Here is a 55,370-nt window from a genome sequence, read left to right as displayed (position 1 = left end):
TCCCCGTGGTCTTCAACCCGGGTGTTCGAGCTTCCGGCGATCAGCGGGGCCGGCGGCCCTTCTTCCGGCCGCCGGTCGCCGTCCCCCGGCGTCCGGAGCCGCGCTGGACCGGCTTCGCCGCCTCCCGCCGCGCCGGCTTGTCCGCCGAAGGCTGAGGCGCACGGCCACGCGAGCTGTTCGCCGTGCGCCCGCGGACGATCCCGATGAAGTCCTCCACCAGGTCGGTCGTCGCGTCCGTGAGCCAGGCCAGCCCCACCTGCGACTGCGGCGCGCCGAGCACCGGCCGGTAGGTGAGGTCCCTGCGATGGTGCAGCCGCGCCAGCGACTGCGGGACGACCAGCAGCCCCGCCCCGGCCGCCACCAGCCGGACCGCGTCCGCCGTCGTGGCCAGCCGCTCGAACGCGGGCCGCCCGGGGCGGACCGTCCACTCGATGGCGTCGTCCAGCGGGTGGAAGACCTCCTCGTCGGCCAGATCGGCGACGGTCACCTCGTCGGCCGCGGTCACCACGTGATCCTTCGGCACCACGACCACCGTGGTCTCCACGTACAGGGGAATCACGCTGAGCCCGTCACGGTCGACCGGCAACCGCACGAACCCCGCGTCGGCGCCTCCGCCGCGCAGCAGACCCACCACGTCGGCGGCGGGAGCCGGGACCAGGGTGAGCGGCACGTCGGGCACCCTCTCGGCCCAGACGCCGACCCATTTCGCCGGTGTCACGCCGGGCGGATACGCCAGCCGGAACACCCCGCCGGTCTCCTCAAGAGTCACCCCGTCAGCGTACCGATGTGAGAAGGACCGGTTCCGCCTGACTACGCTGGACTCCATGACCACGCCCAAGCCCAAGACCACCCAGACGATGAAGCCCGCGACGGCGGCCAAGAAGCTGGGCATCGTCCTCTCGGCCACCCCCGCCGAGTTCCAGGAGGGCGTGGTCTCCCGGAGCGAGCTGAACGCGCTGCAGGCCTCACCCCCCGCCTGGCTCACCGACCTGCGCCGCAACGGCCCCCACCCCAAGCAGGTCGTCGCCGCGAAGCTCGGGGTGTCCATCTCCGGCCTGATGAGAAACGGCATCACCGACCCGCTCACCACCGCCGAGATCGACGCGCTCAAGGCGGAGAACCCCGCGTGGCTGGAGCAGGAGCGTTCCATCCAGGCCGAGGTCCGCAAAGAGGCGCAGCGCCTCAAGCAGCGCTAGCCCGTCCAGCGCGGTCGGGGGGCTCGCCGTAGATCACGTCCGCTTGTATGCTGCGTGGCCCGACCTATACGAGGACGCCCATGTCGCTGGATGAGCTGCCGGCCGGACTTCACGAGGCCGAGGACGTCACTCGCCACTACGACCTGGTCGAGCGGGCCGCCGCCGAGGGACGGGCCGGAGAGCTGTACGAGCTGGCCCTGACCCTGCGCGCCGCCGAGCCTGGCTGGCAGCGCGACGCCGTCCTGCTCCACATCCAGCAGGCCCTGGCGCTGACCCCCGGCCCCGGCAACGCGGCCTGCGCCGTGCGCCTGGCCGCGACCGAGCAGCTCGACTCCCGGGTCCGCCTGGCCGCCGCCCAGCTCGCCTCCGCCCAGCCGGTGGAGAACCTGCTGCCGCTGTACGAGGAGTACGAGCAGGCGCCGGAGCTGTTCGCGTGCCTGACGCAGGAGCTGGTGCTGCGTCACCCGGACATCGGCCAGCAAGGCGCCGTCCGCCGGGTGGCCGCCCATCTGGCGGATGCGAACCACCCCCTGGCCATCCTCCCGCCGGCCCTGCTGCCTTTAGAGGACGCCTTGGACCTGCCTTCGTACAGCCTGCGCGGGGCGTCGTACGCGATCCCGTTCGGTCCCGTCGAGCGGTCCGGCTTCCCGCGGCGGCCCGGCCACCAGATGCCGGCGGTGGAGTTGCTCGCGCCCGGCCTGCTCACGGCAGCCGTGGAGAACTGGGCGGAGGACTCCAACGGCCGGATCGAGGCGCGGGCGTTCCGGCTGGCGATGCCGGCCGAGCTGGACGCGGAGCTGCTGGAAGGGCTCGGGCTGACCTGCCTCGCCGGCGAGGGCGAGGTGACCGTGCGCGCCGCCACACCGTCGGAGGTGATGCGAGTGCTGTTCGCGGCGGCGGCCACCGGCTCCGCCTACGGCAGCGGCCGGGGCGGCGCCTACGGCAGGCTGCTGGCCTGGCAGTCGATGACCGCCCTGGCGGGCGGCACCCGCGTCGAGGACGCCGCCGACCGCACCTGGGTCCTGTTCGACGCCTCGACCGCCTGGTTCCACCAGGTCGCCTGGGACGTCGGCATCGCCGCCCTCGACCCCGACCGCCTCCTGGTCCACGTCCTCGCCGCCACCGACACCGACTGAGCCGCGGCCGAGCCGGTCTCCCGGTCAGTCGCCGCCGTCGCCGCCATCTCCACCGAAACCGCCCCCACCCCGGCCTCCGCCGTAGCCGGCGCCACCGTCGGCGGCCTCGCACTGAGTTGGTATCCACAGGCGTGCCAGTCGCAGGTTTCGCTTGCCATTCGGCGACCACTTATCGACGTCGCGTTGGTATCATCCCGACAGGGCGTCGGGAAAAGAGCCATGGCGCTACGGAGAAGGGCATCCCCCATGCACATGATCATGAACCGCATCGACGTTCCCGCCGAGGACGCCAAGGCGTTCGAGGTCACCTTCATGGAAAGCATGCGCGCCACCCTCGCCGGCGTCCCCGGCCTGCGGCGCAGTTCCCTCCTGCGCCCCACGGAGGAGGGGCAGCCCTACGTGTCCACGATGGAGTTCGACTCCCGTGCGGACTTCATCGCCTGGCTGCGCTCCGACTCGTTCAAGGCCGCCCACTCCGACCGTGAGGCGCCCGGCATGGACACCCCCTCCGCCATCGAGCAGTACGAGGAGATCGGGACGATCGAGAGCTGACGCCGGCCCACCGGGCGCCGGGGCCGCCGTGCCAGTTGCTCTTCAGCTCGCACGGGCGAGCTGCATCCACGAGAAGGAACCCGGTGCGCGGGCTCGGACCCTTGGCCCTGTAACGGGTGTTGTCATCGACGAACCCGGCCGTAGCCGGTGGCCAGGAGGGTGTTGCCACCAGGCGACCAGGAGGCGCTCGCGATTCAGGTCGGAAGCTCAACCCATGTCTTGACGCCGGCAATTCGTCCTGTCCCTCCTCGACTGCGGCGCCGGCAAGGTGTACGCCACCGCCCGCCGCCCCGGCCTCATCGACGTGCCGGAAGTCGTCCCGCTGCGGCTGGACATCACCGATCCGGAATCGGTCGCCGCCGCGGCGGCAGCAGCACCCGACGTCAAGATCGTCATCAACAATGCGGGAATCTCAACCGGGACGAGTCGCCGCAGAGTGGCGGGTGATGCGAGCCTGTCGTGACCGCCCGCCGCCTCGCCCGGCCGGTCCCCTTCTATGAAAATTTCATAAGAACACTGAAACTTTCTTGTCAGAGGGTTCTTTAAGCATCAATGATTGCTGAGTCAGAGGTTTCTGTGAGAACCAAGGGAGGCAGTCGTGAAAATGAGTCACCGCGCCGCCAGAGCGGCGCTCGGCGTGACGGCAGGACTGGCCATCGCATTAGCCGGCAGCACACCCACCTCGGCGGCGACGTGGGACCTCATGGGGGAAAATCAAATCTGCATCAAACACGGACACTCTCACTGGACATACTTCCTGGCCGCTGTCGTCGGCACCTGGTCGTCGACCGTCCATGTCACGGTGGAGAACCTGCCCGCCGGGGCGGTCGTCACCCAGGCCGACGCAATCCCACCCGGCTCGAATCACACCAACTCGAACGGTTCGACAACGGTCAACGGCTGGGTCTTCGCAGAGTTCGACCCGCTCCCGATCGGCGTCTACACGGCGCAGATGACGGCTTCGGACGGGACGCAAACCCTGTCCGACCCCGTCACCATCACCGTCAAGGAGCGCTGCTACTAAAGCGTGTATTCGAAAAGCCTGCTCGGAACAGGGCAAAAGGTTTGATCTATCCGCCGGTGTGCACCAGCCCTCGCATGGCGAAAAGCCCGGCAGGAATGCTCGGCAACGTAGGCCACGTACCTGCGGATGCGTTCCCCTGCGAAGTTGAGCAGATCAACTGTCCGCGGCTCCCCCATTGGCCGCGGACAGCGGATCGCTTCGCTACAAGCTCCTGCGGCTCGGCGGAAGCACCGTTCTCCCTTTTCGCTGCACCACCTGAGAACGCTTCGACCCTGATGGCGAATCGCCGGGAGTCGCATGGTCGTAACGTCAGAAGTCGAAGATGCCGTTCTTCGCGCCTGCCACGAACTTGGTCCAGACGGCCCGGCGGAGAACCCACGAAGAGTTCGAACGCCAGGCGCCGAACCGGGTGATCGAGCGGCCTCGCTGGCCCGCGACGGTCTCACCAGCGGCGCGCTGCGTCCTTCGGCGCGGCGCTGATCGGCAGGAACGGACTCGGCGTCCCGCTCCACGACACGTGCTCAGTCTCGGCTCGCCGGCCTGATCGCCGGCGGGCCGTCGTTCGGCGACCACGTCCCGGTAGACCTCCTCGGGCGTGAAGCCCTCGGCGAGATACCGCAGCACCTCGAACTGGTCCTCCGGGAACAGGTTCGGTCGACGGTGCGCTCCTAGAACCGCCGCATCACCCTTCGTCCTTCTCCAGGGCGTCATAGCTCTCCCAGAAGGTGCTGCCGGAGGCGAGCCGCGGCACGAGGAGACCTCCCGGGGGTGAGCAGGGGATCACCAGGGTATCCGAGTATCGTGACGAAATGCTGGCTGGTATCCCAATGGCACCTTCCTGATTTCCCGTATCAGGCGTCCACAAAATCCAGCTTTCATGCGAAACCATATTTTGTTATATGCCCCGGCCGCAATAAACGGGCAGGGAACTCTCCATGGCCAGCTAGTATTCCGAGGGTCATTGATAGCCTATGATCAAGCCGGATTCGACAGGGGGAGGGGCCTCATGTTCGATTTCGCTCGCCGGGTGGGGCTGAGCCCGAGACAACGAGGAGAAACCTCGGGCAGAGACACCTGCCCGGACATCTGGGAGTTGGACAACGGAGCTTTCGCCGTCATCGGGACAGACGTCACAGACCAGGTAAGGGACCGCCTCCCCGAAGACGTGCACTGCGCATCCTACGAGCGAGTGGTCATCGTCACACGCCGCACCATGATCGCCGCTAAGAGAGATCTGCCGGACGCATGAGCCGTCTCAAGTTTCCGCCTCGTCCTGACCTGGTGACGGCTCGGCTTTCCCCCGACGGCTTTCGACGGGAGTTTCGTAACGCCAGCCGGAGTGTGACCGGGCGCGTCTACAAGCTGGAGCGGCGCCAGACCTTTCAGGAGCCGGGAAATCCGAGCTGGGAGGCGTTCGCCGCCGGTGACATGAGGAGAGCGCTCGAGCTCATCGAGGAAGACCGGGCAACCCAGCGGGACTTCAAGAAGATATTCGACGACAGGGACGCGCATTTCTATCGGCTTCGCGTCATCGAGGACCCGCTCAGCAGCTATTTGAAGTGGGAGCTTGCGCACTTCAGGCTCAACGCGGAGGAAGGAGAGAAGATATTCATCGTCAACCAGGCGATGATAGCGGACCTCGATCTCCGCTATCGTCTGGACGACTACACGATATTCGACCGGTCTCTCGCGTTCTTTCTCAACTACTCTGACGACGGCCTGTTCCTGCATGCGGACATGGTTTCCGATCCGGCGGTCATGTCTGAATTGGTGGCACTATCCGAAGAGGTTCTGGCCCGATCGATTCGATTCGAGGACTACCCGGTGGATCTCTCGTTCTCCGAGTAAATGTCGTTCTCGGCTATGGCGATCGCGCATGTGAAGTGATGTCAAGTGACTACTGACCCGCCCGAAGGAAGCACCCACTCCGAGATGTCGGGCTCCGCAGCCGACATCGTTCAGGCGCGTGACATCAGTGGCGGAATCCACTTCCACCGATCCAGTGACGGGATGCCCAGGCCCCAGCAGTTGCCAAGTGACGTCTCCGGGTTCGTCAACCGGGAGGTGGAACTCCAGCGCCTCGAGACCGAGATCGTGCCAAGCGCTGACGGGTCCCCCGGAATACCACTGATCATCATTGCGGGTACAGCAGGAGTCGGGAAAACCGCTCTTGCTCTGCGCTGGGCGCACACGATGCGCAGAACTTTCGCCGATGGCAACCTGTACATCAATCTTCGTGGCTATGATCCGGGCCTGCCCGTGACGCCGCAGCATGCCCTCGAAAGGTTTCTCTCGGCGTTGGGTGTGCCTCGCGAATCGATTCCCTCCGAGCTCGACGATCGCGCGGGCTTGTACCGTTCCCTGCTGGCGGGCCGGCGCATGCTCGTCGTCCTGGACAACGCGGTCTCGGTCGGCCAGGTCAGGCCGCTGATCCCAGGTACGCGGGAGTCCCTGGTGATCGTGACCAGCCGGAGCAGATTGTCGAGCTTGATGGTTCGGGACGGCGCACTTCGGATCACGCTGGGGCTGCTCTCGGAACAAGATTCGGTACGGCTGCTCAGAAATGCCATGAAAAAGTACCGGCCACATGACGAAGACGCCCGGCTGGCCGACCTGGCTCGTCTCTGTGCTCGCCTGCCACTGGCGCTGAGAATCGCCGCGGAACGCGCGGTGAGCAGGCCGTGGATGGAGCTGTCCGAACTCGTCGACGAACTGCGGAGCGAATCCACCCTCTGGAGCGCTCTCAGCACGGACGATGAGGACGACGCTGTGCGAAGCGTGTTCGCCTGGTCCTACAGAGCACTTCCACAAGACGCGGCAGAACTGTTCCGGAAACTTTCCGCCCATCCAGGGGCGGAGTTCTCCAGCGGTGTGGTCGCGGCCCTCATGGGCGAAGGCAGGGCACGGGTACGACACCTGCTGGACGTTCTGGTGGGGGCGCACCTGGTCGAGCAGTCAGGAGCAGATCGGTTCCAACTCCACGATCTGCTCCGCAGCTACGCCGCCGACCAGTTGTCGACCGAAGACAGCCGTGAGATGTCGATGACGCTGGTGAACCGCGTGCTCCTCTGGTACTCGCACGCGGCCCAGGCGGCTACAAGCTGGATCAACCCCATGGAAGAGGCAGCCGTTCTCCCGGCGCTGGACACCGGCGTGGAAGCACGCGGCTTTTCCAGCTACGAGGAGGCAGTCGACTGGTACGAGCTGGAGAAACTCAATCTGCGGGCGACGGTCAAGCGTGCCGCCGAACTGGACCTGCACGAGCTCACGGCGAAGCTCGCCGTCATTCTTCGTAACATCTACATGCGTTTCAACGCGTTCGAAGACTGGGTTGAAACCAGTCAGGTCGGTCTGCAGGCCGCCCGTGACCTGACCGACCGGCAGACCGAGGCCAGCCTTCTCGAAGGTCTCGGAATGGCCTTCACCCAGCGTCACGACTTCGAGCGTGGCGAGGAGTTCCACCGAGCCGCGCTGGCGATACGGCAGGAGTCGGGCACGCGAATCGACGTGGGACTGTCCCTCAACGACATCGGGATCGTGCGCTTCAGAGGCCGCCGACTGAGCGAGGCGGCAGACATGTTCGAACGCGGCCGCGCCATCTTCGGCGACCAAGGGCATGATCACTGGGAGGCCGTGGCCGCCACGAACCTCGCCGAGGCCCGAGCCGAGCTGGGACACCTTCGCGAGGCCGAGATGCTGGTGCACCGAGCCCTGCAGATCTTCAGGTCGACAGGCGAACGCGGCGGCGAGGGAAACGCGCTTCGAGTCCTGAGCAACATCAGACGTCGCACCGGACAGGCCGCCGACGCACTGGACTTCATCGAGGGCGCGCTGAGGATCGCACACGAGGCCAGGAACCACGTATGGGAGGCGTACTGGCTCATCGAACTGGGCAAGGTGCAGTTGCTGATGAACCGGCCGGACTTCGCGCTCGTCTCATCGCAGCGCTCGGCGAATCTCCATCGCCGGATCGCCGACCGGGTACGCGAGGCGCAGGCATGGGATGTCGCCGGCGAGGCGTATCAGGCGCTGGGCCGCTTCCACGAGGCGGCCGACTTCCACCGCGGCGCGGTCAAGGTCTTCGACGGCGCGGGTCTCCGCTGGTTGACGGGCATGTCGCTCTGCCATCTCGCCTTCGCGCGGCGGGGGATGGGCGATGACGCCGAGGCCCAGCAGAACGCACTGCGAGCGCGAGAGTTGCTGTCCGGGTTCGAGGACATGGATGCGGCGGCCGCCCGTGTCCGCATCGACGAGGTGTTGCGGCGTCGTCCGTGATCGTCCTATTCAGGCTGTTCCGCAGCCTCGGACGGATCCGCCCTCATGACGCCGGGATCCTTGATGTCGCGGGCCTGTATGACGAATCCGGTGACAGCGCCACCCTTGATCTCGTTCTCGGTCGTTCCTCCTCCAGACGCGGTACGGTCGCCATCCTCGTCCGGTGAGGCGCCGATGTCTCGGGCTTGGACGATGCCGCCGTGCACGTCGCCGCTCACAGTGTTCCGCACGGATCCAGGTGTCTTCTTCGACGGTGCGGGTGCCGGGCGGCGCATGAGCACCACGCTGTAGACGGTCACGCCGAGGGCGGCGATTCCCACGAGCGTGCCGATGATCTGCGCCCATTCGCCGGCCCGAGCGGTGCCGATCGCGAGGAAGAAGACGCTCAAGACGCCCAGCGCGACGCCTGTCGATGCGAAGATCAGCCAGGTGGAACGATGTCGTTCACTCATATGGGCAAGTCTGACGCTGAGGGAGCGAGATCAGCAGAGGTCGATGTTGATGTACTTGTGGGACTGTCGATGACAATCACGATTCGCGGATCCACCGCGTCTCGGCGATGACGTCGTCGTGGCTCGCGCCGCCGCTGAGCGACCGGAGGGCCTCCAGCCGTTCCCTGATCGTGTCCGGGGCTGGACTGGCGGAGACGAACTCCCCGTGCTCCTCCTGGTACGGCCGCGGATCGTCGTCGAGGAGTTGGTGCCGCAACTGGCGTGCCACCGCCTCGGCGACGAAGCCGGAGACGTTGTCGGTGAGCTTTTTGAGCTCGGCCACCTGGTCACTCGGCAAGGTCACAGTGAGACGTGTGGTACTCGCCATACGGCAAGCATGCCGGGGTATCAGCCTCACTGCGTTGGAACTGCTGAAGAAACCGCGAACCTTGGAGACCGCCGGCCACGTACATCCTGGCGCCTGCGCGTCTCGAAGCCGGGAATGACCATGCTTTTCCGCTATGCACCGCTGATGAGGAGCCCCACCCGGGGATAATCCGGATGTTCTCGACCGTGCCGGAGACCCTTGATGACGACCCCGTCGCCGAATCCCCAGCCGTCGCCTGAGCGGCCGCCGGACAAGCCCCCGGCCCGCGCCGAGAAAGGCCCGGCGGAACCTTCCCGGACCCCTCCCGCGGTCGCGCAGCCGCCCGATTGGGAGTATTCGGGGATCGACCCGAAGCTCATGCACGCGTTCGAGCGCGACCTCGGCCAGGCGGAGACCACGCTCGGCAGGCACGAACCACGGATCCGCCGCACCCTGGAAGACCTCGACCTGGACACCTCCCGGCTGAACGCGCTGCGGGAACTGGGCAACTGGATCGGCGCCAAGCGGCCGGAGCTGCGCCGCCGCAACGAGACGATCCAGGCGGCGAAACCGGAGTGGGGCGCGGGGATGGCGCCGTTCGACGAGCGCCTGTACAGCGCCGCCTCCAGCCAGCCCGACGTGTACGCGGCGGCCCTCAAGCTGCGTGAGGTCGACCGTAACGGCGAGGTGGACGAGAAGACCGTCGCCGAGCTGGAGAAACGGGCGGGCGACGCGGGATTCGCCACCTCGCTGATGTACGCGCTCGGGACGGAGAAGTTCCGTCACCTCACGGCGGCGCTGGTGCACCAGAAGGACGAGCGGAAGCAACGATTACAGGCGGCGCTGGGCAAGACGCTCGGCGCGGCCAGCCCGCGGCTGAGCACGTCATGGCGGAAGGAACTGCTCGACCATCTGCGGGTGCCGGTGGATCAGCACGCGCTCGCGGCGGTGCTCCCGTACGGGAAGTTCAACCGGGACTTCCTGGTGGCCGCCGCCAAAACGCTTGAGGGCCTGGACCGGAAGACCTGGAACGAGAGGCCTGCGACCGGCATTCCGCACGATCCGATGATCGGGGTCATGAAGGCGCTCGCCAACCACCCCAAGGCGGCCCAGGACGTCTTCGTCGGCGACCCCGGCATCATGAAGCGCTACGTCACCGAACGGCGGATGCATGACGACGGGGCGGCGTTCGGAGCGGCACTGGAAGCGGCGACGATGACCTACCGCGACCGCGACGGCTCCCCCCGGGAACCGTCGCCGGGGTTCATCTCGGCAAAGATCGCCTCGGAATTCATCCGCTGGGAGGCCGAGCGCGTTCTGGATAACCCCGACGAGCCTTCCTTCGCCACCACTGGCGCCGCGGCACGCATCATCAGCGCCTACATCAGTGATGTCAATCGGGTCGCAGAGACGCCGAAGTCCCAGGCCACATCCAGTGTTTACGGCGGCCTTCGTGATCATCTGACTTCAGCTGATCAAGTTTGGGGTGCACAGTTCGACAGAAGTGGCCTTCTCAAAGTGATGCAGAACCTTTTCACGCATGATCCGGAGACGGTGGCGATAATCACGGCGGCCCAGATCGCATGGTCGAGGAGCATGCTCGACTACGGTGCTGCGCAAGCGGCCGCCGGTAAAACCACGTCAGCGTTCCTGGCTAATATCCGGGAGACTGGAGCAGGCCTCGGACTGATAGTCGACGCAAGCGGGCTCGCTAAAATCGAGCGAGGTGCCAAACTGGATGAGATTCAGGAGCGTAAAGTAAAGCTGTTCATGGCGGCGGTCAACACGGCGCTGGCCATCCCCCAGACTGCTGCATGGGCGATCACGTCAACCGCCTTGGGCTCCTGGACTGGCTTGATCGAGAGTGCGGTGGCCAAGACCGATATGAATAAGGATCGGGCCGCACACGAGGCCAACGTCGGTGACAGCGAGGCCCTGTATCTGCACGATCAGCTGATTGCCGACGCCATGCTCAGGCATGGGTTGTTCGGCAAGAGCGATCCTCCTGCTCCCACGCATCCGTGGGGGTCTCTGCAAGAGCTAGGTAAAGGAGAAGATCCCCGTAAGTCGCCGAACAATTTCCTGAAGGATGACGGAAACTCTCTCATGACGCAGCAGGAGATGGCCCCATATGCGGGAGATGTTCTGCCTCGGCTAGATGCATACAAGAGATGGCTCTACGATGGTCTCGCCGGCGGCGCATGGAACGAAGCCCGCGACGAGTCGCGTTCAGGATTCCGGGAAGGCAGGCCAGAATATCCATGACAAGGAAGCGTTTCCGCATCATCGGTGTCCTGTTGTCCGGCGTGATGATCCTACTCACTTCCTGTCAGCAGCAAGAAAGCCCGCCGCCGGTCGACAAGGCGCCGCTTCCGGCGGTGGCCGCTTCGCCATATGTGTGCGACTTCGTACCACTCGATGCGGTGCGGCTGATGACAGGTATACGTGACCCGATAGTCTCGGGCGGCTTCGACATGACTGTGGGGGAAAAGCTTGACGGGGTCAAGTACGGGACGGGCTCGTGCCGTGTCTATCAGCCGACCGGGGACAAGCTGAAAGTGCTGCAGATAAGTCTTTCTCCAGCGGGAGGAGAACAGGCGGTCGAGTGGGAGATCAGCCAAGGGTCCCAGCGGCTCCCGGAGATCGTTCCTGGTGCGGTCGGCTATTACGGGCAGAACGGCAGCGCTGACAACACCCAGGCGGCGGCGATACTGGTGCACGGGTTCGACCGGGTCATCGTGGACCTGATCCAGGGCGTCAAGGGGCGGGACAACGCCGCCGACGTGGTGGCCATGATGAAGCTGGTGGCGCCGAAGCTGATCCTCGACGCGACCCTCGCTCCCGAGAAGACCGAGGACTGAGCCGATGGCCGAGATGGTGCGCAATCCGCTGTACGAGGCGCTCCAGCAGGCCGTCAGCACCATCGGCCCGATGATCGAGCAGATCAACGCGGACGTCGACCGTCCCTGCCGGATGTTCCACTCGGGCAAGGTCTGGACCGGGCCGACCGCCAAGCAGTTCGACGCCCAGCTCGCCCAGTTCAGCTCCCGAGCCCGTACTTCGGGGCAGGCGATCGTGGACGAGCTGCGTCAGGTCCTCAGCCGTACGCCCAGTGAGGTGACCGAGGAGGAGGCCGCCTCGATCAGGCGGAAGTACCGGCTCACCTGAGTCTCAGTCAGCTCGTGAACGTGGGTGCCGGCCCCCAGCGGATCGCCGGAGGCCGCTTGACCGCTGACGCTAGAAGTCGAAGATGCCGTTCTTCGCGCCTGCTATGAACTTGTCCCAGACGGGCCGGCGGAGCACCCAGGGCTCGGCATCCGGTTGCTCGGTGTCACGCAAGGCGACTCGGCCATCGGACAGGTGCTTGGCTTCCAGACAGTCGCCGCCTTGACCGCTCGACGCGGTGATCCATCCGGCCGGGTTCGAGATTTCTTCCGCTACTTCCTTGCTCAACTCCACGCTGCCACTCTCTCCTTGATGCGCTGTACTGACAGGTACGCGGGGAGTGCCGCACTGCGGATGAGTTCGAGTCGATCCACGAGGCGCTTGATGTCGCCGGGGGAGTCCACGACGCGGCCGTGGACGGCTGACTCGACGTAGGCGGCGATCGGCACTCCATTTTCCTGGGCCAAGAGAGCCGAACCCACCAGGACCGCCGTACACCGGGCTGCGTACGGGAGGAGCTGGACGGTGAACCACTTGTTCTCGGCCAGGTTGATCAGGTGTTCCAGCTGATGGCGGGTCACAGAGTCGTCTCCAACCGGACGATACAGGATGCCTTCGTCCATGACAGCTAGGAATTGAGGGGGTGTCGGGCGGTCGAAGATGGCTTGTCGCTCGATTCGTGCATTGACAAGTTCTTCGACCTGTTGTGGGGATTTGTGGGGTTCGCCCTCGAAGATCGCGCGGGCGTACTCTTCCGTCTGCACCAGCCCGGGAACGATAAGCGGTGCCCACGTGATGAGCTGATCCGCCTTCCGTTCGATCGGTGGCCATTGCCGAAACCAGTCGGGCATCCTGTGGCCGCTGATGGCGGGCCAGTGGGTGAGGAGAGCACCGTCCAGGCCCAGCGCTTTTTCGCAGAGCTCGATCAACTCGCGGGTCGGGTTCTCGTCGCCGCGTTCCACGTTGCCGATGCGGCTTTTGCTGTAACCGATGCGCTCGGCGAGCTGCGCTTGCGTCAATTTAGCGGAATAACGATATTTGCGGAGTTCCGCACCGAAACGCGCTGTTGGACCGGCGGTTGGATCGAGCTCTTTGGGTGCTGGCATCGTCTCTCCCCGCTACCAGGCCTGTTCCAGCTCGCCTGGCTTCGTGACAGAAAAAGTCTGGGATCGCTCTGGGAGCGTTTCCGCAGACAATCTAGCGCGCTGCAGGCAGTGTGTGGAGTGCCATAAGACAACTCGTTCGGCCAACTCTTGGGTGACAGGCATTAGCGAGATCGTCGCTGGCATGCTATCTACGCGAATGGGGCATAGAATATGACAGCGGTCAGGATGAAAGTTATCGGTGAGATGCGGTTCCCAGGCCGGTCAGAAATTCTAAGTGATGTCCGCATTTATGTAGCTCGATGGCTTGTAGTCGCACTACCCGAAGCGGCGGACGACGGAGAGATGCTAGACAACGTGCGCCTCCTCGCGACCGAGCTTGCCGGTAACGCGATAAAACACACGATCTCCGGTAGATGGAGCAAAGGCTCATTTCGGGTTCGCATGCGGCTCGGCGCCGGGTGGGTCCGTGTCGAGGTGACAGACCAGGGGTGGTGGTCCGGGCCGCGTCTCCGCGATGACCCGGAGGGCTCTGGTGGGCGAGGGCTGCACATCCTGGGGGCCGTGGCGAAGAAATGGGGAGTGAAGAGGCGCTGGCTTGGCCGGGCCGTGTGGTTCGAGCTTCCCGTCCCGCTCCCGGTAGTCGCGCACACGGCCACCCTGGACTCGCCGTACCGGACATGTACGGGACCAGCCCCTCCTGATGCGGGCCACATCCACGATCCTGCTGCGGCGCGTGTCGACATCGTCCCTCAGAACCACGTCGAGATCACCGAAAGGAGTGCGTGACGTGCAGATAATCCACGATTTTCACGGCCCGCACGTCGAGCCGCCGATAGTCGACCACGTCAAGCTCACCTGGTACGAACCGACCCCTCGGACGCCACGCATCCGGGTGATCTTGCATACCTGTGAATGTCGCGAAACGACGTACGAACTGTGCGCCGCCGGCGGCCAAGCCTTCGTCCGCCGTACAGACCGCAAGGAGCAGACCGTCCGCGAAACCTCGTGGACGCTGACCGCGACCACCGTACGGCTCTTCGCGCAGATCCTGCGCGGAGAAGCGAGCTGATCACAGTTGGAGATGCGGAGAACAAGTCGTCAGCCGCACGAGAGATATTCGAGCATCTCCGCTATCTCCTGTGTCTCCTCGTGGTCTGGTCCGTGGAGGACCTGGAGGTCGTCGAACAATGGTCTCAGCACCTCGCATGCTGCAGTGTCATTGCCCTCGCTGGCCAGGAGCATTCCGATGCTGCGCCGGACCTCGACGGCGGTTTGAGAAATGTCGCTCTCCTTCGTACGGACCAGATCCAGTACGTCGTGGTACTGCTGGAGTGCGCTGGTGGCGTGGCCGAGTTCGGCGCGCGCTGCTGGATGAAGGGCTCCGAGGCGAGGGCGACCTCATGCTGCACATGGTGGTCCCGTCCACCCTGGTCAACCGGCGTCACGAGGCTCGCTCGTACCGGATCAAGGTCGGTAGCGTCCCCCTCGTCCGGGAGGAGCTTGATCTCGACGATCTCCGCCGACGGTGCAAGGTGCAGTACTGCGTCAGTCCCTCTGCTGCGCTTCGTGGCGGGACCGTCGAGATGTACGCCGATCGCGAAGGCAAGGAGTCGATCGGCAAGGCCCGTGCCATCCAGTGGATCGAGGCTGCAGTGGCGATCGGATCGCACGTTTACCAGCTCAGCGACGGGGAGTGGTACGAGTGCGGTGCCACCTACGTGGAGTCGATGAAGCGTCGTATGCAGGAACTCATCGTGCCCGAGCCGGAGGTGGACATGCTGCCCTGGAAGGTCGGAGAGTCCGAGGAGGACTACAACATCCGCATGCAGGACACGCTCGGTCGAGGCCGGTACCTGTGCCTCGACCGCAAGTTCAATCGGACCCGGCAACAGAGCAGGGGCAAGGGTTACGAGGCGTGCGACGGGCTGACCGACCGGCACACGCTGGTGCACGTCAAGGCGGCGGAGAGCTCGGAGCCTCTCAGCCACCAGTTCGCCCAGGCGTTGATCTCGACCCGGACCTTGTACAACGAGCCGGACGCCCGCGCGAAGTTCAGCGCGAAGGTGGCCGAGCTGAGCGGCGGCCAGCTCACCGTGCCGGAGAACTTCGTGCCGGGCAAGATCGTGCTGGCCATCCTCCTCAAGGGCAAGGAACTGACGCCCGACTCGCTTTACCCGTTCGCCCAGGTCGCCCTTGTCGCGCTCGCCGATACGCTCCGGCGTGACCACGGGGTGATCGTCGAGGTCGTCGGGATACCCAGCGACTCCTCGGATAGTGCGGGCGGGACTATCCGAGCAGAAGGGTGATGTGGCGGCCGTACGGCGTGGTCGCCTGCTCGATGGCGCCTCGTTCCTTCCATAGCGAGGCTCGGGGCGCCGGTCGAAGATCATCAGTACGTCGATTGTTCCCATGCCCGCCGGTGGTGATTTTCCCGACCGGTGATGAGTGCGGTCACATATTGTCAGCCCGCCGCTGTGCCCGGCGTGAGAACGTACCTTCCGCGTACGCCGCCCTTGGCGACCGCGCGGTGGGCGGAGGCGACCTCGTCGAGAGGCACGACGGCGTGCACCCGAACCGGAAGGCGGCCATCGGCGGTGGCCTCCAGGAGCTGCGCGAGCCGGGCGCCGTCCGGCCGCGCCACCACCACGCGGACGGTGATGCCCCGCACCTCCGCCGGCGCCGCCCCCGGCTGCACGCCGACGAACAGGCCGCCGTCGCGGACCAGGGGCATGCCCTGCTCCTGCATCGCGGCGCCGTCGGCCACCGCGTCCCAGCCTGGCGTGGCCCGCGTGGTGAAGCCGGCGCCGAGGCCGCGCACGAACTCCTCGTCCTGCGTACGGGCCAGTCCGGTGACCCGCCACCCGCGATCCTGGGCCAGCGAGAGCACGTAACCGCCGACAGCGCCCGCCGCGCCGGTCACCAGCAGGCTCCGGCCGTCACCGTCGCCGAGCAGGTCGACGAGCTGGGCCGCGGCCAGGCTGTTGAGCGGGACGGCGGCCGCCGCGACCAGGTCGAGGCCGGCGGGCACGGGCGCGATGTCGTCGGCCGACACGATCAACTGCTCGGCGTACGTGCCGAAGTCGCGGTCGAACCCGTCGATCAGTCCCGCGACCCGGGTGCCGACCGCCCAGCCGACGCCCGGTCCGGCGGCGGCGACCGTACCGGAGAAGTCCCAGCCCAGACCGGTGTGGTGGGGCTGGTCGACCAGGCCTCGCCCGTGGAACACCCCGGCGGCGACCGCCAGGTCGACGGGGTTGACCGCGGCCCCGGCGATCTCGACCCGGACCTGACCCGGTCCGGGCTCGACGAGGGGCACGTCGATGATCTCGATGGAGTCGGGGCCGCCCGGAGTGCGGACGACGGCGGTGCGGAAGGTGGTGGACATGTCGCCTCCTATGGAGAAACGGGAGCTTTTGCACCACCATGGAGGGGTTACTCTCTGACGGGAAGTACGCACTCCGGAGTGCGTATCTCACCCGGCGGTAGGAAGGAGCGGCCGATGCCGACGACGACGGCGGCCCAGCAGCGGGCGCAGGCGAAGATGGAGTACGACGCGTTCCTGGCCGGCTGCCCCAGCCGCCGGCTCCTGGACCGGATCTCCGACAAGTGGGTGTCCCTGATCCTGGCCGCGCTCGGGAGCGACGGCCCGCGCCCCGGCGGGGACTGCGCCGGTGAGCCGAGACCGATGCGCTACTCCGAGCTGTCCCGCCGCCTGGCCGGAGTCAGCCAGAAGATGCTCACCCAGACCCTGCGCAGCCTCGAACGCGACGGCCTGATCACCCGCACGGTGACGCCGACCGTGCCCGTCACGGTCACCTACGAGCTGACCGACCTCGGCCTCTCGCTCCGCGACCTCATGCACGGCATCAAGGCGTGGGCGGAGACGCACATGGACGAGGTCCTCGCCAACCGGGAGCAGTACGACACCCGTACCGCGTGACCAGGGGTTGCAGATTGGCACGAGCGCGACGCCCTCGGAGCGGCTCTCCGGCGCCCGCGCGGCCGGGTCACGCCGTCGGCAACGGAGGCAGGCACGGCCATCGGACCCGGCTGACGCGACGCCACCTCGGCGACGTGCGGGACACCCCGAACACCGGAAGCACCGCAAGCACCGCGAGCATCTTGGTGCTCTGCGATCTGGGCGGAGAGCCCCGGCGGTCGAGGACGACGGCTCCGGCGCGTCAGATCGCGGCGCCCGCCGAACCGTTCAGTAGCCGCGCAGGTGAAGGCAGTGGAAATGACCGGCTTAAGTCCGGCTGTCGTCCTGGAGCCTCCTCTTGCGGTGACTCAGGCTTGGGCACATGGGATTTCCGAGGGTGACATTCATCGCCGGGGCGGCCCTGGCCGCTCTGACCCTGGCGGGCACGGGCGCAGCCCATGCGGCGGACGGGCAGCTGACCTTGATCAGCGAGACCGGCAGCCGCACGATCGTCTACGAGAGCTGTCAGCCTCCGAGACAGCTCCATCCGCAGCTCGCTCAGCTCCAGTCGTTCCGCAACCAGCCGCCTCCCGGCTGCCAGGCCGTCCTCGTCAACCAGTCCGGCGCCGGCCTGGTGCTGTGCGTGGGGCGCGGGTTCGTACCGCCGGAATTCAGCCGCCCGTCGCTCGTCCGCGTTCAGCCCGGCACCGCGCCGGCCTGCCTCTGAGACGGAAGGGCCGCGGGCCGTCACCCTGCTTGAGAGTGACGCGCCGGCGACGACAGATCAGCAGAAGTCGACGTTGACGTACTTGCGGGCCACCTTGTGGATTTTCTCGTCGGTGGTGACCAGAGTGCAGTCCAGTGCTTCGGCCAGGGCCACGTAAGTGGCGTCGTAGCCGTCGAAGTTGGCCCTCAGGTCCCAGGCGCGATCGGCGGTGAGGTCGTCGGGGTGACGGGTGAAGGGCAGGCCCGCCTTGACCATCCGGGCGCCTTCGGCGCGGGCCTCACTGATCTTCCCGCCGAGGAGCAGGCCGCGCAGGGCGTTACGGAACTCGTAGTCGAGCAGGTGAGGGATGTGGAGCCGGTTCTCGGCGACGCGGGCGAGCAGTTCGTCGGCGGGGGAATGTCCGGCCAGGGCCTCGACGAGCGCCGAACTGTCGATGACGATCACGATTCGCGGATCTTCCGTATCTCGGCGACGACGTCGTCGCGACTCGCGCCGCCGCCCAGCGACCGGAGGGCCTCCAGCCGTTCTCTGATCGTGTCCGGAGCCGGAGTGGCAGCGACTTCGGTGAGGATGCCGGCCACGTAAGCGGACAGCGACATCCGCTTGCGGGCGGCCCTCGCCTTGAGCTCGGCGACGACTTCCTCGTCCAGGCCTCTGACTTGCAAGGTGGCATCCATGCTTCAAGCATACTGCTTTTGCAACATGCCGAATAAGCGTCCTGCTGCCGGTCTTGATCGTCCGGCGGACCATAAACTGCCGGTCATGGCACCCAGACGCAGGCGGAGTCCCGCGGAATCACGGGCCGAGCTGCTGGCGGCGGCGGGCGGGCTGATCAGGGAGCGAGGTCCGGACAACGTCAGCCTGCGGCAGATCGCCGAGGCCGCCGGGGTCGCGCACGGGCTCGCCTCCCACTATTTCGGCACCTATGCCACCCTGGTCCGGGAGGTGCTGCGGGCCGAGAACGATCGCATCGAGGCGCGGGTGCGCGAGCGCATCCAGGCCGAGGACGGCGTGCCCACCGCCGCGGGGATCATGGGGGTGCTGTTCGACACCCTGGCGGACGAGAGCTACCTGCGGCTGTTCGTCTGGGCCGAGATGCACGCGGAGTACCGCGGCGCCGCGCGGCCGGAGCTGGTGGAGCTGGTCGACACGATGGAGGCCGGCATCCGCGCGGCGCTCGCGGGAGGGCCGGTGCCGAGCCGGGCGCGCATCGAGGCGGTCGTGCTGGTCGGGCTGTCGGCCGCGTACGGGTTCGCCATCGGCGGCCGGTCGTGGCTGGCGGGCCTGGGTCACGATCCCGACGACCCGGCGTACGAAGCGGAGTTCCGCGTTCAGCTCGCCCGGATGATGGGGGCGCACATGGTGGAGGAGGCTTGTTCTCCAGTTGGAGAATAAGATGGTGTGGTCACGCTGACCGCACAGACAGGACTCCGAAGCATGGTCGAGCACCCCCCGAGCCGGCAGGTACGCCCCTCCGACGAGGAGCGTGACCAGGCCGCCCAGCGGCTCCAGTCGGCCGCCGCCACCGGCAGGATCCAGCTGGGCGAGCTGGACCAGCGGCTGAGCGAGATCTACGAGGCGAGGACCCAGGACGAGCTCGCGTACGCGGGCCGCGGCCTCCCCGAGCCCGCCCGCGCGGAGACGCTGGTGGTACGGGACGAGCCGAGTTCCCGGTTCGCGCTGAGCGTGTTCGGCTGGTTCAGCCGCAGGGGCCGCTGGGTCGCGCCGCCCGCGTTCACCTCGCTGGCGGTGTTCGGCGGCGGGGAGATCGACCTGCGCGACGCCCGCTTCGCGAGCCGGGAGATCCGGGTGCGCGCCTTCGCCCTGTGGGGCTACACCGAGGTGATCGTGCCCGACGACGTGGAGGTCGAGGTCAAGGGCTTCGGCCTGTTCGGCGCGTTCGACAGGAGCGCCGTGCGCCGTGAGCGGGGGGCGCCGCGGATCGTCGTCAGCGGCCTCGCCCTGTTCGGCGGCGTCGGCACGAAGGTCAAGAAGGCCTCCGGTTCGTGAGCTGCCGGGTGATCGACGGGTCGGCGATGGCTGTGTCGGCGGCCAGGAGGAACGCCTTGGACAGCACGACCGACAGCATGCCGCCGTCCTCCTCGAAGGGCAGGAAGACCTGGTCGCCGACGCCGCCGGGGACGATGCACAGGTAGGCGTCGTCGGGCTCCATGAGGATGTTTCCCGAGCCGAGGTGGATCTTGTAGGTGCGCAGGTCGCCGCGGACCCGGAGGAAACGTTCGGTGAGCTCGCAGCGGCTCGCGATGGAGAGGCGGGGCAGCAGCCGGGTCAGGGCGTCGCGGCGGATCCGGGCGGTCTCCGACAGCGCGCCGAAGCTGTAGGACTGCCAGTAGTCGCCGTCGCCCTGGAGGTCGAGGCCGGTGGAGGTGACGCCGACGGCCAGGTCCGCGTCGCGCAGCGTCTCGGAGAGCACCAGGGGAGGGACCCGCTCCAGGGGGATGGTCCGGCCGTCCGCGCCGGTGAAGCGGAGGTTTCCGCTGACGCAGATGGAGACCGTGCCGACGCCGTCGCGGTCGAAGGAGTGCTCGTCGAGGTGGAAGTCCCAGTGCGCGGCCAGCCCGCCGGGCAGTTCGCGGGTGGCTTCGGCCTGGTCGGAGCCGTACTCCCAGCCCCAGTGGCCCAGCGACATGCCGGTCCAGCCGCGCTCGGTCAGCAGCGCCTTGGCCGTGCCGTACCGCAGGAGGTGACCGGCGAAGCGGCGTGAGTGGTCGTGACTCGCCTCCTCGGCCGGGGTGAGCAGGTAGACCTCGCGGAAGGCTTGTTTGAACGGCTGGCGCAGGCCGGCGTCCATGAGATGGTCGCGCCAGGCTCGGACCTCCTCCACGCCGTGCGTGATGGGATGCCACAGATGGACCGGGGTGTCAGGGCCGGGCTGGACGCGGCGCCCGTCCGGGCCGGTCAGCTCCCAGCCGTCCTCGCGCCGCACCGGAATCCCGGCGGGGCCCTGGAGGATCTCCCAGATGAGCGTACGGGCGAGCGTGCCGGTGACCGGATGGTCCAGATAGAACGCACACACGTCGCGCCAGCGCCAGACGCGCTCGGTTGCCAGGGCCCGCTCGATCCGGAACCGTTCGGCCGGCAGGGTCTTCCTCAGCTCCTTGGCGGCGGCCCTGAACTCGGCCAGAAGCTCCCGATCGACGCTCCTGGGGATGGTCTTGCGGATCTTGCCGGATGGATCGGTGAAGGTCACGGTGCCGTCGGCGGCCAGTCGCAGGCCCTGCTCGGTGCGGACGCCGTCGGGCCCCAGCCCGAAGCCGGGCACGGTGCGCTCCAGGAGCTGCTCCGGGGAGAGCCCCGCTTGCGCGGCCACCGCGCCGATCGTCCTGGCCACTCCGGCGAGAATGGTCTTCTTGCGCACCTTGGCCTGGACGCGGGCGAGCTGGGCGACCACCTCCAGGTCGCCGCGCCGGCCCAGCACGCCGACCGCGGCGTTGGCCAGCTTCTCGCTGCGGGCGTTGGCGCCCGTGCCGCCGATGCCGGTGCCGGTGGTCACGGCGACGTCACCCAGCAGCGAGGTCACCCACGGCTGGTCGACGAGCTCACACGTCCAGACCATGCCGCGCAGCGGCACGGCGGTGCGCTCGCGCAGGAAGACGGTCTCGGTCCATTCGCCGCCGCCGCGGTACTGGTGGCGGTGGGTGACCTCCCGGTGCGCGACGAGCATCCGGAGCACGTCCCGGATCACCTCGTCCGCCTCCGGGGTCAGCAGCGCGGCGGCCCGCTTCAGCCACCGGGCGCTCGGCTTCGACGCGGTCGCCGTGTTCCAGTGGCGCAGCAGCGGCAGCACCTCGGGCGCGGCCAGCCGGGCGGCGTGCGCTTCGATCATGCGCCGGGCGAAGGCGTCGTCCTCCCACATGATGTTGCGGACGGTCGCGGCGGGGTCATCGGTCTCGGGCTCGGTGAGCAACGTCCCGATCGGCTCGCGCAGCACCTCCCAGGCGGGTTTCCAGTATTGGGCCAGCCATCTGGGCCGGTGGTTCAGCACGTCACGCCGTTCGTGGTACGGCAGCCGGGCGGTGGCGTCCAGCGGCAGCCTGTAGAGCTCGTGGAAGTTGGTGTGCGCCCAGGTCATGAGCCTGTCGGCCACGCCCCACAACTGCTTGACGGTCTCCATGGGCAGGTCCGGCATCCGGTCGATCACGTCGCGGATCACCGCCAAGCGGCGCTCGTCGTGCTCGTGGCCGCCGTCCCAGCCGAGGCTGAGCCGCATCTGCGCCCAGACGGCGAACGGGACGCGTTCGTCCTCCCCGCAGACCAGCTCCTCTTCCGCCGCGAAGGCGGCGTCGAGGCGGTCGAACAGGTCGCGGTGGTCGTTGGCGAAGTACACGGAGGTGTAGTCGTTGTTGAGCGGCGAGTCCTTGAGGATCTGATAGTCCACGTCAGCCTCCGACCAGCGGGACGAGCTTGACGAACGACACCACCGGGTCGGTCGTGAGCGCGATCTCCTCGTCCAGGTCCTCGATCTGCCGGTCGCCCACCAGCAGCAGAAACCCGTTGCGGGCGAACGCGGCCTCGGCCGCGTCGGCCTGCCTCTCCCAGTCGAGCCTGCGTGCGGTGCGCATCCGGTAGCCGTTCAGCTCGGTCTCGGCGTCGGTGGGCTTGACCAGGCCTCGGAAGTGGTGGCTGGGGGCGGCGTTGTGCCGGGCCACCTCCTCGCGTACGCGGAGCCGTACCAGCTCTCTGGCGGAGATCCGCTCCGGCAGCCCGGGCAGGGAGAACTCCTCCAGAGCCCGGCCTGTCGCGGTCTCATCGCGAAAGGTCACCGTCGTCATGAACGCACCCGTTCCGGTGGGGGTTTGGATGATCACGTTCTTCATAGCAGCGCCGGGTGACAAATCACGGTGGGCTCACGGCTCGCCGTCGCGCCGTCGCCTGCGGCGCAGCACCGCCGACGGACGCACCTCCAGCCCGCGCGGCACGGTCCAGCCGCGCCACTCGGCGACGATCCGCAGCAGAACGCCGAGCGTGATGGCGGCGACGGTGCCCGCGACCGGGAATCCGGTGGCGATGCCCAGCACCTCCACGGCGGCGACGAGGACGGCCACGGAGGCGTACCAGCGGGTGTCCTGCAGCACCGCGGGGACGCGCTGCAGGAGCAGGTCCCGGATCGCGCCGCCGCCGACCGCGGTGATCGTGCCGAGCAGGATCGCCGGGAGCCAGCCCAGGCCGACCCCCATGGTCTTCTGCGCCCCGACGGACGCCCACACGCTGAGCGCCGCCGCGTCCAGGAACTTGAACGCCCGGCTCCAGTCGGGCGGTGAGATGTCGAGCAGGAAGGCGACCCCGGTGCCGGCGAGCGCGGTGGGGATGTAGGCGGGGTCGGTGAGTGCGGCCGGAGGGCCGTGCTGCAGCAGCACGTCGCGGATCAGCCCGCCGCCGAGCCCGGAGGCGATCCCGATCACGAGGAAGCCGAACAGGTCCAGCCGGTCGCGCCGCGCCACCGTCCCGCCGAGCAGGGCGTTGAGGAACACCCCGACCAGGTCGAGGACCGTGGTGGCCGTGTCCATCCGCACCCTCCCGAGGGTAATGATCACCGTGTCCGGGGTCGCGGGTGTTGGTAAGGATGTTGCCGCAGGTTGGCGTATACGAACCGGCCCGTCGGGGATGACCAGGTATGTCCGTACTCATGAGAGGGGCACGGCATGCCGGGCGGCACAGAGATCCTCGCCGGCCTGGACCGGATCAGGCCCGGCCTGGAAACGCTCTACAAGGACCTGCACGCCCACCCCGAACTCGGCCACGCCGAGCACCGCACGTCCGCCGAAGCCGCCAGGCGGCTGACCGGCTGCGGCTACGACGTGCGCGCCGGGATCGGCGGCACCGGAGTGGCCGGCGTGCTGGAGAACGGCGACGGGCCGGTGGTGCTGGTCCGCGCGGACATGGACGCGCTCCCGATCCGGGAGCGGACCGGCCTGCCCTATGCCAGCACCGTCACCGCCCCGGGCGACGGCGGCGAGCCGCGGCCGGTGATGCACGCCTGCGGGCACGACGTCCACGTCACCTGCCTGCTCGGCGCCGCCCGGCTCATGGCCGAAGCCCGCGACGCCTGGAACGGCACCCTGGTGGCGCTCTTCCAGTGCGCTGAGGAGCCCGGCGACGGCGCCGACGCCATGCTCTCCGACGGCCTGGCCGACCGTGTCCCCCGGCCCGGCGTGTGCCTGGCCCAGCACGTCCTGCCGTTCCCGTCGGGTCGGGTGGGCACCCGCCCAGGCCCGGTGCTCTCGTCGGCCGACAACTACCGGATCACCGTGCACGGGCGCGGCGCGCACGGCTCGCGGCCCGAGTCGGGGATCGACCCGGTGGTGATCGCGTCCATGATCGTGGTGCGGCTGCAGACCATCGTCTCCCGTGAGATCGGCATGCTCACCCCCGCCGTGGTGACCGTGGGCAGCCTGCACACCGGTACCAATCCCAACAACATCCCCGAGTCGGCCCGGATGGAGATCAACGTCCGCACCTACGACGAAGACACCCGGGCGAAGGTGCGCGCGGCCGTCGAGCGCATCGCCAGGGCCGAGTGCGCCGCGGCCGGCGCCCCCGAACCACCGGACATCGAGCGCTTCGGGAGCTTCCCGCCGACCGTCAACGACGAGGCGGCCACCCGCCGGGTCGCCGACGCGTTCGCCCGGCACTTCGGCGACCGGGCCGGCACACTCGACCCGCAGACCGCCAGCGAGGACTTCAGCAGGATCCCCGACGCCTTCGGCGTCCCGTACACCTACTGGGGAATCGGCGGCACCGACCCCGGCCGGTACGCCCGCGCGGCGGAGCAGGGCACCCTGGACAGCGACATCCCGGTCAACCACAACGCCCGCTTCGCCCCGGTGCTCCAGCCCACTCTCGACACCGGGGTGCGGGCGATCGTGGCCGCCGCCGCCTCATGGCTCGTGACATCGGCGTCGTAGGCTCGGCACGGGTTCCCCCGAGGAGGCAGCATGACCGTACGCGTGGAACGCCGGGGCCAGGTCACCACAGTGGTGATCAGCAGGCCCGAGGCGCGCAACGCGGTCGACCGCGAGACCGCCGGCGCGCTCGCCGCCGCCTTCCGCGAGTTCGACGCGTCCGACGCCGACGTGGCCGTGCTGTGGGGCGAGGGCGGCACGTTCTGCGCCGGAGCCGACCTCAAGAAGCTGGACAACCACGTCGGCGAGGAGGGCGACGGGCCGATGGGGCCGACCAGGCTGCGGCTGTCCAAGCCGGTCGTCGCCGCCGTCTCGGGCCACGCGGTCGCGGGCGGGCTGGAGCTGGCGCTCTGGTGCGACCTGCGGGTGGCGGAGGAGAGCGCGGTGTTCGGGGTGTTCTGCAGGCGGTGGGGGGTGCCGCTCATCGACGGCGGCACGGTCAGGCTGCCGCGCCTCATCGGCCGGAGCAGGGCGATGGACCTGATCCTCACCGGCCGCCCGGTCGGCGCGCGCGAGGCGTACGAGATGGGCCTGGCCAACCGGGTGGTGGCCGACGGGACGGCCCGCCGGGAGGCGGAGGCGCTGGCCCTGGAGATCGCCCGATTCCCGCAGGCGTGCCTGCGGGGGGATCGGATGTCCGTCCTGGAGCAGGAAGGGCTGGGGGAGCGGGAGGCCATGCGCAACGAGCTCCGGCACGGCCTGGTCTCCCTGCCGGACGCCGCCTCCGGTGCCGCGCGTTTCGCCGGGGGCGCGGGCCGGCACGGGGACTTCGGAGCGATCTGACCCCGGGCTCCTACGCGGTGCCCAGGACCGGGTAGTTGGCCCTGAGGACGCCGTGCGGGTCGCGGGCCCGCTTGAGGTCACGCAGCCGGGCGAGGGTCCCGGCGTCGAAGGCGGACGCGGCCTGCTCCCCGCTGTGCAGCATCGTGTACGGCTTGCGCCCGCTCGTGTGCGGCACCAGGGCCTTCGACAGCACGTCCATCCGCTCGGCGGTGCCGGGCATGGCCGGGCCCACCATGTACAGCAGGTACGGCTCGGTCAGCTCGCCGGCCGCGCCGCCCGAGGGGCGGGTCAGGGCGCCGCCCAGGTGCCGCACCTGGACGTTGAAGAGCGGATCGATCGGGTCCGCGAGCAGCGCGGCCGCCACCGCGTCGTCCAGCCCGGTCAGCAGCTCCACCCGCCCGGCCGACGGGGTCGGGTCGGTCGGCTCGGCGCAGATCGAGCCGAGGTCGGCGACGGGCAGCACCGCCCTGGTGTCGCCGATTGCGCCGCCGATCGCGTCGAACGGGCGCAGCAGCTCACCGGGGTCCTCGCCCAGGTACGTGCAGTCCACCGCGACGAGCCCCGGGGCGCCGGGGAACTTCAGCAGGTCGAACCAGACCGTCAGCTCCTCGGGCGCGCCGGCCGTGACCTCGCGGAAGGCCGCCAGCACCTCGGGCGCCCGCTCGGCCGGCCACATCATCCGCCCGCCGTACAGGACGGGCGCCGGGCTCAGCGCGAACTCCAGCCCGGTCACCACCGCGAAGTCGCCGCCGCCCCCGCGCAGCGCCCAGAACAGCTCCGGGTCCGACTCGGCGGTCACCCGCACCCGCGCCCCGGTGGCGTCCACCACGTCGGCGGCCAGCACGCTCGCGGACGCGAACCCGTACTTCCTGCTGAACCAGCCCAGCCCGCCGCCCAGCGTGTACCCGGTCACGCTCACCACCGGGGAGCTGCCCGCGACGCCGGTCAGCCCGAGCGGCCCGGCCGCGGACAGCACCTGGCCCCACTTCGCGCCCGCGCCGGCCCGCGCGACGCCGTCCGCGATCTCGACGGTGTCCATCAGGTGGGTGCGCAGCAGGATCACGCCCTCGGCCGTCACCGCGCCGTGTCCGCTCGCCTGGGTGGTCACGGTGAGCCCGTGCAGCGCGGCGTGGCCGACCGTCGCCGCGACGTCGTCGGCGCCCGCCGCTTCCACGACCGCCGCGACCGGCTGGTCCACCGACAGGTTCCACGGCGTACGAGCCTCGTCGAACCCCGCGTCACCCGGGAGCCACAGCCTGCCCTTGATCATGTTCTTCAGCTCGTTCATGGGGACAAGCATGCGTTTTCCTGTTTGCGGCTGACTTGGGGTTGACTTGGGGTTCGTGGACGTGCGACTGCTCGGCCCCCTGGAGGTGGCCGACGCCTCGGGGGCGCGGCTGGACCCCGGCACCCGCAAGCAGCGGGCCGTGCTCGCCATGCTCGCGCTCAGCCCCGGCCGCCCGGTCTCGCTGGACCGGCTCGTCGAGGAGCTGTGGGCGGGCGAGGCTCCGGCCAAGGCGACGGCCACCCTCCAGGCGTACGTCTCCCACCTGCGGCGGGTGCTGGAGCCCGGCCGCCGGCCGCGCACCCCGCCGCGCCTGCTGCTCACCCGCGAACCCGGCTACCTGCTGGACATCACCCCCGCCCAGACCGACGCGGGCCGGTTCGCCGCGTGGGCGGCCGACGGACGCCGGCTGCTGGCGGCGGGGCGGCCCGCCGAGGCGGCGGGCGTGCTGGACCGCGCGCTCGGGCTGTGGCGCGGGGAGCCGCTGGCGGAGTTCCCCGGGCTGGGGTTCGCCGGGGCGGAGGCGGCCCGGCTGTCGGAGCTGCGCTCGGGCGTGGTCGAGGACCGGCTCGCCGCCCGGCTGGAGCTCGGCGAGGCGAGCGTGCCCGAGCTGGAGGAGCTGGTCTCGGCCGGCCCGTACCGGGAGCGGGCCTGGTCGCTGCTGGTGCTGGCCCTCTACCGGGCGGGACGGCAGGCCGAGGCGCTGTCCGCCCTGCGCCGGGTGCGCGCGCTGCTGTCGGACGAGCTCGGCATCGAGCCGGGACCGGCGCTCCGGCGCCTGGAACAGGCTGTCCTCACCCAGTCGCCCGAGCTGGAGACGCCTTCGGCGACCGAGGCGGGGCTCGCCGCGACAGGACCGCAGGCTGCCGAGGCCCGGCACGGCGGGTCCGGAGTGGCCTGGACACCTGCTCCGGCGGTGGCCGGGGGCGCCGGGGTGGCGCGGCATCGGGAGGGCGGACGCGAAAGGCTGGTCGGGCGGGAGAGAGAGGTGCGGGCGCTGGAGGAGCGGCTCGCCGAGGCCAGGGGAGGGCGTGGCGGGCTGGTCATCGTGAGCGGCGAGGCGGGCATCGGGAAGACGAGCCTGGCCCGCGCCGCCGCCGACGTCGCCGGGTCCCGAGGGTTCCGGGTCGTCTGGGGACGGTGCCCCGACGAGGGCGGGGCGCCCGCGTTCTGGCCCTGGCGCCAGGCGGGGGTGCTGCCCGCGCGGCCGCGCGCCGAGCTGTTCGACCTGTACGACGACGTCCTGGCGTACCTGCGCGAGGAGCCGACCCTGCTGGTGCTGGAGGATCTCCACTGGGCCGACGCCTCGTCGCTGAAGCTCCTGGAGTACGTCTCCGCCGAGCTGCCGCGTACCGCCACGCTGGCGATCGTCACACTCCGGCCGGACGAGCAGCGGGAGCGGCTCGGCGAGACGCTGGGCGCGCTGTCGAGAGAGGGGCTGCGGCTGCCTCTCGTTCCCTTCGGCGCCGACGAGGTACGCGCCTACCTGCGGCAGCGGGACGTGCGCGCCGACCCGGTGGCGCTGCTCGACCGGTCCGGCGGGAACCCGTTCTACCTGGAGGAGCTGCTCCGGCTGCCGGAGAGCGAGCGCGACCGGGTGCCGCCCGGCGCCCGCGACGTCATCGGCCGCCGCCTGGCCAGGCTGCCCGGCCCCACCCAGGACCTGCTCAAAGCCGCCGCCGTGGCGGGCCGCGAGGCGGACGTGGACCTGCTGTCCGCCCTCGCCGGCCGTCCGGTCGAGGACGTCATGACCACCCTGGAGCCCGCCCTCGCCACCGGCCTGATCACCGAGTCGGCCACCGGCTACCGCTTCTCCCACGCCCTGGTCCGCGAGGCCCTCGACACCGGCCTCACCCGCCTCGACCGCGCCCGCCTCCACCTCCGCGCCGCCGAACACCTCGAACGCGCGTCGGCTATCGGCCCCGCCGACCGCCTGGAAGGCGTGTCGGCTCCCGGCCCCGCCGACCACCTGGAAGGCGTGTCGGCTCCCGGCCCCGCCGACCACCTGGAAGGCGCGTCAGCTCCCGGCCCCGCCGACCACCTGGAACGCCGCCCCGACGGCGCTGTTGGACGGCGCCTTGAGCGGGCGTCGGGCGCCGATGCCGGGGGCCGGTCGGCGGAGCGGGCGTGGGGCGGGGATCTCGGTGGGCGGAGCGCGGGTCCCGATCCCGCGGTGCTCGCGGCGCACTTCGCCGCCGCCGCTCCGCTGGCTCCCGCCGGGAAGGCTGTCGCGTACGCCACCGAGGCCGCGCGCCAGGCAGCCGGGCGGCACGGTTACCAGGAGGCCGTCGCGCTGTGGGAGCTGGCGCTGGCCCACCTGCCGCCCGGCGACTCGGCCGCCCGCTGCCGCACGCTCACCGGCCTGGGCCAGGCCAGGCGTGCGGTCGGCGACGCCGAGGGCGCGTTCCGCGACCTGGCCGAGGCCATCGCGCAGGCGCAGCGGATCGGCGACCGGGCGGCGCTGGTGCCGGCGGTGACGGCGTTCGGCGCACCCGCCGTGTGGAACTGGCGGCCGTACGGGTTCGTCGACGACGACCTGGCCGACGTGCTGGAGAACCTGCTCGCCGGCCCGCTCGGCGACCACGACAGGGCGGCCCTGCTCGGCACGCTCGGCGTCGAGCTGCACTACGGGCCGCGCCGCGCGGAAGGGGAGCGCCGGGCCGCCGAGGCGGTCGAGCTGGCCCGCGCCACCGGCGACCCCGCCCTGCTGGCCAGGACGCTGAACAACTACCTCCTGGCCGCGTTCGTACCGGGACGCAACCACGAGCGGCTGCGCGCCGTCGACGAGCTGCTCGCCATCCCGTGCCTGCGCCGCGAGGAGAGGCTGGTCGCCCGCGCCATCCGCATGTCGTGCCTGCTGCGCGCCGGCGACCTCGCCGAGTGGGAGCACGAGCTGTCCCGCTGCGAGCAGCTCCTGCGCGAGCTGCGCAGGCCCGAGCTGGAGGCGATGGTCCGGGTGGCGCAGACGGGCGGGCTCATGCTGCGCGCCCGCTGGGCGGAGGCCGAGTCGCTGCTGGAACGCTTCCCCGCGCCCCGCTACGGCGCCAGCCTGTGGGGCCTGGACGCGCGCCGCCTGATCGCCCGCTACCTGTGCGGGCGCGCGCGGGGCGAGGCCGCCGGGCTGGTGGACGAACTGGTCGCCGCCGCCGAGCCCGCGCTGATGGCGCCGGTACGCCCCGTCGCGATCCTGGCCGCCCTGGAGAACGGCCGCGAGGTCCTGGCCCGCGAGCTGCTCGCCCGATGGGGCGGCACCCTGCGGGAAGACTGGTCCGCCGACTTCCTGTGGCCGGTGTGGGGCCTGGTCGCCGCCAGGCTCGGCACCCCCTCGCCCGGCGACCTCTACGCCCGGCTGCTGCCCATCGCCGACCAGCTCGTGGTGATGGGCTCGGGCAGCGCCGTCTTCGGCTCGGTCCGCGACGCGCTGGCCCAGCTCGCGCTCCGGCTCGGCCGTACGGAGGAGGCGGCGGAGCACGCGCGGGCCGCGATCGCCGCGCACCAGCGGCTGGGCCTGCCGTACTGGGAACAGCACAGCCACGACCAGTGGCAGTCCGCCACCGAACGAGCGAACCTCCGGTCATAAAACCTGCCCCAGCCGGAACGGCACGCACCCCGTCCAGCCCGCGCCGATCGGGCCGGGACAGCGTCTCCCTGTCCGGAAGCGCGTCGTGCCGGTGCCGTGGGGATGTCGGGGGGTGCGCGTATCGTGACCACATGTCTGACATCGAGGTCGCCGGCCGCGAAGTCCGCATCACCAGCCCCGACAAGGTGATCTTTCCCCGCACCGGCCACACCAAGCTCGACCTGGTGCGTTACTACCAGGCCGTGGGCGAGGCGGCGCTGCGCGGCGTCCACGGGCGGCCGATGGTGCTCAAGCGGTTCGTGCGCGGCGTGGAGGAGGAGCCGTTCTTCCAGAAGCGCGCCCCCGCCAAGCGGCCCGGCTGGATCGAGGTGGCCGAGCTGAGATACCGGTCAGGGCTCAGCGCGGAGGAGGTCGTCTGCACCGATCTGGCCCAGCTCGCCTGGGTGGTCAACCTCGGGTGCGTCGACCTCAACCCGCACCCCGTGCGCGCCGACGACCTGGCCCACCCCGACGAGTTGCGCATCGACCTCGACCCGGTGCCCGGCGTCGAGTGGGACGACGTGCTGCGCACCGCCCAGGTGGCCCGCGAGGTGCTCGCCGACCACGGCCTGACCGCCTGGCCCAAGACGTCCGGCTCGCGCGGGTTCCACGTCTACGCCCGCATCGACCGGCGCTGGCCGTTCGCCCAGGTGCGCAAGGCGGCCGAGACCGTGGCCCGCGAGGTCGAGCGGCGCGCCCCCGACCTGGCCACCAGCCGGTGGTGGAAGGAGGAGCGCCACGGCGTGTTCGTCGACTTCAACCAGAACGCCTACGACCGCACCGTCGCCTCCGCCTACTCGGTGCGCGCCGTCCCCGACGCCCGCGTCTCCACCCCGCTCACCTGGGACGAGGTGCCGGGCTGCCGGCCGGAGGCGTTCACCGTCGACACCGTTCCCGCCCGGCTGGCCGAGTCGGGCGACCCGTGGGAGGACATGGACCTGCACCCCGGCTCCCTCGACGGCCTGCTCGCGCTGGCCGAGGAGCTGGGCCCGCCGGCCAAGCCGCCCAAGGGCACCGGCCGCAGGCGGCAGACCAGACCCGTCATCGAGATCGCCAAGGCCCAGCACAAGGACGAGGCGCTGGCCGGCCTCGAACGCTGGAAGGCCCGCCACCCCGGCGTCGCCGCCCGGCTGGAGCCCGCCGACGTGCTGGTCGACGGCATGCGCGGGCGCAGCAGTGTGTGGTACCGGATTCGCGTCAACCTCCAGCACGTCCCCGAGGCGGAGCGCCCGCCGCAGGAGCCGCTGGAGGTCGACTACGACCCCTGGAGTTAGCGGCCGGAGATCAGGTCGGCGATGCGGGCGTAGGGCGAGGTGGTGGTGCCGTGGTCGTTCTCGCTCCGGTCGGCGGCCCTGTAGAGGGCGTAGATCAGCTGCACGCCGATCCAGCGCAGCGGCTCCGGCTCCCACTGCCGCACCTGGCGGCCCACCCACGGCAGCGACGTCAGCTCGGTGTCGCGCCGCAGCACCAGGTCGCGCAGCGTGCGCCCGGCCAGGTTGGTGGTGGTCACGCCGCTGCCGACGTAGCCGCCCGCCCAGCCGAGCCCCGTCTCGTGGTCCAGGTGCACCGTCGAGCACCAGTCGCGCGGCACCCCGAGCACGCCGCACCACGCGTGCTGCACCCGCGCGTCGGCGGTGGCGGGGAACAACTTGACGAGCATCCGCCAGAGCGACGCGACCGTCTGCGCCTGCGTGGCCCCCCAGACGTCGGTACGCGACCCGTACCGGTAGGGCACGCCCCGCCCGCCGATGGCGATCCGGTCGTCGGCCGTGCGCTGCGCGTAGATGTAGCCGTGCGCCTGGTCGCCGAGCAGTTCGTTGCCCGACCAGCCGATGTGCTTCCACATCTCGGCGGGCAGCGGCTCGGTGACGATCATCGAGCTGTTCATCGGCAGCCACTGCCGGTGCTGGCCCGTCAGGCTGGCGGTGAAGCCCTCCGTCGCGCGGATCACGTACTCGGCCGTGACCGTGCCGCGCGTGGTGACGGCCGACGCCCGGCCCGCCTCGCGCGGGCGGATCTCGGTCACCGTGGTGCTCTCGAAGATGTCCACGCCCAGCGCCTCGGCGGCGCGGGCCAGCCCGATCGCCAGCTTGGCCGGCTGGATGCGGGCGCAGTGCGGCGAGTAGGCGCCCTCGATGGCGCCGGCCACGTGCAGCCGCTCGCCCATCTCGTCGCGGTCCATCAGGCGCATGTCGTCCTCGCCGTACCCCCACGTGCGCAGGTCGGCGACCTCGGCGCGGAGGCGGCGGCGCTGCGCCGGGTTCGTGGCGGCGTGCACCAGCCCGCCCTTGTGGACGTCGGCGTCGATGCCCTCCTCGCGGGCCACGTCGATGACCTCGTCCACCGCGCGGAACATGGCGTGCTGCAGGTCGATCATGGCCTGGCGGCCCCGCGCCCTGGCGTGCCGCTTGCGCGACCCGGCGAACTCCGCCGACAGCCAGCCCCCGTTGCGGCCGGACGCGCCGAATCCGGCGAACTCCTTCTCCAGCACGGCGATCCGCAGGTCAGGCTGGGCCTTCTTCAGGTAGTAGGCCGTCCACAGGCCGGTGTAACCGCCGCCCACGATCGCCACGTCGTACACGCGCGGGCCGGGCAGCGGCGCCCGGCGCGCCGGCAGTCCGGCCTGCCGGTACCAGAACGAGACCCCGCCGTTGGCGAAGTCCCCCGTCAGCGGGATCCCATTCACGTCTGAAACCGCCTTCCATGTCAGGCTAGTGGGGAAGAGAGGAACGGAGCCGGGCGCCCCGTCGGTGATCCGGGTGCTCAGGCCGGGGTGGGCGGGCTGATCACCCAGATGACCTCGGCCGGCTGGTCGCCCTCGTTGGCCACGCGGTGCGGCACCGAGGTCCGGTACTCCACGCTGTCACCCGGCCCGAGCACGTGCGGGGAGGCAGAGCCCGACGGGCCGAGCCACACGGTGATCCGGCCGTGGAGCACGAGGAGGATCTCCTGCGACTCGCCGTGGGAGTACGGCTCGTCCCCGGTGGAGGCACCGGGGTCGAACTCGCCCGCGTACACCTCCACGTTCTGGAGGGGACGCTGGGAGATCAGGTACTTGCGGGTGCCGGGGGCGGTGCGTAACTCGGGACGCGACGGGCGGCGCACCACGCGGTGCCCGATCTCGTCCTCCTCGCTGAACAGGTCGGCCACGGTCAGGCCGAGCGCCGTGGCGATCCGCCTGAGCATGCCGATGCTGGCGCTGGTCCGGCCGCGCTCAAGCTGGCTGATGAAGCTCGGGCTCGCTTTCGCCTCGACGGCCAGTCCACGCACGGTCATGCGGCGCATGTTCCGGTACGTCCGGATGCGCGCACCCAGGCGGGCGGTCTCTTGCTCCGTCATCGAACCCTCGGTCGGCGGCACTGAACAAGGTGTTCAGTGTAACGGAAGGGACCGTACAGGTTAGGAGAAACCCCAGCAAAACGGCATACTACGCCCGGGTCTGCCGCTGGTAACCCTCGTCGCCGCCGTACACCCGCACATCCGGATCGCGCTCCGGCTGGTTCGCCGGGCTGGTCGGCGACGCGGTGTGCTCCTCGGCGAAGTCGTCCGACAGTTCGGCCGCCGGCGTCAGCCACTCCCGCCACCCGAGCGTGCCCAGCGGGGCGTTCCTGACCATCAGCCGGCCCGCCCGCTGCTCGGCCGCCGCTTTGCCGGGATAGCGCACCCGCGGGCACAGACGGCGCAGCCCGCGCGCCCTGAGCCAGGTCCTGACCAGCTCGGAGGTGCTGAGCACCTCCGGTCCGCCGTACGCGAGCGCCGCCCGGCGCGGCTCGCCCGCCAGCAGCCCCGTCAGGTAGCCGGCCACCTCCCGGGCGTCCACCGGCTGCCAGGGCAGCGACGGGTCCACCGGGAGCACGGGGGAGGCGGCCCACTGCCGCAGCAGCAGGTCCAGCGACTGGTGCAGGTGGCTGTGGCGGACGAGGGTCCAGCCCAGGCCGCTGCTCCTGACGACGCGCTCGGCGTCCTCCCGGCGCCGGCGCTCCCGCCCGGTCGCCGGCGCCGCCACCCGCAGCAGGTGCGGCACGCCCGCCCCGCACGCGGCGGCCACCAGCGCGCGAGCGGCCGCCGGGTCCGCGCGCCGCTCAGGCAGGAGCAGGACGGCGTCGCAGCCGCGCACGGCGTCCTTCACCCGCTCGCCGGGGAACCACCGGGAGTCGCCGCCTTCACCAGGTCCCCGGCCCAGCGCTCGGACCTCGTGACCCGCCTTGACCAGGGCGGGCACGGTGGCCCTGCCCAGCGCCCCGCCCGCTCCCGACATCAGAATGCGCATGCCGGGCTACTACCCCCCACCTGCGGGTTCAGGCGGCAGCGGAGTACGACTCGGCGATGCCCCCCGCCGCCGTGCGCAGGATGTCGACCAGGCGCGGCAGCTCGCGGGCCCGGCGGGACGCCAGCACGATGCCCAGGGCGGCGATGGCCCGGCCCTCCACCAGCACCGGGGCGGCGGCCGAGCAGGAGCCCAAGGTCATCTCCTCGTACGTGAGCGCGTATCCCTGGGCGCGGACCGTGGACAGCTCGCGGGCCAGCCGGCCGGGCTCGGTGATGGTGTGCGGCGTGGGCCGCTCCAGCTCACGCGCCAGATAGGCGCGGACGAACCAGTCGGGCTCGTAGGCCAGCAGCGCCTTGCCCACCCCGGTCGGGTGCATCGGCAGCCGCCCGCCCGCCCTGGACACGATCGGCACCGCCCGCCGCCCGTACACCTTGTCGACGTACAGCACCTCCAGGCCCTCGCGGACGGCCAGGTGGACGTTCTCGCCGGTGCCGGCGAACACCTCCTGCAGCCACGGGTGCGCCAGGTCCTGCAGCCGGCCGGGCGCGAGCTGCCCCAGCTCCCACAGCCGCAGCCCCACGCTCAGCCGCCCGTCGGGGCCGCGGCCGAGCGCCTGCCACCGCTCCAGCTCGCCCACCAGCCGGTGCGCCGTCGTCAGCGGCACCCCGCTGCGCGCCGCCACCTCGGTGAGCGTCAGCCGTGGGTGCGCGGCGTCGAACGCGCCGAGGATCGCCAGGACCTTGGACGTCACGCTCCTGCCCGGCTCCCGTGCTCCACCTGCCATGCGCCCATCCTCGCAGGATTCTTCCGCTCAGTGGAAGCGCCCCCTCGATCCGCGGGGCGGGAAGGCAGGATGCTTTCCGCATGCGGACTCAGGTAGGGATCATCGGAGCCGGGCCCGCCGGCCTGCTTCTGTCTCACCTGCTCCACCTGCGCGGCATCTCCTCGGTGGTGCTGGAGAGGCGTAGCCGCGACTACGTCGAGCGGCGCGTCCGCGCCGGGGTGCTGGAGCAGGGCACGGTGGACACGCTCGTCGAGGCGGGCGTCGGCGGGCGGATGCTCCGGGAGGGGCTGCCCCACCACGGCATCGAGCTCAGGTACGGCGGCGCGGGACACCGCGTCCCGTTCGAGAAGCTGGTGCCCGGCCGGGCCATCACCGTGTACGGGCAGCAGGAAGTGGTCAAGGACCTCATCGCCGCCAGGCTGGAGGCGGGCGGCGACATCCGGTTCGAGGTCGAGGACGTGGCGCTGCACTCCCTGGAGGACCGGCCCTACCTGACCTTCGGCGGCGAGCGGCTCGACTGCGACGTGATCGCCGGCTGCGACGGCTTCCACGGCGTGTCCAGACCGGCCGTGCCCGAGGGCGTGCTGACCGCGTACGAGCGCGAGTACCCGTTCGCCTGGCTCGGCATCCTCGCCAACGTCGCGCCCTCGTCCGAGGAGCTCATCTACGCGCGCAACGAGCGCGGCTTCGCCCTGCACAGCATGCGCTCACCCACGGTCAGCCGGTTCTATCTGCAGGTGCCGCCGGACGCCGACGTCGACGACTGGCCCGACGGGCGCGTCTGGGACGAGCTGAAGGCCCGCCTGGAGACCGTGCCCGGCTTCACCCTCACCACCGGTGAGATCGTGGAGAAGGGCGTCACGCCGATGCGCTCCTTCGTCGTGGAGCCCATGCAGTACGGCAGGCTCTACCTGGCCGGCGACGCCGCCCACATCGTGCCGCCCACCGGCGCCAAGGGCCTCAACCTGGCCGTCGCCGACGTGCGCGTGCTGACCGAGGCCCTGGCGGCGTACTTCGAGGACGGCTCGGCCGAACTGCTCGACGGCTACTCCGCCGCCTGCCTCAAGCGGGTCTGGCGGGCCCAGCACTTCTCCTGGTGGATGACGACGCTGCTGCACACGTTCGACTCCGACGACGCCTACGGGCGGCGGCTGCAGCTCTCCTACCTGGACTACGTGACCTCGTCCGAGGCGGCGGCGACCACCTTGGCGGAGAACTACGTCGGCTACGAATGGTGACCGAAGGACAGACCATGACTCATCCGCCCTACCTGTATCCCGGCTACCAGAGCACCGTGCTGCGCGCCCCGTCGCGGCCCCCGGTGGCGTTCAAGGCCGACCCCGACGCGATCGAGCTGAGCAGCCCCGTCTTCGGGCACGATGAGGTCGGCTCCCTGGACGCCGACCTGACCCGGCAGCACGCCGGCGAGCCGATCGGTGAGCGGATCATCGTCACCGGCCGCATCCTGGACGACGGCGGACGCCCGGTCCGCGGCACGCTCGTGGAGGTCTGGCAGGCCAACTCCGCCGGACGGTACGCGCACGCGGGCGACCAGCACCCGGCCCCGCTCGACCCGAACTTCACCGGCGCCGGCCGCTGCCTCACCGACGACGAGGGCCGCTACCGGTTCGTCACGATCAAGCCTGGCGCGTACCCGTGGCGCAACCACCCGAACGCCTGGCGGCCCGCCCACATCCACTTCTCGGTGTTCGGCACCGCCTTCACCCAGCGGCTCGTCACCCAGATGTACTTCCCCGGCGACCCGCTCATGCCGTTCGACCCGATCATGCAGTCCATCCCGGACGAGGCGGCCCGCCAGCGGCTCGTGTCCTCGTACGCGCACGACGTCACCCAGCCCGAGTGGGCGCTCGGCTACACCTTCGACGTCGTCCTCGGCCGTACCCCCATGGAGTCCTGATGCCCGCGACCCCCTCGCAGACCGTCGGCCCCTTCTTCGCGCACGCGCTCCCGTACGAGCACGACTGGGAGCTCGTCCCCGAGCGGCACCCGGAGGCGATCACGCTCACCGGCCGCGTCTGGGACGGCGCCGGCGAGCCGGTCCCGGACGCGCTGCTGGAGCTGTGGCTCGGCCGCACCGGCGACCGGGGCGCGCTCCGCCGCGGCGACGGCGGCGTGTCCGGATTCGGCCGCTGCGCCACCGATCCCGACGGCCGCTACCGCTTTCGAACCATCCGTCCCTCCGGGCCGTACCTCTCCTTGCAGATCTTCGCCCGCGGCCTGCTGCGCTCCGTCCTGACCCGCGTGTACCTGGAGGACCTTCCTGACCCGCTCCTGGACGGACTCGACCCGGCCAGGCGTGCGACACTCCTCGCGACGGGGAAGGGGGACACCTACGAGTTCGACGTACGCCTGCAGGGCGAAGGGGAGACGGTGTTCCTTGACTTCTGACGACACCCCCGACACCGCGTCGGGGGGTTCCGGCGCTCCCTCCGGGGGTTCTGGTGCTGCCTCCGGCGGTGCGGTAGCGGGCGCGTCGGGGGGTTCCGGTCCTGCCTCCGGGGGCTCCGGTCGCGCGGCAGCGGGCGCCTCCCGAGGTTCTGGTGCCGCTTCCGGGGGTTTCGGCGGTGCGGCAGCGGGCGCGTCCCGAGGTTCCGGTGCCGCCTCCCGGGGGACCGCCGCCGGCGCGGGTAGCTCCGGAGAGGTTTCGGGGGCGCTCGATACCGGGCTCCTGGCGCCGGTGCGTGCGGGCGTCCGCGTCGAGGAGTTGACGTCCGACCAGGCCTGGGTACGGGCGATGCTGGACGCCGAGGCGGCCTTGACCCGAGCGCAGGCGCGGGCGGGCCTGGTGCCGGAGGAGGCGGCGGCGCTGATCGGCCGCGCGGCGGCGGAGCTGGACGTGGACGTGCCCGCCCTGGCCCGACGCGCCCGCCGGTCGGCCAACCCCGTCGTGCCGCTGGTGTCCGACCTGCGCGAGGCCGCCGGCGCGGCGGCCTCCCACGTGCACCTGGGCGCCACCAGCCAGGACATCCTGGACACCGCCGCGATGCTGGTCGCCCGCCGGGCGTCCGAAGCCATCCTCGCCGACCTCGACGCCGTCGCGGCGTCCCTGGCCGGGCTGGCGGAACGGCACCGCACCACGGTGATGGCCGCCCGCACACTGGGCCAGCAGGCCGTCCCCACCACCTTCGGCCTGAAAGCGGCCACCTGGCTGGCAGGCGTCCTGCGCGCCCGCGACCGCCTGGCGGCCGTCCCCCTCCCCGCCCAGCTCGGCGGGGCCGCCGGCACCCTCTCCGCCCTCACCGAAGCCACCGAAGGCCCTCCCACGAGCGCCCAGTCTCCCGAAGGAGCGGAGGCCGCGGGGACATCCCTTCCAACTCCACACCAGCCCGGCGAAGGCCGTTCCCCTTCCGCCCTCACCGAAGCCGCCGAAGGCGCTTCCGCGAGGGCGCAGTCTTCCGAAGGAGCGGGAGCCGCAGAGACCCCCTCTCCCACTCCACACCAGCCCGGCGAAGGTCGTACGAGTGAAGGGCGGGCGGCCTCTGGCGTCGGTGAACACCCGCCTTCGGTAGGGGAACGGGCCCTGCGCGTCGTCGAGTTGTTCGCCCAGGAGACCGGGCTGGTCGCGCCCGAGATCCCGTGGCACGCCGAACGGTCGGTCGTCGCCGACCTGGGCGCGGCGCTGGCCGGTGTGTCGACGGCGCTCGGCAAGATCGCCGCTGACGTCGTGCTCATGTCGCAGACCGAGGTCGGCGAGGTGGCCGAGGCGTCACCGGGCGGCTCGTCCGCCATGCCGCACAAGCGCAACCCCGCCCTGTCCGTCCTGATCCGCGCCGCCTCGCTCCAGGTCCCCGTCTACGCGCAGGCGCTGGCCCAGGTGGGGGAGCACGAACGCGCGGCGGGCGCCTGGCAGGCCGAGTGGAGCCCGCTCCGCGAGTGCCTGCGGCTGACCGGCGGCGCCGCGGAGACCGCCGCGGAACTGACCGCCGGCCTCCAGGTCTTCCCGGGGAAGATGCGCGCCAACGCCGGGCTCACCGGAGGCCGCATCGTCTCCGAACGCCTGGCCGCCCACCTCGGCCGGGACGCGCTCACCGAGACGCTCCGCCGGGACGGCTCCCTCGACGCCCCCGCCGACCTGCTGGACCCGTCCGGCTACCTGGGCGCGGCCCCGGCCCTCACCGACCGAGTCCTGGCCGCGTACCGAGACAGAGAAGGACACCAGTGAAGCTCCATCATCGCGTCGACGGCCCCGCCGGCGGGCCGCTGCTCGTGCTCGGCCCGTCGCTGGGCACCACCCTGGACGTCTGGAAGCCGCAGCTGCCGGCGCTGACCGACCGGTGGCGGGTGCTCCGGTACGACCTGCCGGGACACGGCGGCTCGCCCGCGGCCGGCGGGTTCACACTCGACGACCTGGCCCTGGCCGTGCTCGACCTCGTGGACGAGCCGTACTTCGCCATCGGCGGGATCTCGGTCGGCGGCGCGGTCGCCGCGACCGCCGCGCTCAGGGCGCCGGAGCGGGTGCGGAGCCTGATCATGTGCTGCTCGTCCGCCAGGTTCGGCGAGCCGGGCCCCTGGCGGGAGCGGGCGGCACAGGTACGGACCGCGGGCGTGCGGTCGCTCGGGCCCGTGCTGGCCTCACGCTGGTTCACCGACGGGTACGACGGAGGCTGGGTCATCGACATGCTCGGCCAGGTCGACGACGAGTCCTACGCCGCCTGCTGCGAGGCGCTGGCCGGTTACGACCTGAGGACCGGGCTGCCGGAGATCGCCGCGCCCGCGCTGATCATAGCGGGGGCCGACGACCCGGCGACGCCGCTGGAGCACGCGCTCACCCTGACCACCGGCATCCCGGGCGCCCTGCTCGCGGCCATCCCGGCGGCCTCGCACCTGGCGACCGTCCAGCGTCCGGTCCCGGCGACGGCCGCGATCCTGCGCCACCTCTCCGACACCTGGCCGGCGGGCGCGGGCAAGGCCGCGGGGGAGAGCCGGGCCGACGGGATGCGGACCCGGCGCGAGGTGCTCGGCGGCGCGCACGTCGACCGGGCCAACGCCGCCATCACCGACTTCACCCGCGACTTCCAGGATTTCATCACCCGCTACGCCTGGGACGAGATCTGGAACCGTCCCGGCCTCGACCGGCGCGCCCGCAGCGTCGCCACGCTCACCGCGCTGGTGGCGCGCGGTCACATGGAAGAGCTCGCGATGCACGTACGGGCGGCTCTGCGGAACGGGCTCACCCGCGAGGAGATCAAGGAGGTGCTGCTGCAGACCGCCGTCTACTGCGGGGTCCCGGCGGCCAACTCGGCCTTCGCGGTGGCGCAGCGCACGCTCGCGGACATCGACGCCGAAGGGTAAAGGGGTTTTGGGGTGGTTTATGGTTTAAAGGTGCATTTCGAGGATGGGTGGGCGGCTGCGCCCCTGCAGTGGGTGATGGGGGAGCTGGGCCAGGACCAGCTCGCCAGGATGGCCACCGACCCCGCGCTGGTCGCCGCGGTGGACCAGCACGCCGCGATCCTGCGGGACACGATCCCGCTCGACCCCGAGATCCTGGGCGACTACGTGCTGGGCTTCCTGGACGGACTGCGCGAGTGGGGCTGGTTCTACGACGGCCTGCCCGACCCCCCGGCGCTCCGCCTGACGGCCGCGTGCTGGCTCGCCCACCGGCACGGCTTCCTCACAGGCGACCTCCCCGCCTGAGCCGTCCGCCGGACCGTCATGCCCGCGCCGGCAGTTGGTCCAGCGGCTCGTTCCGGTACAGGCGCCCGATGGCATCGGCCAGGAGCGGCGCCACCGAGCACACATCAAGCGGCATCCCCGAGTCGGGCCGCTGCGCGACGGTGTCGGTGACCAGGATCCGCCGGATCGTGGCACGGCTGAGGCGCTCGGCCGCCGATGCCACGAACAACCCGTGCGTCGCCACCACCACGATCTCCGGCGCGGCACCGTGGCCGGCCACCACCTCCGCGGCAGCCTCGATAGTGCCGCCGGTACTGATCATGTCGTCGACGATGACCACCGGACGATCCCGTACATCCCCCACCAGTTCCTCGGCGACCACACGTGTCCCGCTCAGCCTGGTCTTGCGCACCACCGCCACAGGACACGACAGCAGAGCGCCGTAATGCTCCGCCAGCTTGACCGCGCCGAGATCAGGCGCCACCACCACGGCCTCGTCCGGCACCTGCTCCCCCAGCACGCGGGCGAGGGCTGGCACGGCCGTCAGCATCTCCACCGGAACAGCGCAGATCGCCTCCAGCGCGGTCGTGTGCGGATCCGTCACGATCAGACGCCGCATCCCGGCCGAAGCGAGCGCGTCCGCGACGACGCGGATTCCGATCGCCTGCCCGGACCGGCCACGACGGTCCTGACGGGCGTACCCGAAGTACGGCATGACCGCGGTGATCTGCGCCGCGCCCGCCCGACGGCAGGCGTCGATCAGCAACAGCGACTCCATCACGTGCTCGTTGACCGGCGGGCTCGTGGGTTGGACCAGATAGACGTCCGCACCCCGCATCCCGCCCACGACGGGCCGGAGCTCTCCGTCCGGAAATCGCTCCACCGCCGCGGAGACCGGCGCGATGCCGAGAATCCCGGCCACGGAGCCGGCCAGCACGTGGTTGGCCGTTCCCGCCACGATCTGCAGTGTCATCGGTGTGGTCCACCTCCGCTCCTGGCGGGGCGCCTACCCCTCGCTGCCCTCGCTCCCCCTCCGGCCCAGGCCGGCTGCGAGCAGCAGCTCGTGGGCGAGTCGTGCGGCCCGCTCCGCATGCGGCTGCCCGGGCTCCTCCACCGGCGGGCTCTCCAGGCCGCGGGCCAGGGCCAGACTCGCCTCCGCCAACGCCTGGAGCTGCTGGTCGACTTTGTCGGCCCGGGCCCTGAGAGCGTTCAGCTCGGCCTCGAGCGCATGAGTTCGTTCTTCTGAAGAAACCACGTCAGGCTGGGGCTCGGACATCTGACCCACCTCTCAGGAAGCGCTCGCTCTGCTTTCCCCCTGCCCAGGGTCGGCGCGGTGTCACAGCGTCCAGACCTCCTGACCGCCTGATGGTGATGCGGAGAGGTCGGTGGGCGGGATCTCGAACCGCCCGCTCGCCTCTGCCATGAGCTCGTTCAGCCTTCGGGTGCGGCTCCGTCGCCTGTGACCAGCACGGCCCCCGGTGAACGCCGGGGTCGCGGCCGGGCCGAGTCGGCCCGGCCGCCCCTGCATCGTCCCGGAGGGCGGCAGGAGTCAGGGCTCCCGGATGTCCGGCCGGGTGGAGCCGACCGTCCCGGTGCCGGTCTGCGGCGTGATCCGCTGCTCCGACGTGCCGCGCTCGGCCATCTCCTCGGGCGTCATGGCACGGGCGTGCTCACGCCCCTGCTGGTACGCCTCCGCGTGCGCCCTGGCCTGCGGCGCCTCCTCCTCGATCCGGCTGAGCCAGCGCTCCCACCGCTGCTGCATGGGCCGCACGAGCCCGCCGCCGACGCCGATGGCCGCGATCGCGCCCACTGTGGCGAGCGCCGCGATCAGGACCGGGGTGGTGACCGCCGTGGCCACGCCGATCTGGTTGAGCGCGGCGATGATCCCCAGCGCCCAGATGAACACTTCCGCGGCCACGGCCAGCAGGCGGCCGTAGGACAGCCCGCCGAGCGCGCCCCTGATGATGTCGCCGACGGCCTTCGCGATCGCGCCGGCCACCACGATGATCACGATGGCCACGATCGCCATGGGCAGCCACGCCACCACGGCGTTCAGAAGCGCGGAGATCGGGTTCGGCCCGAACACGCTGAACGCGATCTGCAGGGTGACCAGGATGATCGCATAGAAGACGATCCTGGCGAGCAGGCTGCTCGCGTCGTACTGGCTGCGCTCCAGCCACCTCTGCACGCCACTGCGCTGGACGGCCCGGTCGAACCCGACCCGCTCCAGAACCTTGTCGACGACCTTCTCCAGTAGCTTCGCCACGATCCAGCCGATGATGAGTATGACCAGGAACGCGATGAGTCTTGGTACGAATGTCGCGATCATTCGCCAGGCATCGGATATGCCCTGGCCTATGTTGATGTCCACGGTTTCCCCCTCCGAGGAGCCAATGTCAGCGCGCTACCCGCTCGGAGTGGCTATATGCACGCAGCGTGACATAATCTGCGCAGAAGCGGCCAAATGGTAAACAGAGCGTGATGATGGACGCCCTTGAGGTCAAGGCCGCTCGATGATTCGCCCTGGCCCGGTGCAACGAGAAAGCCCCAGACCTGGCGGGTGCCAGAATCTGGGGCTTTGTGGGGTGGACGATACTGGGATTGAACCAGTGACCTCTTCCGTGTCAGGGAAGCGCTCTCCCGCTGAGCTAATCGTCCGTATTGAGTTGTCACTCAGAGCGGAAGACGGGATTCGAACCCGCGACCCTCACCTTGGCAAGGTGATGCTCTACCCCTGAGCCACTTCCGCATGGCACTGCTCTTACCTTAGCGGATTCTCGTGAGATCCGCCGAACCTGCCGAGGTGGAGACGGGATTTGAACCCGTGTAGACGGCTTTGCAGGCCGCTGCCTCGCCTCTCGGCCACTCCACCAGGAGTTGAACTCCGAGCGGAAGACGGGATTCGAACCCGCGACCCTCACCTTGGCAAGGTGATGCTCTACCCCTGAGCCACTTCCGCGTGTCTCCGGCGCCAGCCGGTTACGAAGAAAACCATATCGCTTTCCGGGAGTGCCCGTGTCCATGGAGCAGCTCCCGGGGCGAAAATCAGCGGATGAGGCGGACGTCCTCCGCCTTGACGAACGCGACGCGGTGGCCGAGCTGGATCTGGTGGTAGCGCTGCCTGCCCCTCACGGTGACGTGGCTCGCGGGCTTGTATCCGGCCGCATGGTACGAACCGGTCAGGGTGTCGCCGACCGTGTACGCCTCGCCGGGGCCGATCCGGTACGGGAGCGCGACGTGAGGCTGGTAGGCGACTCCCGTGCCGCGATAGGCCGACTTCTCCGGGTAGGCGCGCCCGTACACCTTGACGTCCGGGTTGCGCGGGACCACCACGGGGCCGCGGGCGCGGACGGCGGTCGGGTGCTCGTGCGGGTCGTGGAACCAGGCACGGCGGCCGAGATACCAGATGGCCGTCCAGTCGCCGCGCCGCCCGGCCACCGCGAACCGCTGCCCGGCGGAGGCGCGGGCGCTGTGGTCGTAGACGCTGTACGTGCTGGGCTCGCCGACGCGCTTGCCGATGTCGTCCACCAGCGGCGCGTCGTGGCGGGGCGCCGTGTGCAGCCACACCGCGGACGCGCCGTGCGGCGGGCACGGGCGGTCGGGCTTGGCGCTCTTGCAGCCGGTGAAACGCGGCCGGTGCTCGTCGTACTCCGGCAGGATCAGGACGGATCCCCCACGCCCGGGCCGTTCCCGCACAACCCTGCCGAACCCGACCCCATCACGCACGACCGAGCTTGCGGCGGTCTGGTCGCGCATGGAGGTCTGGTCGCGCACGACCGGGCCGCTCTGACCGTGCACGACCGCGTCCGCCGCGGCCTGATCAAGCCCGATGGTGTCGGCGGCGGTCTGATCACGCGCGGCCGGATCCGCGGCGGTCCGGTCAAGCGCGGCTAGGTCTGCAGGGGTGTGGTGGTGGGTGGCGGGGTCCGCAGTGGTCTGGTCATGTGCGGCCGGATCCGCAGGGGTGTGGTGGTCCGCGGCGGTTCCGTCGTGCGCGGTCGGGTCCGCGGCGGTGTGGTGCATGGGCAGGTCTGCGGTGGTGTGGTCGCGTATGGCTGGGGCCGCCGGAGGCTGGGCGTGGGAGGGACTGGTCGTGTCGGGGTGGTCTGGTTCTTCGCCGTACGAGGTGGCGGGCTCGTCGGTGGCTGCCTTCCTCAGAGTGTCGAGTCGCCGGGGGCGCTTGTCGAAGGGGGCGTCGAGCAGGTCGAAGTAGTGGGCCCAGTCCCAGTAGGGGCCGGGGTCCTCGTGCATGGTCGCGAGGGTGTCCGGGGTGGTGCCGGGGACGTTGTCGTGGCCCAGGATGTGGGCCCGGTCGAGCGGGATGTCGTGCTCGGCGGCCAGGTGGCGGACCAGCCGGGCCGACGCGCGGTACATGGCCTCGGTGTACCAGGTGCCGCCCCTGGCCAGGTAGCCCTCGTGCTCGATGCCGACCGAGCGGGTGTTGACGTCCCAGTTGCCGGCGTGCCAGGCGATGTCGCGGGTCTTCACGTGCTGGGCGATCTGGCCGTCGCGGGAGCGGATCGTGTAGTGCCAGCTCACGTACTCCGGGTCGCGGATCAGGCGTGGGATGCCCCGGAAGGGGCCCTCGGTGTCGTGGATGACGATGTAGTCGATACGGCGGGGGCGGCTCATGCGGTCGTGGTTGCCGTAGTCCTGCTCGCCGGTCCTGGCGTACGCGGCGGGCATCCACCGGCACTCCAGCGACGGCGGGCACTCGGCCCCCTCCCCCGGATCGGTCGGACGGACGGGGGAGCGGAGCGCGGGGTGCGCGGGCAGCCGGACCAGGGAGCCGTCGTCCGCCCGTCGGGCCGCGCCGTCGCGGATCACCCGCAGGACCTCGTCGGCGAACGCGCGTGAGCCCGAGTAGCGGGCGACCGCGGCGTGCCAGCGGGCCGGGTCGGCGCTGGGCACGCCCTGGTAGGACGCGAGCAGGGCGGCGCCGGCCCGGATGTTCGCGGCGGCGTCCCTCCGCAGCCGCTCGACGCTGACCCCCGTCAACCGCGCGGCCTCCCCAAGAGTCGCCCCCCAGTCGCCTCCGGACGAGGCCGCCTCTCCCGAGGTCACTCCCCGATCGCCGCTTCCGGACCGTGCCGCTTCGCCCGCGGTCGCGCCCTGGCCGCCGCTTCCGGACCGTGCCGCCTCGCCGCGGGTCGCGCCCCGATCGCCGCTTCCAGGGCGCGCCGCCTCTCGCCGATCGCCGTTTCCGGTCCGCGCCGCCTCTTTCGAGGTCGCTCGCGGGGAGCCGGATGCCGGCCGGGTGGTCTCGTGGGGCGTCGTCCCCTTGTCTTCCGCAGGGACCGTCGTCAGGGCGCCGGACAGTGCGGCGGGTTTGCCCGGGGGATCCAGGTGCGGGCGGGGGCGGGCGGAGTCGCCGCGGGCGTCGCCGTGCTGGTGGCCCGGTGCGGCGGCGCGGGGGAGGTGGCCGTGCGGCCGGCCGCCGGAGCGGGGGCCGGCGCCCGTGATGAGCGCGGGGTCCAGCAGGTGCATGGGGCCGTAACCGCCCGCCGTGGAGGGCTCGCCCGCGTGCGCGTCCCAGCGCGACTGCAGGTACGACACGCCCAGGAGCACGCTGACCGGCACCCCGTACTCCCGGGCCGCCGAGGCGAAGTCGTCCTGGCGTCCCCCCGGCTGGCCGGCCAGGACGGCGGCGGCGACGGCGACCTGCAACAGCATGACGGACCTCCACGCGACGGTACGACGCGAACACTGTGCGTCACCATTCCCGCGCCCGCATGGGATCTACCTAAAGCCGCACACCTGATTGGGAGAAGCTGAGCCCTCGCCGGAGCTGATTTCTGCCCGATATCGGGCAGGATGTTGGCGTGTCTCGTTCCATCTGCGTAATGTCCTCGTCTGTGTCTACGGCGCGGCATCCCTACGAGGACCTCATCGTCCACCTCACCCGGACGAGCCCGCTCGGGCCCGGCGAGGCGGCGCGCGTGGTGGCCGACGTGCTGTCGTACTTCTCCGAGCCCTCGGAGGAGTTCGTCCGGCGTCGCCACGGGGAGTTGCAGGCCCGTGGCTTCACCAACGATGAGATCTTTCCCAGGATCGCCGCCGAGCTGAGGGCCCGCCGGGTGGCGGCGCCCGAGCTGTCGCTGCGGCAACTGCGCCGGATCGTCTACGGATAGGAGACTCGGATGTGCGGAATCGTCGCGTACGTGGGGCCGAAGGACGCGGCACCCATCCTGCTCGAAGGGCTGCAGCGGCTGGAGTATCGCGGCTACGACTCGGCCGGGATCGTCGTCTCCAGCAAAGGACTCAAGGTCCGCAAGGTCAAGGGCAGGGTCGCCGACCTGGCCAAGGTGGTGCCGGCCAGGTTCAAGGGCGCTCTCGGCATCGGCCACACCCGGTGGGCGACGCACGGCGTGCCCAGCGACGAGAACGCGCATCCGCACCTGTCGGGCGATGAGCGCATCGCGGTGGTGCACAACGGCATCATCGAGAACGCCGGGGAGCTGCGGGCCAAGCTCGTCGCCGACGGCGTGGAGTTCCGGTCCGAGACCGACACCGAGGTGCTCGCCCACCTGATCGCCGCCGCCGTCGACGAGAACGACTCCCTTGAGGAGGCCGTACGCAAGTCGCTCAAGAGCGTCGTCGGCACGTACGGGATCGCGGTGATCGACGCCGAGCGGCCGGGCGAGGTGGTCGTGGCCCGCAACGGCAGCCCGATCGTGCTCGGCATCGGCGAGAAGGAGATGTTCGCCGCCTCCGACGTGGCCGCGCTCGTCCGCTACACCCGCCAGGTGGTCCACCTGGAGGACGGCGAGCTGGCCGTGCTGCGCGCCGACGGGTTCCACACCTTCGCCAGCGACGCCCGCGAGACCGCCAAGGAGCCGCTGACCGTCGACTGGGACGCCGGCCACTACGACACCGGCGGCTACGAGCACTACCTGCTCAAGGAGATCTCCGAGCAGCCCGAGACCACCGCCCGCACGATGAGCGGCCGCCTGGACGAGCGCTTCAACGTGGCCCACCTGGGCGGGCTCAACATGAACGCCCGCGAGACCCGCTCCTTCCGCCGGGTGAAGGTCATCGGCTGCGGTTCGGCGTACTACTCCGGCCAGATCGGCGCCCAGCTGATCGAGGAGCTGGCCCGGATCCCGGCCGACGCCGAGCCCGCCAGCGAGTTCCGCTACCGCAACCCCGTCGTCGAGCAGGACACGCTCTACGTCGCCATCAGCCAGTCCGGCGAGACCTACGACACGCTCGCCGCCGTGCAGGAGCTCAAGCGCAAGGGCGGCCGGGTGATCGGCATCGTCAACGCGGTCGGCAGCGCCATCGCCCGCGAGGTCGACGGCGGCGTCTACCTGCACGCGGGCCCCGAGGTGTCGGTGGCCTCGACCAAGGCGTTCACCTCGACCGCGGTCGCGTTCGCGCTGCTCGCCCTGCACCTGGGCCGGGTGCGCGACCTGTCTCCGGCCGACGGCCGGCGCATCTGCGAGGGCCTGCGCAGGCTGCCGGGCCAGATCGAGGAGATCCTCACCCAGGGCGACAAGATCGCCGAGCTGGCTCAGAAGTACGCCAAGCACGCGAGCATGATGTTCGTCGGCCGGGTCCGCGGCTATCCGGTGGCCCGCGAGGGCGCCCAGAAGCTCAAGGAGATCTCGTACGTGCACGCCGAGGCCTATCCGGCCAGCGAGCTCAAGCACGGCCCGCTCGCGCTGATCGGCCCGGAGATGCCGACGGTGGCGGTCGTCCCCGACGACGAGCTGCTCGACAAGAACCTCACCACGCTCGGCGAGATCCGCGCCCGCGGCGGCAGCGTGCTGATGGTCGGCCACCGCGAGCCGGACACCAAGCTGGCCGAGGACTGCATCGTGGTGCCCAAGAACGAGATCGAGCTGGACCCGATCCTGCTCACGATCCCGCTCCAGCTGCTGGCCTACCACGCCGCGGTGGCCCTCGGCAGGGACGTGGACAAGCCGCGCAACCTGGCCAAGAGTGTCACGGTGGAATAGCGGCAAGAGGGGGTTAGCAAACCCTTACCGTTCGGCTGGGTCATAGTCGGAATCCGGCCGGTGTCGCCCCGGGAGGGGAGCGCCTAGGGTCGAAAATGTGCCCCAGTCCGACCCCGACACTCCCAATCTCGCCCGAATGTACGACTACCTGCTCGGCGGCAAGGACAACTTCGCGGTCGACCGCGAGGCCCTGGACCGGCTGGCGGACCTGATACCGGAGGCGGTGCCGCAGGCGCGCGCCGCCAGGGAGTTCCTCCAGCGTGCGGTCCGCTACGCCGCCGCGCAGGGCGTCACCCAGTTCCTGGACGTGGGCAGCGGCCTGCCCACCCAGGGCAACGTGCACGAGGTGGTCCCGGACGCCAGGGTCGTCTACGTCGACCACGACCCGGTGGTGGCCGCGCACGGCCGCGAACTGCTGGAGGAGCAGGCCGGGGCCGTCTTCGTGGAGGCCGACCTGCTCGACCCCGCGCGGATGCTGGACGGCGCCGCCGGCTTCCTCGACCCGGCCAGGCCGGTCGGGGTGCTGCTGGTGTCGGTGCTCCACTTCGTGCCCGACAGCATGAACCCGCACGCCGTGGTCGCCCTCCTGCGGGAGGCGCTGGCGCCGGGCAGCCACCTGGCGATCGCGCACGCCACCTCGTCGGGCGACGCCCCGGCGGGCGGCACCGGCCGGGGACCGGAGGAGATCCAGGCGTTCTTCGGTGACTTCGTCATGATCGAGCCCGGTCTGGTGCAGGCCCACGAGTGGCGGCCCGACCGGCCACGCCTGGTCGGCGCCACGCGGCTGCCGCTGCTGGCCGGGATGGCCTGGAAACCTTAGTAGGTGATATCCGGCATGTGTAACTCTGCGTGATCTGTAAATAACCTGAAGTGGACACTTCGGGGGAGGCGGGTCATGCGGCGCAGGCGGTTCCTCGTGACAGGCCTGGGAGTGGCCGCCTGCCTGGCCGGCTGCGGTGACCGCCACGCCGGACGCGCGCCCGGCGCGTACGAGATCCTCGGCGGCGGCGAGCGCTGGAGCCGCGTCGCCGAGGCGTTCACCCAGGTGGCCCGCGGGGCCGGCTACCCGGTCGGCGGGGCCGGGCCGGTCACCACGATCACCATCACCGGGCTGCCCGCGCTCGCCGCCGCCGAGCTGAACGCGGCCGAGTCGCCCCTGCACGGCACCACCCCGCTGGCCCGGCTGGCCGGCGAGGTCGAGGTGGTGCTGGTGCCGCGCGACTCGGGTCTGGCCACCTTCGACGCGTTCGGCGCCCGCCTGCGCGCCGACCCCACGGGCACCCCGCTCGCCGGCGGGCCGCAGGGCGCCCCCGACCATCTGCTGTTCGGGCTCATCGCCCGCGGGCTCGGCGCCGACACCCGGCAGGTGGACTACACCGGCTACCCCGGCATCTCCGAGGTCGCCGCCGCGCTGCTCGCCGGCCGCGCCGTCGCCGCGACGGGCCCGCTCGCCGGCTGGCGCCCGTACATCGACCGGGGCCGGGTCCGGGTGCTGGCCGTGTCCTGTGCCGAGCGGTTCCCCGGGCTGGACGCGCCCAGCCTGCTGGAGCTCGGGGTCCGGGTGGACTTCGCGAGCTGGTGCGCCGCCGTCGGGCCCGGCGGCATGCCGCAGGAGAGCCGGGAGGCGGCCATCGGCATGTGCGAGGAGGTGACCGGCTCGCCCGGCTGGCAGCGTACCTGCCGGGAGGGCGACTGGATGCCGATCCCGCTGGCCGGCGACCGCTTCGCCGCCTGGGTCGTCTCCGAGGTCCGCCGCACCAAGGCCGTGCTCCGCGATCTCGGCCTCCTCGAAAGCGGCAAGGGCACAACATGATGTGGCGGTTGCGAAAGCAGCCACTAGATGTAGGATCTCGATCGTTCGCCGGTTCGCCCCCGCCCGGGGCGGAGCAAAAGGGAACCCGGTGCGATTCCGGGGCTGCCCCGCAGCGGTGAGCGGGAACGACCGCCGTCAACGAGCACTGGAAAGATCCGGGAAGCGACGGCCAGTAGGAGAGTGCGAGACGCCCGCGAGCCCGAAGACCTGCCGGCGATGGACCATGTCCAGGGCCTCGAGGGAGGGCCCGGGGGCCTAGCGGCGTGCGCCGCCGTGCTCTCGCGCGCCCTCACGGGGATGAGCTCGCGAGGAGAGAGCACGTGACACAGATCGTCGAGGGTGATCGGCGCCTGGCCATCGAGGAGGCCGCCGCCCGGGTGATCGCCGACCCGGCGAACTCGCGGGTGGCCGCCGGGCTGCTCGCCGAGGAGATCGCCGAAGAGGCGGCCGCGCACGGGGTGCGTTCGTTCTCCGGCTCGATCGCCGCCACCCACGCGGCGGGGCTGATCCAGGACGGCCTGGCGGAGTTCGTCGCCGCGCACGCCGCCGAGCTGGACGCGCTCGTCTCGGACGCCGCCGACGAGCGGTTCGAGTACTTCGGGCTGCGCACCGTCTACGACCGCTACCTGCTGCGCCACCCGGTCACCCGGACCGTGCTGGAGCGGCCCCAGCACTTCTTCCTGCGGGTCGCCTGCGGGCTGTCGGAGACCGTCGCGGAGGCCGCCGAGCTCTACCGGCTGATGGCGACGCTGTCCTACCTGCCCAGCTCGCCGACGTTGTTCAACGCGGGTGCGCGCCGCCCGCAGCTCTCGTCGTGCTTCCTGCTCGACTCGCCGCGCGACGAGCTGGAGGCGATCTACGACCGGTACGCGCAGGTCGCCCGGTTGTCGAAGTACGCGGGCGGCATCGGCATCTCGTGGACCCGGGTCCGCTCGCGCGGCTCGCTCATCCGGGGCACCAACGGCCACTCCAACGGCATCGTGCCGTGGCTGCGCACCCTCGACGCCTCGGTCGCGGCGGTCAACCAGGGCGGCCGGCGCAAGGGCGCGGCCTGCGTCTACCTGGAGACCTGGCACGCCGACATCGAGGAGTTCCTGGAGCTGCGGGACAACACCGGCGAGGACGCCCGCCGCACCCACAACCTCAACCTGGCCAACTGGGTGCCGGACGAGTTCATGCGCCGCGTCGAGGCCGGTGAGGACTGGTCGCTGTTCGACCCCAAGGACGTCCCCGACCTGCCCGACCTGCACGGCGAGGCGTTCACCCGCGCCTACCGGGCCTACGAGGCCGAGGGCCGGCACACCCGGCGGATCGCGGCCAGGACCCTGTACGGGCGGATGATGCGGACGCTCGCGCAGACCGGCAACGGCTGGATGACGTTCAAGGACACGGCCAACCGCACCTCCAACCAGACCGCCCGGCCGGAGAACGTCATCCACCTGTCCAACCTGTGTACCGAGATCCTGGAGGTCACCAGCGACGCCGAGACCGCGGTGTGCAACCTCGGCTCGGTCAACCTCGCCGCCCACCTGGACGGGCGCGACGGCCTCGGCTGGGAGCGGCTGCGCGCCACCGTCCGGACGGCCGTGCGCTTCCTGGACCGCACCATCGACCTGGGCTTCTACCCGACGCCCGAGGCCGGGGCGGCCAACCGGCGCTGGCGGCCGATCGGGCTCGGCGTGATGGGGCTGGCCGACGTGTTCTTCGCGCTCCGCCTCCCGTTCGACTCGCCGCGGGCGCTGGAGCTGTCCACCCGCATCGCCGAGGAGATCGCGCTGGCGGCCTACGACACCTCGGCCGACCTGGCCGCCGAACGCGGGCGGCATCCCTCGTACGACGAGACCCGCGCCGCGGCGGGCGTGCTGCACCCCGACCACTACGCCGCCGCCGGCTCGCCGCGCTGGGACGCGCTCCGCGAGAAGATCGCCGCCACCGGGCTGCGCAACTCGCTCATGATCGCCATCGCGCCGACCGCCACCATCGCGTCCATCGCCGGCTGCTACGAGTGCATCGAGCCGCAGGTGTCCAACGTGTTCAAGCGCGAGACGCTGTCCGGCGAGTTCCTCCAGGTCAACCGCTATCTGGTGGCCGACCTGCGGGAACGCGGGCTGTGGACGCAGGCGACGCGCGACGGGCTGAAGCGCGCCGACGGGTCCGTGCAGCACCTGCCGGGCATCCCCGACGACCTCAAGCTGCTCTACCGCACCGCCTGGGAGCTGCCGCAGAAGGCGCTCATCGACCTGGCCGCCGCCCGCCAGCCGTACGTCGACCAGGGCCAGTCGCTCAACCTGTTCATGGCCGCCCCCACCATCGGCAAGCTCTCGTCGATGTACGCCTACGCGTGGAAGCAGGGTCTGAAGACCACCTACTACCTGCGTTCCCGCCCGGCCACCCGCATCGCGCAGACCACCGTCCAGCCGGCCGCCGCCGTCGAGCAGGTGGCCTGCTCGCTGGAGAACCCCGACGTCTGCGAAGCCTGCCAGTAAGGAGATCCCCTCATGCTTCTCGATCCCGGAATGGACCTCACCCTGCGCCCGATGCGCTACCCGGACTTCTACGAGCGCTACCGGGCCGCCATCCGCAACACCTGGACGGTGGAGGAGGTCGACCTGCACTCCGACGTGGCCGACCTGGCAAAGATGACCGCCCAGGAACGGCACCTGATCAACCGGCTGGTCGCGTTCTTCGCCACCGGTGACTCGATCGTCGCCAACAACCTGGTGCTCAACCTCTACCAGCACGTCAACGCCCCCGAGGCCCGGCTCTACCTGAGCAGGCAGCTGTTCGAGGAGGCGGTGCACGTGCAGTTCTACCTGACGCTGCTCGACACCTACCTGCCCGACCCGGACGAGCGGGTCAAGGCGTTCGCCGCGATCGAGCACATCCCGTCGATCCGCGACAAGGCCGAGTTCTGCTTCCGGTGGATCGACTCCATCGGCGACCTGCGGAGTCTGGAGAACGCGGGCGACCGGCGGCGGTTCCTGCTCAACCTCATCTGCTTCGCCGCCTGCATCGAGGGCCTGTTCTTCTACGGCGCGTTCGCGTACGTGTACTGGTTCCGCTCCCGCGGCCTGCTCAGCGGGCTGGCCACCGGGACGAACTGGGTGTTCCGCGACGAGTCCATGCACATGGAGTTCGCGTTCAGCGTCGTCGACACCGTCCGGGCCGAGGAGCCCGAGCTGTTCGACGAGGAGCTGGGCGAGCAGGTCGGCCGCATGCTGGAGGAGGCGGTCGCCGCCGAGCTGGCCTTCGCCCGCGACCTGTGCGGCGACGGCATGCCCGGGATGTCCGCCGAGCAGATGCGCGCCTACCTGGAGTACGTCGCCGACCAGCGGCTGGTCAGGCTGGGCATGCCCCGCCGCTACGGCACCGAGAACCCGTTCGCCTTCATGGAGCTCCAGGACGTGCAGGAGCTGGCCAACTTCTTCGAACGCCGGGTGTCCGCTTATCAGGTGGCGGTTGAGGGCAATGTGAGTTTTGACGAGAACTTCTGAATCTTCGGGGGGTCGCTCACGTGCAGTTCTCCAGCGCCTGGCTGAACCTGGCCGGCGCGATGATCGGGGCGGTCATCGTCCTGGAGCTGACCCGGCAGGTGCTCCTCAGGGTCGGGCGCAAGTGGACCTTCAGCAGCCGCCTGGTCAAGCACTGCCACTGGCCGGTGGTGACGACCGTCCTGCTGATGACGTTCAACATCATGTTCTACCCGCTGATGATCGGCCCTGAGCCGCAGCAGCGGGCGTTCGGCGAGTCCGTCGAGCGGGTCGTCACGCTGCTCATCATCGGCGCGGCGACCTGGCTGATCATCCAGGCGACGTACGCGTTCACGGACGTCGCCCTGGAGCGCCTGGACCTCGTGGAGGGGGAGCGCAACCGGCGGGCCCGCCGCATGAAGACGCAGATCACGCTGGTGCGCCGGGTCGCCACCGCGACCGTCGTGGTGATCGCGTTCGGCGCGATGCTGTTCACCTTCCCGCAGGTGCGGGCGCTGGGCGCGGGTCTGCTCGCGTCCGCGGGCATCGCCGGCGCGGTCGTCGGCATCGCCGCCCAGCCGACGCTCGGCAACATGCTCGCCGGGCTGCAGCTCGCCTTCAGCGACGCGCTGCGCCTGGACGACGTTGTCGTGGTGCAGGAGGAATGGGGCAGGATCGAGGAGCTCACGCTCACCTACGTCGTGGTGCGGCTGTGGGACGAGCGGCGCCTGGTCCTGCCGGTCTCCTACTTCACGCAGACCCCGTTCGAGAACTGGACCCGGCACGGCAGCCGGGTCCTCGCCGTCGTCTACCTGCGCGTCGACTGGTCGGTGCCGGTCGGGAAGCTGCGTGAGGAGCTCTACCGCTACCTGCAGACCAACCCGCTGTGGGACCAGAAGGACTGGACCCTCCAGGTCACCGACATCCAGC

55 protein-coding genes, 4 tRNA genes and 1 riboswitch (1 of these 60 running past the window's edge) are annotated in these 55,370 nt (G+C 70.6%); of the genes, 35 read left to right on the top strand and 24 right to left on the bottom strand.

All coding sequences use genetic code 11. The features are described 5' to 3' along the window. Nucleotides 1-40: 40 nt before the first annotated feature. Nucleotides 41-769, bottom strand: coding sequence for a LysR substrate-binding domain-containing protein (locus tag AB0K05_RS26225; protein WP_364232411.1), 729 nt, complete (start codon nt 767-769; stop codon nt 41-43). A 55-nt stretch (nt 770-824) separates the two neighbouring features. Here AB0K05_RS26225 and AB0K05_RS26220 point away from each other — a divergent pair, with 55 nt between their 5' ends. The 8 genes from AB0K05_RS26220 (at nt 825) to AB0K05_RS26185 (ending at nt 8,183) form a co-directional block, all read left to right on the top strand. Beyond that, nucleotides 825-1,196, top strand: coding sequence for a DUF5997 family protein (locus AB0K05_RS26220; protein ID WP_364232408.1), 372 nt, complete (start codon nt 825-827; stop codon nt 1,194-1,196). Between the two features lie 80 nt (nt 1,197-1,276). Further along, complete coding sequence (locus AB0K05_RS26215) at nt 1,277-2,332, top strand: DUF6183 family protein (protein ID WP_364232405.1); 1,056 nt, start codon at nt 1,277-1,279, stop codon at nt 2,330-2,332. A gap of 258 nt (nt 2,333-2,590) precedes the next feature. Then, the gene (locus tag AB0K05_RS26210) at nt 2,591-2,884 is read left to right on the top strand and encodes an antibiotic biosynthesis monooxygenase (RefSeq protein WP_364232403.1); all 294 of its coding nucleotides are present in this window, start codon (nt 2,591-2,593) and stop codon (nt 2,882-2,884) included. Between the two features lie 268 nt (nt 2,885-3,152). Beyond that, nucleotides 3,153-3,347, top strand: coding sequence for a hypothetical protein (locus tag AB0K05_RS26205; protein ID WP_364232400.1), 195 nt, complete (start codon nt 3,153-3,155; stop codon nt 3,345-3,347). Between the two features lie 141 nt (nt 3,348-3,488). Beyond that, nucleotides 3,489-3,908 (top strand): DUF5980 family protein, encoded by a 420-nt coding sequence (locus tag AB0K05_RS26200; protein WP_271278093.1) that lies wholly within the window; start codon nt 3,489-3,491, stop codon nt 3,906-3,908. Nucleotides 3,909-4,914: 1,006 nt separating this feature from the next. Then, a complete protein-coding gene (locus AB0K05_RS26195; RefSeq protein ID WP_271278071.1) occupies nt 4,915-5,157 on the top strand; it encodes a hypothetical protein in 243 nt (80 codons plus the stop codon). Next, nucleotides 5,154-5,756: a DUF6879 family protein gene (locus AB0K05_RS26190; RefSeq protein ID WP_271278072.1), complete on the top strand. Its 603-nt coding sequence runs from the start codon at nt 5,154-5,156 to the stop codon at nt 5,754-5,756. Before AB0K05_RS26195 ends, AB0K05_RS26190 begins: the two co-directional genes overlap by 4 nt. An 84-nt stretch (nt 5,757-5,840) precedes the next feature. Further along, complete coding sequence (locus tag AB0K05_RS26185) at nt 5,841-8,183, top strand: tetratricopeptide repeat protein (protein WP_271278073.1); 2,343 nt, start codon at nt 5,841-5,843, stop codon at nt 8,181-8,183. 5 nt (nt 8,184-8,188) lie between these two features. Here AB0K05_RS26185 and AB0K05_RS26180 read toward each other — a convergent pair whose 3' ends face one another. Both AB0K05_RS26180 and AB0K05_RS26175 read right to left on the bottom strand, forming a co-directional pair. Further along, complete coding sequence (locus AB0K05_RS26180) at nt 8,189-8,635, bottom strand: hypothetical protein (protein WP_271278074.1); 447 nt, start codon at nt 8,633-8,635, stop codon at nt 8,189-8,191. A 76-nt stretch (nt 8,636-8,711) separates the two neighbouring features. Continuing rightward, nucleotides 8,712-8,978 carry a hypothetical protein gene (locus AB0K05_RS26175; RefSeq protein ID WP_271278075.1) on the bottom strand — a complete coding sequence of 89 codons (267 nt, stop codon included), beginning with the start codon at nt 8,976-8,978 and terminating at the stop codon, nt 8,712-8,714. A gap of 225 nt (nt 8,979-9,203) precedes the next feature. Between AB0K05_RS26175 and AB0K05_RS26170 the strand changes: the two genes are divergently transcribed. Genes AB0K05_RS26170 through AB0K05_RS26160 form a run of 3 tightly spaced genes read left to right on the top strand, consistent with a single transcriptional unit; the run spans nt 9,204 to nt 12,149 of the window. Then, complete coding sequence (locus tag AB0K05_RS26170; protein ID WP_364232396.1) at nt 9,204-11,246, top strand: hypothetical protein; 2,043 nt, start codon at nt 9,204-9,206, stop codon at nt 11,244-11,246. Then, nucleotides 11,243-11,842: a hypothetical protein gene (locus tag AB0K05_RS26165; protein WP_271278077.1), complete on the top strand. Its 600-nt coding sequence runs from the start codon at nt 11,243-11,245 to the stop codon at nt 11,840-11,842. Before AB0K05_RS26170 ends, AB0K05_RS26165 begins: the two co-directional genes overlap by 4 nt. 4 nt (nt 11,843-11,846) lie before the next feature. Beyond that, a complete protein-coding gene (locus AB0K05_RS26160; protein ID WP_271278078.1) occupies nt 11,847-12,149 on the top strand; it encodes a hypothetical protein in 303 nt (100 codons plus the stop codon). A gap of 69 nt (nt 12,150-12,218) precedes the next feature. Here the strand turns inward: AB0K05_RS26160 and AB0K05_RS26155 are convergent, their stop codons facing one another. Continuing rightward, nucleotides 12,219-12,440, bottom strand: coding sequence for a DUF397 domain-containing protein (locus AB0K05_RS26155; protein ID WP_271278079.1), 222 nt, complete (start codon nt 12,438-12,440; stop codon nt 12,219-12,221). After that, nucleotides 12,431-13,252: a helix-turn-helix transcriptional regulator gene (locus tag AB0K05_RS26150; protein WP_271278080.1), complete on the bottom strand. Its 822-nt coding sequence runs from the start codon at nt 13,250-13,252 to the stop codon at nt 12,431-12,433. The genes AB0K05_RS26155 and AB0K05_RS26150 overlap by 10 nt, the downstream gene beginning before the upstream one ends. A gap of 210 nt (nt 13,253-13,462) precedes the next feature. On the opposite strand from AB0K05_RS26150, the gene AB0K05_RS26145 reads away from it, so the two are divergent. The 3 genes from AB0K05_RS26145 (at nt 13,463) to AB0K05_RS26135 (ending at nt 15,558) form a co-directional block, all read left to right on the top strand. Then, nucleotides 13,463-14,038, top strand: coding sequence for an ATP-binding protein (locus tag AB0K05_RS26145; protein ID WP_364232392.1), 576 nt, complete (start codon nt 13,463-13,465; stop codon nt 14,036-14,038). A 1-nt stretch (nt 14,039) separates the two neighbouring features. Further along, complete coding sequence (locus AB0K05_RS26140; protein WP_271278081.1) at nt 14,040-14,321, top strand: hypothetical protein; 282 nt, start codon at nt 14,040-14,042, stop codon at nt 14,319-14,321. A gap of 118 nt (nt 14,322-14,439) precedes the next feature. Then, entirely contained in the window at nt 14,440-15,558 is a 1,119-nt protein-coding gene (locus AB0K05_RS26135; protein WP_364232389.1) for a DUF6119 family protein, read from the top strand. 155 nt (nt 15,559-15,713) lie between these two features. On the opposite strand, the gene AB0K05_RS26130 is transcribed toward AB0K05_RS26135, so the two are convergent. Continuing rightward, nucleotides 15,714-16,637, bottom strand: coding sequence for an NADP-dependent oxidoreductase (locus AB0K05_RS26130; protein ID WP_271278083.1), 924 nt, complete (start codon nt 16,635-16,637; stop codon nt 15,714-15,716). Between the two features lie 114 nt (nt 16,638-16,751). On the opposite strand from AB0K05_RS26130, the gene AB0K05_RS26125 reads away from it, so the two are divergent. Next, entirely contained in the window at nt 16,752-17,192 is a 441-nt protein-coding gene (locus tag AB0K05_RS26125; protein WP_271278084.1) for a helix-turn-helix domain-containing protein, read from the top strand. Between the two features lie 376 nt (nt 17,193-17,568). Continuing rightward, nucleotides 17,569-17,898 (top strand): hypothetical protein, encoded by a 330-nt coding sequence (locus AB0K05_RS26120; RefSeq protein ID WP_364232385.1) that lies wholly within the window; start codon nt 17,569-17,571, stop codon nt 17,896-17,898. A gap of 57 nt (nt 17,899-17,955) precedes the next feature. On the opposite strand, the gene AB0K05_RS26115 is transcribed toward AB0K05_RS26120, so the two are convergent. Continuing rightward, complete coding sequence (locus tag AB0K05_RS26115) at nt 17,956-18,342, bottom strand: type II toxin-antitoxin system VapC family toxin (protein ID WP_364232383.1); 387 nt, start codon at nt 18,340-18,342, stop codon at nt 17,956-17,958. Further along, on the bottom strand, nt 18,339-18,575 hold the full coding sequence (locus tag AB0K05_RS26110) for a hypothetical protein (RefSeq protein ID WP_364232380.1): 237 nt from the start codon (nt 18,573-18,575) through the stop codon (nt 18,339-18,341). Before AB0K05_RS26110 ends, AB0K05_RS26115 begins: the two co-directional genes overlap by 4 nt. 85 nt (nt 18,576-18,660) lie before the next feature. Between AB0K05_RS26110 and AB0K05_RS26105 the strand changes: the two genes are divergently transcribed. Beyond that, the gene (locus AB0K05_RS26105; RefSeq protein WP_364232377.1) at nt 18,661-19,293 is read left to right on the top strand and encodes a TetR/AcrR family transcriptional regulator; all 633 of its coding nucleotides are present in this window, start codon (nt 18,661-18,663) and stop codon (nt 19,291-19,293) included. A gap of 42 nt (nt 19,294-19,335) precedes the next feature. After that, nucleotides 19,336-19,908, top strand: coding sequence for a DUF1707 domain-containing protein (locus AB0K05_RS26100; protein ID WP_148030646.1), 573 nt, complete (start codon nt 19,336-19,338; stop codon nt 19,906-19,908). On the opposite strand, the gene AB0K05_RS26095 is transcribed toward AB0K05_RS26100, so the two are convergent. From AB0K05_RS26095 to AB0K05_RS26085, 3 genes are all read right to left on the bottom strand, one after another. Beyond that, nucleotides 19,886-22,297 (bottom strand): DUF4132 domain-containing protein, encoded by a 2,412-nt coding sequence (locus tag AB0K05_RS26095; protein WP_364232374.1) that lies wholly within the window; start codon nt 22,295-22,297, stop codon nt 19,886-19,888. The two genes, AB0K05_RS26100 and AB0K05_RS26095, sit on opposite strands and share 23 nt — an antisense overlap. A 1-nt stretch (nt 22,298) precedes the next feature. Then, the gene (locus AB0K05_RS26090; protein WP_271278089.1) at nt 22,299-22,691 is read right to left on the bottom strand and encodes a hypothetical protein; all 393 of its coding nucleotides are present in this window, start codon (nt 22,689-22,691) and stop codon (nt 22,299-22,301) included. A 75-nt stretch (nt 22,692-22,766) separates the two neighbouring features. Beyond that, complete coding sequence (locus AB0K05_RS26085) at nt 22,767-23,426, bottom strand: TRIC cation channel family protein (protein WP_364232643.1); 660 nt, start codon at nt 23,424-23,426, stop codon at nt 22,767-22,769. A gap of 135 nt (nt 23,427-23,561) precedes the next feature. Here AB0K05_RS26085 and AB0K05_RS26080 point away from each other — a divergent pair, with 135 nt between their 5' ends. Beyond that, nucleotides 23,562-24,824: an amidohydrolase gene (locus AB0K05_RS26080; protein ID WP_364232371.1), complete on the top strand. Its 1,263-nt coding sequence runs from the start codon at nt 23,562-23,564 to the stop codon at nt 24,822-24,824. 30 nt (nt 24,825-24,854) lie between these two features. After that, the gene (locus tag AB0K05_RS26075) at nt 24,855-25,604 is read left to right on the top strand and encodes a crotonase/enoyl-CoA hydratase family protein (RefSeq protein WP_148030650.1); all 750 of its coding nucleotides are present in this window, start codon (nt 24,855-24,857) and stop codon (nt 25,602-25,604) included. Between the two features lie 10 nt (nt 25,605-25,614). Here the strand turns inward: AB0K05_RS26075 and AB0K05_RS26070 are convergent, their stop codons facing one another. Then, a complete protein-coding gene (locus tag AB0K05_RS26070) occupies nt 25,615-26,892 on the bottom strand; it encodes an FAD-binding protein (protein WP_364232368.1) in 1,278 nt (425 codons plus the stop codon). A 55-nt stretch (nt 26,893-26,947) separates the two neighbouring features. Between AB0K05_RS26070 and AB0K05_RS26065 the strand changes: the two genes are divergently transcribed. Both AB0K05_RS26065 and ligD read left to right on the top strand, forming a co-directional pair. After that, nucleotides 26,948-30,469 (top strand): BTAD domain-containing putative transcriptional regulator, encoded by a 3,522-nt coding sequence (locus AB0K05_RS26065; protein WP_364232366.1) that lies wholly within the window; start codon nt 26,948-26,950, stop codon nt 30,467-30,469. Nucleotides 30,470-30,600: 131 nt separating this feature from the next. Then, nucleotides 30,601-31,782 (top strand): non-homologous end-joining DNA ligase, encoded by a 1,182-nt coding sequence (ligD, locus tag AB0K05_RS26060; protein WP_271278173.1) that lies wholly within the window; start codon nt 30,601-30,603, stop codon nt 31,780-31,782. On the opposite strand, the gene AB0K05_RS26055 is transcribed toward ligD, so the two are convergent. From AB0K05_RS26055 to AB0K05_RS26040, 4 genes are all read right to left on the bottom strand, one after another. Beyond that, the gene (locus AB0K05_RS26055; protein WP_148030654.1) at nt 31,779-33,194 is read right to left on the bottom strand and encodes an FAD-binding oxidoreductase; all 1,416 of its coding nucleotides are present in this window, start codon (nt 33,192-33,194) and stop codon (nt 31,779-31,781) included. The two genes, ligD and AB0K05_RS26055, sit on opposite strands and share 4 nt — an antisense overlap. A gap of 77 nt (nt 33,195-33,271) precedes the next feature. Further along, the gene (locus AB0K05_RS26050; protein ID WP_364232363.1) at nt 33,272-33,847 is read right to left on the bottom strand and encodes a cupin domain-containing protein; all 576 of its coding nucleotides are present in this window, start codon (nt 33,845-33,847) and stop codon (nt 33,272-33,274) included. An 88-nt stretch (nt 33,848-33,935) separates the two neighbouring features. Next, nucleotides 33,936-34,778 carry an SDR family oxidoreductase gene (locus AB0K05_RS26045; protein WP_148030656.1) on the bottom strand — a complete coding sequence of 281 codons (843 nt, stop codon included), beginning with the start codon at nt 34,776-34,778 and terminating at the stop codon, nt 33,936-33,938. 28 nt (nt 34,779-34,806) lie between these two features. Continuing rightward, nucleotides 34,807-35,562 (bottom strand): IclR family transcriptional regulator, encoded by a 756-nt coding sequence (locus AB0K05_RS26040; protein ID WP_148030657.1) that lies wholly within the window; start codon nt 35,560-35,562, stop codon nt 34,807-34,809. Between the two features lie 80 nt (nt 35,563-35,642). Between AB0K05_RS26040 and AB0K05_RS26035 the strand changes: the two genes are divergently transcribed. The 6 genes from AB0K05_RS26035 (at nt 35,643) to AB0K05_RS26010 (ending at nt 41,217) form a co-directional block, all read left to right on the top strand. Further along, on the top strand, nt 35,643-36,800 hold the full coding sequence (locus AB0K05_RS26035) for a 4-hydroxybenzoate 3-monooxygenase (RefSeq protein ID WP_148030658.1): 1,158 nt from the start codon (nt 35,643-35,645) through the stop codon (nt 36,798-36,800). A 14-nt stretch (nt 36,801-36,814) separates the two neighbouring features. Further along, on the top strand, nt 36,815-37,480 hold the full coding sequence (gene pcaH, locus AB0K05_RS26030) for a protocatechuate 3,4-dioxygenase subunit beta (protein WP_148030659.1): 666 nt from the start codon (nt 36,815-36,817) through the stop codon (nt 37,478-37,480). Beyond that, on the top strand, nt 37,480-37,971 hold the full coding sequence (locus tag AB0K05_RS26025) for a protocatechuate 3,4-dioxygenase subunit alpha (protein ID WP_148030660.1): 492 nt from the start codon (nt 37,480-37,482) through the stop codon (nt 37,969-37,971). The genes pcaH and AB0K05_RS26025 overlap by 1 nt, the downstream gene beginning before the upstream one ends. Before the next feature lie 289 nt (nt 37,972-38,260). Then, nucleotides 38,261-39,745 (top strand): lyase family protein, encoded by a 1,485-nt coding sequence (locus tag AB0K05_RS26020; RefSeq protein ID WP_271278175.1) that lies wholly within the window; start codon nt 38,261-38,263, stop codon nt 39,743-39,745. Further along, nucleotides 39,742-40,875, top strand: a complete 1,134-nt coding sequence (gene pcaC, locus AB0K05_RS26015) for a 4-carboxymuconolactone decarboxylase (RefSeq protein ID WP_271278176.1) — start codon at nt 39,742-39,744, stop codon at nt 40,873-40,875. Before AB0K05_RS26020 ends, pcaC begins: the two co-directional genes overlap by 4 nt. Before the next feature lie 30 nt (nt 40,876-40,905). Further along, entirely contained in the window at nt 40,906-41,217 is a 312-nt protein-coding gene (locus AB0K05_RS26010; protein ID WP_219547587.1) for a DUF6401 family natural product biosynthesis protein, read from the top strand. A gap of 16 nt (nt 41,218-41,233) precedes the next feature. On the opposite strand, the gene AB0K05_RS26005 is transcribed toward AB0K05_RS26010, so the two are convergent. From AB0K05_RS26005 to AB0K05_RS25970, 8 genes are all read right to left on the bottom strand, one after another. Further along, on the bottom strand, nt 41,234-42,154 hold the full coding sequence (locus tag AB0K05_RS26005; protein WP_271278177.1) for a ribose-phosphate pyrophosphokinase: 921 nt from the start codon (nt 42,152-42,154) through the stop codon (nt 41,234-41,236). A 48-nt stretch (nt 42,155-42,202) separates the two neighbouring features. Next, complete coding sequence (locus AB0K05_RS26000) at nt 42,203-42,472, bottom strand: hypothetical protein (RefSeq protein WP_219547583.1); 270 nt, start codon at nt 42,470-42,472, stop codon at nt 42,203-42,205. A gap of 273 nt (nt 42,473-42,745) precedes the next feature. Then, nucleotides 42,746-43,561, bottom strand: a complete 816-nt coding sequence (locus tag AB0K05_RS25995; protein WP_148034451.1) for a hypothetical protein — start codon at nt 43,559-43,561, stop codon at nt 42,746-42,748. A gap of 221 nt (nt 43,562-43,782) precedes the next feature. Next, nucleotides 43,783-43,854, bottom strand: a tRNA-Val gene (locus AB0K05_RS25990). A gap of 19 nt (nt 43,855-43,873) precedes the next feature. Further along, a tRNA-Gly gene (locus tag AB0K05_RS25985) sits at nt 43,874-43,945 on the bottom strand. A gap of 52 nt (nt 43,946-43,997) precedes the next feature. After that, nucleotides 43,998-44,068 (bottom strand) — tRNA-Cys (locus AB0K05_RS25980). A gap of 15 nt (nt 44,069-44,083) precedes the next feature. Then, nucleotides 44,084-44,155: transfer RNA gene (locus AB0K05_RS25975), tRNA-Gly, on the bottom strand. A gap of 86 nt (nt 44,156-44,241) precedes the next feature. Next, nucleotides 44,242-46,869, bottom strand: a complete 2,628-nt coding sequence (locus tag AB0K05_RS25970) for an N-acetylmuramoyl-L-alanine amidase (RefSeq protein WP_364232354.1) — start codon at nt 46,867-46,869, stop codon at nt 44,242-44,244. Nucleotides 46,870-47,039: 170 nt separating this feature from the next. On the opposite strand from AB0K05_RS25970, the gene AB0K05_RS25965 reads away from it, so the two are divergent. From AB0K05_RS25965 to AB0K05_RS25935, 7 genes are all read left to right on the top strand, one after another. Continuing rightward, nucleotides 47,040-47,327 carry a hypothetical protein gene (locus AB0K05_RS25965; RefSeq protein WP_148030665.1) on the top strand — a complete coding sequence of 96 codons (288 nt, stop codon included), beginning with the start codon at nt 47,040-47,042 and terminating at the stop codon, nt 47,325-47,327. 9 nt (nt 47,328-47,336) lie between these two features. Next, nucleotides 47,337-49,157, top strand: a complete 1,821-nt coding sequence (glmS, locus tag AB0K05_RS25960; RefSeq protein WP_219547579.1) for a glutamine--fructose-6-phosphate transaminase (isomerizing) — start codon at nt 47,337-47,339, stop codon at nt 49,155-49,157. 97 nt (nt 49,158-49,254) lie between these two features. Then, a complete protein-coding gene (locus AB0K05_RS25955) occupies nt 49,255-49,977 on the top strand; it encodes an SAM-dependent methyltransferase (RefSeq protein ID WP_261808453.1) in 723 nt (240 codons plus the stop codon). A gap of 75 nt (nt 49,978-50,052) precedes the next feature. Beyond that, nucleotides 50,053-50,970 (top strand): tripartite tricarboxylate transporter substrate-binding protein, encoded by a 918-nt coding sequence (locus AB0K05_RS25950; RefSeq protein WP_271277426.1) that lies wholly within the window; start codon nt 50,053-50,055, stop codon nt 50,968-50,970. Between the two features lie 32 nt (nt 50,971-51,002). After that, nucleotides 51,003-51,200, top strand: a riboswitch (cobalamin riboswitch). A 90-nt stretch (nt 51,201-51,290) separates the two neighbouring features. Further along, nucleotides 51,291-53,456, top strand: coding sequence for a ribonucleoside-diphosphate reductase subunit alpha (locus tag AB0K05_RS25945; protein WP_271277425.1), 2,166 nt, complete (start codon nt 51,291-51,293; stop codon nt 53,454-53,456). A gap of 12 nt (nt 53,457-53,468) precedes the next feature. Next, entirely contained in the window at nt 53,469-54,464 is a 996-nt protein-coding gene (locus tag AB0K05_RS25940) for a ribonucleotide-diphosphate reductase subunit beta (protein ID WP_148030669.1), read from the top strand. Between the two features lie 20 nt (nt 54,465-54,484). Next, nucleotides 54,485-55,370: the 5' portion of a mechanosensitive ion channel domain-containing protein gene (locus tag AB0K05_RS25935; RefSeq protein ID WP_364232349.1), read on the top strand. It continues 197 nt past the right edge of the window; the window shows 886 of its 1,083 coding nt (coding positions 1-886); it begins with the start codon at nt 54,485-54,487; its stop codon lies beyond the right edge, outside the window.

Origin of the sequence: Nonomuraea sp. NPDC049486, assembly GCF_040676925.1 — a bacterium.
Taxonomy (GTDB): Bacteria; Actinomycetota; Actinomycetes; order Streptosporangiales; family Streptosporangiaceae; genus Nonomuraea; species Nonomuraea ferruginea.
This window is presented reverse-complemented; position numbering and strand designations above follow the sequence as displayed.

Excerpts from the sequence above, each read along its gene's own strand:
- AB0K05_RS26080 (WP_364232371.1), top strand. The coding sequence starts at position 23,562 with ATGCCGGGCGGCACAGAGATCCTCGCCGGCCTGGACCGGATCAGGCCC.
- AB0K05_RS26025 (WP_148030660.1), top strand. The coding sequence starts at position 37,480 with ATGCCCGCGACCCCCTCGCAGACCGTCGGCCCCTTCTTCGCGCACGCG.
- AB0K05_RS26170 (WP_364232396.1), top strand. The coding sequence starts at position 9,204 with ATGACGACCCCGTCGCCGAATCCCCAGCCGTCGCCTGAGCGGCCGCCG.
- AB0K05_RS25965 (WP_148030665.1), top strand. The coding sequence starts at position 47,040 with ATGTCCTCGTCTGTGTCTACGGCGCGGCATCCCTACGAGGACCTCATC.
- AB0K05_RS26100 (WP_148030646.1), top strand. The coding sequence starts at position 19,336 with ATGGTCGAGCACCCCCCGAGCCGGCAGGTACGCCCCTCCGACGAGGAG.
- AB0K05_RS26035 (WP_148030658.1), top strand. The coding sequence starts at position 35,643 with ATGCGGACTCAGGTAGGGATCATCGGAGCCGGGCCCGCCGGCCTGCTT.
- AB0K05_RS26085 (WP_364232643.1), bottom strand. The coding sequence starts at position 23,426 with ATGGACACGGCCACCACGGTCCTCGACCTGGTCGGGGTGTTCCTCAAC.
- AB0K05_RS26190 (WP_271278072.1), top strand. The coding sequence starts at position 5,154 with ATGAGCCGTCTCAAGTTTCCGCCTCGTCCTGACCTGGTGACGGCTCGG.
- AB0K05_RS26135 (WP_364232389.1), top strand. The coding sequence starts at position 14,440 with ATGGTCTCAGCACCTCGCATGCTGCAGTGTCATTGCCCTCGCTGGCCA.
- AB0K05_RS26145 (WP_364232392.1), top strand. The coding sequence starts at position 13,463 with ATGACAGCGGTCAGGATGAAAGTTATCGGTGAGATGCGGTTCCCAGGC.
- AB0K05_RS26040 (WP_148030657.1), bottom strand. The coding sequence starts at position 35,562 with ATGGCAGGTGGAGCACGGGAGCCGGGCAGGAGCGTGACGTCCAAGGTC.
- AB0K05_RS25940 (WP_148030669.1), top strand. The coding sequence starts at position 53,469 with ATGCTTCTCGATCCCGGAATGGACCTCACCCTGCGCCCGATGCGCTAC.
- AB0K05_RS26090 (WP_271278089.1), bottom strand. The coding sequence starts at position 22,691 with ATGACGACGGTGACCTTTCGCGATGAGACCGCGACAGGCCGGGCTCTG.
- AB0K05_RS26000 (WP_219547583.1), bottom strand. The coding sequence starts at position 42,472 with ATGTCCGAGCCCCAGCCTGACGTGGTTTCTTCAGAAGAACGAACTCAT.
- AB0K05_RS26200 (WP_271278093.1), top strand. The coding sequence starts at position 3,489 with ATGAGTCACCGCGCCGCCAGAGCGGCGCTCGGCGTGACGGCAGGACTG.
- AB0K05_RS26075 (WP_148030650.1), top strand. The coding sequence starts at position 24,855 with ATGACCGTACGCGTGGAACGCCGGGGCCAGGTCACCACAGTGGTGATC.
- AB0K05_RS26210 (WP_364232403.1), top strand. The coding sequence starts at position 2,591 with ATGAACCGCATCGACGTTCCCGCCGAGGACGCCAAGGCGTTCGAGGTC.
- AB0K05_RS26195 (WP_271278071.1), top strand. The coding sequence starts at position 4,915 with ATGTTCGATTTCGCTCGCCGGGTGGGGCTGAGCCCGAGACAACGAGGA.
- AB0K05_RS26110 (WP_364232380.1), bottom strand. The coding sequence starts at position 18,575 with ATGGATGCCACCTTGCAAGTCAGAGGCCTGGACGAGGAAGTCGTCGCC.
- AB0K05_RS26165 (WP_271278077.1), top strand. The coding sequence starts at position 11,243 with ATGACAAGGAAGCGTTTCCGCATCATCGGTGTCCTGTTGTCCGGCGTG.
- AB0K05_RS26150 (WP_271278080.1), bottom strand. The coding sequence starts at position 13,252 with ATGCCAGCACCCAAAGAGCTCGATCCAACCGCCGGTCCAACAGCGCGT.
- AB0K05_RS26125 (WP_271278084.1), top strand. The coding sequence starts at position 16,752 with ATGCCGACGACGACGGCGGCCCAGCAGCGGGCGCAGGCGAAGATGGAG.
- pcaH (WP_148030659.1), top strand. The coding sequence starts at position 36,815 with ATGACTCATCCGCCCTACCTGTATCCCGGCTACCAGAGCACCGTGCTG.
- AB0K05_RS26070 (WP_364232368.1), bottom strand. The coding sequence starts at position 26,892 with ATGAACGAGCTGAAGAACATGATCAAGGGCAGGCTGTGGCTCCCGGGT.
- AB0K05_RS25970 (WP_364232354.1), bottom strand. The coding sequence starts at position 46,869 with ATGCTGTTGCAGGTCGCCGTCGCCGCCGCCGTCCTGGCCGGCCAGCCG.
- AB0K05_RS26180 (WP_271278074.1), bottom strand. The coding sequence starts at position 8,635 with ATGAGTGAACGACATCGTTCCACCTGGCTGATCTTCGCATCGACAGGC.
- AB0K05_RS26215 (WP_364232405.1), top strand. The coding sequence starts at position 1,277 with ATGTCGCTGGATGAGCTGCCGGCCGGACTTCACGAGGCCGAGGACGTC.
- AB0K05_RS26185 (WP_271278073.1), top strand. The coding sequence starts at position 5,841 with ATGTCGGGCTCCGCAGCCGACATCGTTCAGGCGCGTGACATCAGTGGC.
- AB0K05_RS26105 (WP_364232377.1), top strand. The coding sequence starts at position 18,661 with ATGGCACCCAGACGCAGGCGGAGTCCCGCGGAATCACGGGCCGAGCTG.
- AB0K05_RS26130 (WP_271278083.1), bottom strand. The coding sequence starts at position 16,637 with ATGTCCACCACCTTCCGCACCGCCGTCGTCCGCACTCCGGGCGGCCCC.
- AB0K05_RS26220 (WP_364232408.1), top strand. The coding sequence starts at position 825 with ATGACCACGCCCAAGCCCAAGACCACCCAGACGATGAAGCCCGCGACG.
- AB0K05_RS26050 (WP_364232363.1), bottom strand. The coding sequence starts at position 33,847 with ATGACGGAGCAAGAGACCGCCCGCCTGGGTGCGCGCATCCGGACGTAC.
- ligD (WP_271278173.1), top strand. The coding sequence starts at position 30,601 with ATGTCTGACATCGAGGTCGCCGGCCGCGAAGTCCGCATCACCAGCCCC.
- glmS (WP_219547579.1), top strand. The coding sequence starts at position 47,337 with ATGTGCGGAATCGTCGCGTACGTGGGGCCGAAGGACGCGGCACCCATC.
- AB0K05_RS26160 (WP_271278078.1), top strand. The coding sequence starts at position 11,847 with ATGGCCGAGATGGTGCGCAATCCGCTGTACGAGGCGCTCCAGCAGGCC.
- AB0K05_RS26045 (WP_148030656.1), bottom strand. The coding sequence starts at position 34,778 with ATGCGCATTCTGATGTCGGGAGCGGGCGGGGCGCTGGGCAGGGCCACC.
- AB0K05_RS25950 (WP_271277426.1), top strand. The coding sequence starts at position 50,053 with ATGCGGCGCAGGCGGTTCCTCGTGACAGGCCTGGGAGTGGCCGCCTGC.